Raw genomic sequence first — 57,671 nt, forward strand, 5'->3', positions numbered from 1 at the left:
TGAATGACTTCTGAAATCATACCAATTTTTTCTGCTGCTTTTTTCTTGGAACGAACGTAACTTTGGCTTGCTCCGTCATTACCTACTAAAATCACAGAAAGTTTAGGTGTGAATCCTTTTTCTTTTAGCGCTTCAACCTCATCCTGTAATCCTTGACGATAGTCTTTCGCTATTTGTTTTCCATCTAAAATTTTTGCACTCATAACCAATATCCTCCTTTGAATAATTCGAACTTTATACGAATGCTCACCTTATTATAAAACGAAATGATGAACAAAACACGAAATATACAATAATTAATTTGATTAAAGTTCGATTTTTGCATTGAAAAAAGCATCTACTATTGTTATGCTATACCTGTAATATACAACTAATAGGATTAACATTTCAAATTTTTGAAAGGGTGTTCATATTGAAAGTAGCGGTCATAATGGGGAGTTCTTCGGATTGGGAGACGATGCGTGAAGCGTGCATGATGTTGGAAGCATTTAATATCCCATATGATACAAAAGTGGTTTCAGCACATCGTACACCACATATGATGGTTGATTTTGCCACGAAAGCACGTAGTAATGGTTATAGTGCCATTATTGCTGGTGCTGGAGGGGCGGCACATTTGCCGGGTATGGTTGCTTCTATGACGACTTTACCTGTAATCGGTGTTCCAATTGAATCTAAAAGTTTAAAAGGATTGGATTCATTATTGTCTATTGTACAAATGCCAGGAGGAATCCCTGTGGCAACAACAGCTATCGGTAGAGCTGGAGCTAAAAATGCAGGTATTCTAGTAGCCAGAATGATTGGAATGACGGATGAAACAGTTCAACAACAACTCGAACGATATGAAGCGTCATTAGTGGGGAAAGTTGAGGCGATGCAAGATGACCTTCAATAAATTAAAGCATGGTCAGACAATTGGTATTATTGGTGGTGGACAGCTTGGTAAAATGATGGCGCAATCGGCACAAAAGATGGGTTATCGTGTTGTCGTTTTAGATCCAGACAAATCATGTCCTTGTCAATATGTTGCACATGAATTTATTAATGCTGCATATGATGATATGACAGCACTAAAGCAGTTAGGTGATATGTCAGATGTTATCACATATGAATTTGAAAATATTGCCGCACAACAGCTAAAAAGTTTAACAGAAGATTACAATGTTCCACAAGGTTATGAAGCGATTGCATTATTGCAAGACCGTTTAACCGAAAAACAAACATTGCAACAAGCAGGTGTGCAAGTTGTGCCATTTATGCAAGTGACACAGCCTGATGATGTATTAGATGTTGCCGAAAAACTGGGTTATCCATTTATGATTAAAACGCGCTTTGGAGGTTATGACGGTAAAGGACAGATCCTTGTACATTCTGAAGACGACTTAGATGAAGCCAAAGCGCTCGTTGAACAACAGGAATGTGTAGCCGAACAATTTTTAATGCTTGAACGTGAAGTTTCGTTAACTGCTACGATTGGATCTGAGGGACGAGTTGCTTACTTTCCGTTACAAGAAAATGAACATCGAGACCAAATTTTATTTAAAACGATTGTACCAGCTCGTGTAGACAAAGAGTCTGAAGCAAGATTAGAAGTGGAAAAAATTACACGTGCCATCCATTTAGTTGGTACATTTACAGTTGAATTTTTTGTGGATCAGGTTGGTCAGCTTTATGTTAATGAAATTGCACCGAGACCACATAATTCTGGACATTATTCTATTGAAGCTTGTGATTATTCACAGTTTGATACACACATTTTAGCTGTGACTGGGCAAACTTTACCGAGTGAAATCCAATTACTAAAACCAGCTGTGATGATGAACTTACTTGGGAAAGATTTAGATTTATTGGAATCACAATTTGACCAACATCCTGAATGGCATGTTCACATTTATGGAAAGGCATCACGCAAACCGGCTCGTAAAATGGGACATATGACGCTATTGACAAATGATACGGATCAAACGGAACAAGAAATGATTGCATTATTTGAAGGGAGAGACCAATAAATGAGCCTTTTATATGAAGGAAAAGCAAAACGCATTTATGATACGGATGAGCAAGGCATTGTGAGAATCGAGTACAAAGATGAAGTGACTGCAGGAAATGGTGCCAAAAAAGACCAAATGGCTGGTAAAGGGCGTTTGAACAATCAGATTACATCACTCATTTTTGGATATCTTAAAAAAGAAGGTATACCGAGCCATTTTGTGCGTCAACTATCTGAAACAGAACAGCTGGTTAAAACGGTCGACATCATTCCGTTAGAAGTTGTTGTGCGTAATATTGCAGCAGGTTCTATTACGAAACGTCTCGGGTTTGAAAAAGGTCATACATTTGATACACCATTAGTAGAGTTTTTCTATAAAAATGATGACTTGAATGACCCATTAATTACAGAAGATCATATTAAGTTGTTACATATTGCTACGGATGTAGAAATTCAAGAACTGAAAGATAAAGCATTGCGTGTGAATGAGTCACTTGTAAAACTTATGGATGCAATGGGGTTAGAACTCGTCGACTTTAAAATAGAATTCGGAAAAGATGCAACAGGAGAGATTTTACTGGCTGATGAGATTTCTCCAGATACATGTCGTATTTGGGATAAGGCAACACAAGAAAATTTTGATAAAGATGTTTATCGTGAGGATACAGGATCATTAATTGAAGCATATCAAACATTCTTAACTAAATTGGAGGCACTTTAATCATGAAAACAATTGAACTACACATTACTTTACAACCGCAAGTCTTAGATACACAAGGTCAGGCTTTAACTCGAGCAGTACACGATTTAGGATACGAGCAAGTGAATGATATTCGTGTAGGTAAAGTATTATATATGACTGTTGATGAAGCGACAGATGAAGCTGTCCATAATGTTGTAACAACATTAAGTGAAAAGCTATTTGCAAACACAGTGATTGAAGAATACAGCTACCAAGTTTTGAATGAAAAGGAGAATGCATAACATGAAGTTTGCTGTTCTTAGATTTCCGGGATCTAATTGCGATAGAGATATGTTTAATGCAGCGATTAAGTCGGGAGTAGATGCAGAATATGTGGATTACCGTGAGACATCGTTAGTAGGATTTGATGGGGTATTAATTCCGGGTGGTTTTTCGTTCGGTGACTATTTGCGTTCAGGTGCAGTTGCAGCAGTGGCACCAATTATTAAAGAAGTTAAGAGATTAGCAGACGAAGGTAAACCAGTACTAGGTGTTTGTAACGGCTTTCAAATTTTAACAGAAATTGGTTTGCTCCCAGGTGCACTTTTACATAATGACTCTCACTTGTTTGTAAGTCGTAATGAAAAACTTAACATCGTAAATAATGATACACCATTTACACGTTTATATGCCAAAGGAGAAGAAGTTGTTTATCCTGTGGCGCATGGTGAAGGACATTATTATTGTACAGAAGAGATATATCATCAGTTAGTAGAAAACAATCAAATCATTTTGAAATATGTCGATAATCCTAATGGCTCATATGATGATATTGCCGGTATTGTTAATGAACAAGGTAATGTTTGCGGAATGATGCCACATCCTGAGCGTGCATTGGATGCAATTCTAGGGACTGATAGTGGTGTGAAGTTATTTGAATCTATGGTGAAAAGCTGGAGGGAACAAAATGCCTAAATTTTTAGAACCAACTGCCGAAGAGATAAAAACCGAAAAGTTATATCGTGATATGGGATTGAGTGATGCAGAGTTTGAAAAAGTGCAGGATATTTTAGGTAGAGTGCCGAATTTTACAGAAACAGGTATTTTCTCTGTTATGTGGAGTGAGCATTGTTCATATAAGCATTCAAAACCTTTTTTAAAACAATTCCCAACAACGGGCAAGCATGTTTTAATGGGGCCTGGTGAAGGTGCAGGTGTTGTAGATATTGGTGATAACCAAGCTGTTGTATTTAAAGTAGAATCACATAATCATCCATCTGCCATTGAACCTTATCAAGGTGCTGCAACAGGTGTTGGAGGTATTATTCGTGATATTGTATCTATCGGTGCGCGTCCAATTAATCTATTAAACAGTTTGCGCTTTGGTGAATTAACAGAAAAAACGAATCGCCGTTTATTGCGTGGTGTTGTAGCGGGTATCGGTGGTTACGGTAACTGTATCGGTATACCGACAACAGCAGGAGAAATTGAATTCGATGATCGTTATGATGGTAATCCACTCGTTAACGCTATGTGTGTAGGTGTCATTGACCACGATATGATTCAAAAAGGTCTTGCACAAGGTGTAGGCAACTCGGTGATTTATGTCGGACTTAAAACAGGACGTGACGGTATTCACGGCGCAACATTTGCATCAGAAGAATTAACTGAAGAAAGTGAAAGCAAACGCCCTTCTGTACAAATTGGTGATCCATTCGTTGGTAAAAAATTAATGGAAGCGACACTTGAGGCCATTACATATGAAGAACTTGTAGGTATTCAAGATATGGGGGCTGCTGGTTTGACGTCTTCATCTTCCGAAATGGCAGCTAAAGGTGGTAGTGGTATTCACTTACAACTTGAAAAAGTACCCGTACGAGAAGAGGGCATCTCTCCATATGAAATGATGTTATCAGAAACACAAGAACGTATGCTCCTTGTTGTGCGTAAAGGAACGGAGCAAAAGTTTTTAGATTTATTTGATAAGCATGAGCTGGACAGTGCTGTGATTGGTGAAGTTACAGATACAGATCGCTTTGTTTTAACGTATGAGAACGAAGTATTTGCGGATATTCCGGTCAAACCATTAGATCATGAAGCACCGGTATACGTATTAGAAGGCGAATCTTTACAACATGATCAACCTAAAAACAATTATGATGCGATTGATGTAGAAGATGTGTTCGATCGTCTGTTAACACATCCAACGATTGCATCAAAACAATATTTATATAGTCAATATGATCAACAGGTAGGCGCAAATACAATTGTCAAACCGGGACTCCAAGCTTCAGTTGTTCGTGTTGAAGGGACAAATAAAGCTGTGGCATCAACAATTGATGGTGAGGCACGTTATGTTTTCAATAACCCTTATGAAGGGGGCAAAATGGTTGTTGCTGAAGCATATCGCAATTTAATTGCAGTAGGTGCCAAGCCATTAGCAATGACAGACTGTCTGAACTACGGCTCTCCAGAGAAAAAACATATTTATCAACAATTGATTGACTCAACACGTGGTATGGCAGAAGCATGTGAGATTCTTGAGACGCCTGTTGTATCAGGAAATGTATCGCTTTATAACGAAACACGTACATCATCTATTTTTCCGACACCAGTTGTAGGTATGGTTGGATTAATTGAAGATATTGATTACTTACGTGATTTCTCACCATCAGCAGGAGATAAGCTTTATATTGTTGGTGAAACAACAAATAGCTTTGGTGGTAGTCAAATTGAGAAGTTGTTATATGATGAAGTGAATCATGAGCCTGAAGATGTCGATTTAACAGCAGAAGCACACAAAGGAGAAGCAATTCGCCAAGCGATTCGAGAAGGTGTGTTATCTCATGTACAAACTGTTGGTAAAGGAGGGCTTCTCATAACATTAGCACGTATGAGTGCTTTTTATGGTCTAGGTGCTGAGGCGCAAATCGATTTAACCAATGCACAGCTGTTTAGTGAAACACAAGGTCGCTATATTTTAGTTGTTAAAGAGGGTCAAACGTTAAATATCGATCACGCTGTTGAAATAGGTACATTTACAGCGACAGATAACTTTAAAGTTTCCGCAAAAAATATAACAATTGAACGTCGTACATCAGAGCTTAAACAAGCATGGGAAGGAGCAATTGAGGCATGTATGACATCCGTGGACTAAATGAAGAATGCGGTGTGTTTGGTATCTGGAATCATCCTCAAGCAGCATACTTAACGTATATGGCGTTGCATAGTTTGCAACATCGTGGACAAGAAGGAGCGGGTATCGTGTGCTCGAATGGTGAACAACTATTCGGTGCACGCGGTATGGGCTTATTAACAGAAGCGATTTCAGATGAACAATTGAAGTCTTTAGAAGGGTATCCTAATGCGATCGGTCATGTACGTTATGCGACGACAGGTGCAAGTGAAATATCAAATGTTCAACCCTTCTTATTCAAACATTCCAAAGGGGATCTTGGCCTTGCACATAATGGTAATTTAACGAATGCGCATCAAATTCGTCGTGCTATTGAATCAGAAGGTGGTATTTTTCAAACAACAAGTGATTCAGAAGTATTAGCGCATTTATTGATTAAAGGTAAGGCGAACAGTATTAAAGCCAATCAAAAAGCAGCATTGAATCAAGTGAAAGGTGCATTTAGTTGTGTCATTTTAAATGAACGTCAGTTAACAGCAACGAGAGATCATTGTGGTGTACGTCCGCTTATGTTGGGAAAAGTTGATGGTGCCTATTGTGTAGCAAGTGAAACATGTGCATTCACTGCTATTGGTGCAGAGTACATTCGTGATATTGAACCGGGTGAGCTTATTACATTTTCTGAAGATCATAAAGTTGATTATGATATGTACAGATCAGACGTTCACCAACATATGTGTGCAATGGAATATGTCTACTTTGCACGTCCAGATTCAGAATTTCATAAGCATTCCATATACAATGTGCGAAAAGCATTAGGTAGACAGTTGGCAAAAGAAATGGGAGTTGAAGCGGATATCGTTATTGGTGTGCCTGATTCATCTTTGCAGGCAGCTAAAGGTTTTTCAGAGCAAACGGGCATTCCCAATGAGCAAGGACTACTGAAAAATCGCTATATTGGACGAACGTTTATTACACCCGATCAAAGTGTACGTGAACGCCAAGTACGCATGAAACATTCACCGATACGCGATGTTATTGAAGGTAAACGTGTTGTAGTTATCGATGATTCTATTGTGCGTGGTACAACAAGTAAATATATTGTCAAAGCATTAAAGTCTGCTGGTGCACGTGAAGTTCATATGGGTATCTCTTCACCTCCGTTAAAAAACCCTTGCTATTATGGTATCGATGTTTCGACACATGCTGAATTAATGGCAGCACAATACAGTATTGATACTATCCGTGACATGATTGGTGCAGATACATTAACGTACTTATCTGTTGAAGGAATGCATGAGGTGTTTAGAGATTATGGTTCTAAAGGTGAGTGTGATGCATGCTTTACTGGGCATTATCCTATTGAAATTGTAGATCACCAATTACCAGAAGTTAAAGAAATGAAAAGAAGAGGAGTGTAATCAATGGCTGAGTCATATAAGCAAGCAGGTGTTGATATCGAAGCAGGTTATGAAGCAGTAAAACAAATGTCAAGTCACGTCGAACGTACGATGCGTAAAGAAGTACTCGGGGGTCTCGGTGGTTTCGGTGCGACATTCGATTTATCACAACTTAATATGAAAGCACCTGTACTCGTATCAGGTACAGATGGTGTAGGTACTAAGTTGAAATTAGCAATTGACCATAACAAACATGACACAATAGGTATTGATGCCGTTGCGATGTGTGTCAATGATATTCTAACAACAGGTGCTGAGCCATTATATTTCTTAGATTATATTGCAGCAAATAAGGTAGTCCCAGAAGTTATTGCACAAATTGTTAAAGGCATTAGTGATGGATGTGTTGAGACAAATACTGCATTAATCGGCGGTGAAACTGCTGAAATGGGAGAAATGTATCATGAGGGTGAATATGATGTTGCAGGGTTTGCAGTAGGTGCAGTTGAAAAAGAAGACTATGTAGATGGTTCAGATGTTCAAGTAGGAGATGTCATTATTGGTTTAGCATCAACAGGCATTCATTCCAATGGTTATAGTTTAGTAAGACGACTTATTGAACAATCTGACATCGATTTAAATGCAATGTTTGATGGTGATCAGACTTACCTTGATACTTTTTTAACACCGACAGCATTATATGTTAAGCCTGTTCTTGCAGTGAAAGAAGCAGTTAAAATTAAGGCAATGACCCACATTACAGGTGGTGGCTTTTACGAAAATATCCCACGTGCACTTCCAGAAGGTAAAACAGCAGTGATTCACTTGGATACTTTTCCAACACCAAAAGTTTTTGATTGGATACAAGAAACAGGGCATATTGCATTAAATGAAATGTATCATATCTTTAATATGGGGATTGGTTACACATTGGTTGTACGACCTGAAGATGAGGCACAAGTTCATGATATCTTAAAAACGGCGAATGTAGCAGCTTATACAATTGGTTCAATTGCTGAGGAATCAGAAGCTGTCCGCTTGGTGGAGGCGTAAATGTGGTTAAAGTAGCGATATTTGCCTCTGGTTCAGGTACGAATTTTGATAATATTATGCAACGAATTGCCAAAGGTGAACTTCAAAATATTGATGTAACAGCTTTATATACGGATCAGACGACTGCACCTTGTATTCAACTTGGACAAAAACACGGTATAACCGTTCATATCCTTCCACCTAAAACATATGCCAATAAGCAAGCGTATGAAGAGGATGTATTGAACCATTTAAAAAATGAAGGTGTTGAATGGGTTATACTGGCAGGATATATGCGATTGATAGGGCATACACTATTAGAAGCGTATGAAGGACATATACTTAATATTCATCCGTCATTATTACCTAAATACAAGGGAATTGATGCGATAGGACAAGCGTTAAACAATGGGGAGCAAGAAACGGGATCTACGGTACATTATGTTGATGCAGGTATGGATACAGGGCAAATCATCGCACAGCGTACTTGTCCAATTTATCCTAATGATACAAAGTCATCATTGGAAGATCGAATTAAAGCATTAGAATATGAATTATATCCAGAAGTCATAAAAGAGATTATTCGATAAGGAGTTTAAATCATGACGAAAAAAGCGATTTTAAGTGTTTCTGATAAAACAGGTATTGAAACATTTGCACAATCACTTGTAGATAGTGGTTATACATTATATTCAACAGGTGGGACATATCGTGCTATTGAAGCTGCAGGCGTACCCGTTGCTTCAGTATCAGATTTAACAAAGTTTGATGAAATTATGGATGGTCGAGTTAAAACATTGCATCCAGCTGTGCATGGTGGTATTTTAGCGGATCGTGATAAATCAGAACATCTTGATCAGTTAGCAGCGCATAATATTGATTTAATTGATATGGTCGTAGTAAACTTGTACCCTTTCCAACAAACTATTAAAAGTCCTGATGTTACAGAGATGGATGCAATTGAAAATATTGATATTGGTGGTCCAACAATGCTACGTGCTGCTGCAAAGAATTTCAAACACGTAACAACAATTGTAGATCCAGCTGATTATAATGAAGTGATCACACGTCTGAATAATAATACCTTAGATGAAGCTTTCCGCAAAGCATTGATGATAAAAGTGTTTACGCATACTTTTGAATATGATCAGGCCATTAGCCAATATTTCGGTGCCCACCGAGAGACCTTGCGCTATGGGGAAAATCCTCAACAATCAGCGTCATTTATTCGTACATCTCAAGCACCTCATACACTCGCTGGAGCCTATCAGCATCATGGTAAGCAATTAAGTTACAATAATATTAAAGATGCAGACGCAGCATTAGCGCTTGTGAAAAAGTTTGATGGACCTGCAGCAGTTGCTGTTAAACACATGAATCCGTGTGGGGTGGGTATTGCAGAAAATATTCATCAAGCATATTTAAATGCATACGAGGCGGATAGTCAGTCTATCTTTGGAGGTATCGTTGCATTAAATCACCCGGTAACAAAAGCATTAGCAGAAGATTTACACAGCATTTTTCTCGAAGTCATTATTGCACCGGGATATGAAGACGAAGCATTAACCGTACTGCAACAAAAGAAAAATATTCGTTTATTAGAAGTAGAAATGACTGATGAACAAGATGAGCAAGAGTTTGTCTCTGTATCTGGAGGATATCTTGTACAAGATAAAGACCACTTTGATGTATCACAAACGGAGATGAAGGTAGTTACGGATGTAGCACCAACTGATGCACAATGGCAAGCACTTCTTTTAGGATGGAAAGTTGTTAAAGCCGTGAAAAGCAATGCGATTGTACTGGCAAATGACAAGCAAACTGTTGGTGTTGGTGCTGGGCAAATGAATCGTGTAGGTTCAGCAGAAATTGCAATTGAACGTGCAATCGCAATAAACGACAATGTGATTATGGCCTCAGATGGCTTTTTCCCAATGGATGATACAGTTGAAACTGCAGCTAAAGCAGGGATTAAAGCCATTATTCAGCCGGGTGGCTCAATTAAAGATCAAGATTCAATTGATATGGCGAATAAACATGGCATTGCAATGGTTATGACAGGCATGCGTCATTTTAAACACTAATAGGAGGTTTAAATGCTTATGAAAGTACTTGTTATTGGTGGTGGCGGACGTGAACATGCCATTGCTAAAAAACTGAATGATTCACCACTTGTTACACACGTATTTGCAATTCCCGGTCATGATGCAATGGCACACGTTGCTGAAGTGCATCATGAAATAGCAGAATCAGATCATGACGGCATTTTACATTTTGTTCAAGAGTATGAGATTGCATGGGTCGTTATTGGACCAGAGCAACCATTAACAGAAGGGCTGGCGGATCAGTTGCGCGAGGCAGGTGTTAAGGTATTTGGTCCGAACAAAGCGGCCGCACAAATAGAAGGTTCCAAGTCCTTTGCTAAACGCTTAATGGCTAAATATGATATTCCAACAGCAGATTATCGTGAAATTGATAATAAAGATGAAGCCTTGTCTTATGTGGAAAGCTGTGAATTGCCAGTTGTTTTGAAAAAAGATGGATTGGCAGCTGGTAAAGGGGTCATCATTGCTGAAACACGCGAGTCAGCAAAAGAAGCAGTAGAAACACTGTACCCTGAACAACAAAGCAAAGTCGTGTTTGAACAATTTTTACAAGGTGAAGAATTTTCTGTCATGACCTTTGTTAATGGGGATTACGCTGTACCTTTTGATACAATTGCACAGGATCATAAGCGTGCATTTGATAATGATGAAGGACCTAATACAGGTGGAATGGGTGCATATTGCCCGGTACCACACATTGGTCAAGATGTTTTAGAGGCAACGAATACACAAATCGCTCAACCGATTGCTCAAGCTATGAAAAAAGAGGGGTATGACTTCTTTGGTTTATTATATATCGGTGCCATTTTAACAGATGAAGGTCCAAAAGTAATTGAGTTTAATGCGCGATTTGGAGATCCTGAGGCTCAAGTATTATTGACACGCATGGAGAGCGATCTTATGGCACATATTTTACAATTAGAAGCATGTGAGCCTATTAATATGGTGTGGAAAGAAGAAGCGGTTGTCGGTGTCATGTTGGCATCTAAAGGCTATCCTAATAGTTATGAAAAAGGATACAAAGTGACAGGCTTTGAAGAAGATATAGATCATTATTTTATTAGTGGCTTAAAACGTGAAGGTACTGATTATGTTAATGCGGGTGGTCGAGTTATTTTAGCAATTGGAGAAGGACAAGATATTAAAAACGCGCAGCAAAAAGCATATGAACGTGTGGCTAAAATTAAAAGTGATCATTTATTTTATCGACAAGATATTGCAAATAAAGCATTAAAATAATAATGAAAAGACGTCCAGAGTTGGTAAAGTTCTGGACGTCTTTTGTGATACGAGTGTACAGTTACGTTAATATAAACGGGAAATAAATAGCAAACTGACAGCTCTTTATTGTGCCTTTTCATATCATCGAGATCATGAAAAAGCAAGATAGATCATTCAATTAACGTGCATCTAAAATACCGGTAAGTGGTATGTAGAGCGATAATATAAAAGCTAAAGTTATGATACAAATGATAAGCAGAATACATAAAATATCACGATAACTAAAAGGTGCATCATAATAATATGTACGCTGACCATCATGAAATCCTTTTTTCTCCATAGCAACCGAGAGACGATGGGCTTTACGAATATTTTGGCTTAGGAGTGGGATTAACAAATGCTTTAATCGTTTAATGCCGCTATAATTTTTATTATTAATCATTTGATAGCGCATTTTAAGGGCGTTACGCAGTTGAAAGACAGAATCAATCATTAAGGGAATCATCCGGAATGCAGCCATAAAAGCATAAGCAATTTTAGGTTTGACTTTGAGATGTTGCATAAAACTATAAAAAATCATAATCACTTGCGATGTAAAAGCGATAGCCAAACCAAAATAACTGATAACTATTGTTCTTAATGATAGGTGCAATCCTCTCACTAGACTTTCCACACTAATTTGGACAAAGCCGAATTTGAGTAAAATATGTTGTCCATCTCCGTAAAAAATCATAAAAAGTGAAGATGTTAATGCAAAGAATGTCGCCATACTTGCAAAAATAATAACTACACGCCATTGCGTACCAGCAAAACATATTAAGAACAGAAACATCAGTAAAGCAAGATAAAGCATAAAGTCAAAGTTATGAATAAAGATAATAAAGAAAAATAGTGAAATGCCAAGCGCTAACTTTGTAACAATATTAACATGATCTAAAAAAGTAATACGTGTTTTCCAAGCTTCAATCATTGTTTCGCACCTCACTGTCATAAAGTACACCGTTATTAATTTCAAGACGTCTTGTTGGATAACGTTCAATAATGTTTGGATCATGCGTTACCATAACGATCGTTTGACCTTTAGCAATGCGTTCCTGAAATAATTGAATAAGTTTAAATGTATTATGACTATCCAAGCCAAATGTGGGTTCATCTAATAAAATAATGTCAGCTTTAGTACTTAGTGCAGTTGCAACGCTTAAGCGTCGTTTTTGTCCCATAGACAATTCAAAAGGATGTTGCTTAGCGACATGACATAAATCTAATAATTCCAGCATAGCAAATGTTTGTTCTTTGGCATGTTGTGGGTTTGTATATTCGTAGTTAATATAAATTTCATCATATACACTATTTTGAATAAATTGTAATTCAGGGTTTTGGTAGACTAAATACATATGATTTGCGGCATCACGTATTTTGGTGAGTCTTTGACTGTTCCAATACATATCTCCTTTATAACGAATCAATTGCATCATAGATTCAAGTAAAGATGTTTTTCCTGTTCCGTTTTTTCCGGTAACAGTAATCCATTCACAAGGACCTATATGCAATTGAGGAATGTGGTATAGAGCATTGCGCCCTCTTTTAATGTCTCCATTTTCGTATTTAAAGGCAAAGGGTATTAATGATTCAGATGTTGACGGTTCAGATTTAGGTTTAGGTGCATTATTCCAAGCATTTGGATGCCAAACACCGTACTCTGATAAAATTGCTTCATGATGTTTCAATATGTGATTAGGCGTTCCTTGTTGAATAATTTTTCCTTCGTGATTTAGTAAAATAACACGATCAACATAATCCCAAATATGTTCGACTTTATGCTCTACAATCAGTACTGTTTGATCTTTCCATAAATCTTTTAATAAATCCCATAAATTTTTGGTAGCATTGACATCTAGCATAGCAGTAGGTTCATCCAAAAAGAGTGTATCTGTTTGCATTAATAATGTTCCAGCTATTGCGAGCTTTTGTTTCATTCCACCGCTGAGCTGGTTGATTTTAGTTTTAGGATTAACATTCAGTTGAACTTGTGCTAAAGCATCTGCAATATAATCCTCCATATCTGTACGTGGTATTTGACGATTTTCCAATATAAAAGCCAATTCCTCGTCAACCTGTGGCATACAAAATTGTGAATCGGGGTCTTGGAAAATAACGCCTGCATGTTGCGCTATCTCTAGTCCATCATACTTCATAGGTAGATCAACGAGGTTAGGCACGATACCACTTAATACATTAAGCAATGTACTTTTACCAGATCCAGATGGACCGAGTAATAGAACTTTTTCTTTTTCTTTAATTTCAATATCTAGTCCATCAAAAATTTTATATTCTGAGTTTGGATATTTTAAGCGTAAATTTTTAGCTTTTAACACCATTTTGTCTCTCCTTACAGTGCATCATAATCATCCTTAGAAGCGGGGCGGAATAATTTTGTTACACCAGTCTGATCCAGCGCTTTAACGAGATAATAAGGAAATGCACCTGCTAAAACAGCACCACTTAAAACGCGAAAAGTAATTAATAATATAAGGTTCCATGTTGCGACTTCATTTAAGTAGCCATAGTACCAATCGATAGGTAAGCTGATGATGGCAGCAGACATACCGGCTAAAAGACATACCATAAAGGCACGTGAACGATAACGGAAAATAGCAAAAATAAGTTCACACGCTAAACCTTGTAGTAATGCATAAATAATTGTTGGAATGTCAAATCGTCCCATCATAATTGTTTCACCTGCACCTGCTGCAAACTCAGCGAGTAAGGCAATTCCCATTTTAGGGATGATAAGATACGCAACAACTGCTGCAGAGAACCACATACCATACATCAGTTGATCAATATGTAGCCCTAATGGTTGAACGCTGTTATGTACAATCCACCATAAGTTATAGAGTACAGCAAAAATAACAGAAACAAGTACTGTTACAAGTATGTCGGATAATGTTAATCCTTTTTTCATAATAAAGAAGCCTCCTAAATGTAAATAAACGCACATCCCTTTACTAGAGATGTGCGTTTAAGTGCTTCCGCTTATTCAAAGTAATATCAGTATATTATAAATATTAAAATATAATATACAGCTTATTATAATGGTAATTGTGATGAACGTACTTACACTTTCCTCCGCTAGTATCATCTAGTTCAGGTTCAAAGGGTTTGAGGATAAACCTCATCTCAGCTTTCACACCCCTAGTGCATATATATTTAATTGATACAGTCAATGTACACGTCTTTATAAAAAAAGTCAAGAAGTGTACGCTACATTTTAGTATGATAAAAGAAGTAGTGTAAGCGTAGGGAAGAAATTTTAATCAGTAAAAAATTCCCCTCATCTACATTTTACACTACTTCTAAAACTTTAAGGCGTCAGATATCAATAGGCTAATGATCTGTTTATGATTATAAGATTAGTCTAATGTGTTTTGAATATCTTCTTTTGTTTGTTCAACGCCCTCTTTAGTATCTTGAGCTTTGTCTTTTAATGTTTCTTCTTTCTTTTTTGCTTTTTCAGCAGCTTGTTTTAAATCTTTTTCTGTCATGATTAAAAACACTCCTTTATAATATGTGATACTAACCTATATCCACTATATAATTTTTGTAAACATGGTATCAAAAAGTTAATAGATTATGACATAAACTTTATGATCTATATTTGAATATCTCGTAGTTTACAATATGGATATATTGGGAAAATAAAGCATGCGATTTTTATGAAATATAAGTGATTTTAATGATCTATTTCGTTTGCGCTTATCCTATTTTAAGAATGTGTATTTTTTTATCGTACTAAAGACCGAATTTCTGCAATTATAAAGACAGCAAACCGTTGTTCATATATAATAACTGTGAGGTGAGAGGATGTCCTTTTTTAAGAAGTACACCGAAGTAATTTATAGTTATATTATAGGTGCGATGTCAATTCTTTTAAGCATCATTATTTTTGTTAATATTCCACTCATTCATCAACTCAAAGATGGTAAGCATCACGTCTCAAGAATAGAGAATGTATGGGACTTTATTATGGCTTTTTTCCAAGAAATCATTAGAGTGATGAGTAAATACATTGGGGAGTTTCCACTTACTAGTGGCATCATTATACTGTTATTCGGTATTGTTATGTTAGTGATCGGTCGTGTTTTAACAAATACGACACGTTTTGATTATGACATTTCGATATTGTTTTTACTTGTAGGTATTATTTTCTTTGTACTAACACTTATTTTTATGTCTCAAATTTATGGAGTATTGGCTTTTATTTTTGTTATTCCTTTTGTGATACACATTGGCTATATTACGTTTAAAGATGAGTTGAATCCATTGCATCGAAAGCAGCATTATCTATGGATTATTTTCGGTTATGGTATGAGCTATATTATTTCCCAACTTGCGCTTTATACACGCCTACAAGGTAGGGAAGTTGCACCGATTGATGTGTTAAGTATTAATACATTTTTTGTCGTACTATGGCTGATTGGACAAATGGCAATTTGGAATTTCTTATTTTTACGTCGTGCATTACCTGTCTTACAAGAAAATGATGAGACAGCGGACGATACTTATTTAAGAAGTAAGAAATATCAATTTGGTGATCAATCCAAAGTACATTTTAAAGATATTCAAAATCGTACGACAGAGCTGACACAAGACATTACACATCGTACACGTCGTAGTATTAATATCGAAAAGATTCGTGCAAAGCGAGATCAGTTTAAAGAGAAATGGTTAAGTTGGGCAAAATTAGAAGAAGAAGATATTCCGTCATTTTTACATCGCCCAACATGGTTGAAGCGTTCGTATATTAATATTGCTTGTGGTGTAATTATATTGTTTTTTATTTTACTGGAGTTTAATAATCGTAATGCATTATTTATGTCGGGAGATTGGCAGCTATCTCAAACGCAATATGTTTATGAATGGATCAGCTTATTGCTATTATTATTTATTGCAATGATATATATCTTTACATCTATTACGTATATGCTAAAGGGACGCCATTATTATTTACAACTATTTATGATTAGTATTTTATTTTTTAAACTTTTAACAGAGTATATTGTTATACTTTTTCATGGATTATTACTCTCAATATTTATTACGCCTATCTTAGTATTGATGCTTGTACCTGCAATTGTAGCTTTTGTGATACAGTTACGTGAACCAGCATCAAAAGACCAACAAGATAGTGAATATAAATAGAACATATGGATTGAAAACCTAATATTTCTCATGGGATACAGTGTTTAGTAAAGTCGTGATACGTTTCAATGTGTTTAACTCATGGATGTTATAGGTCGTGATATAATTTCAGAAGTGTTGAAGACATGAGGGAAATGGTTTGATAGTATTAGAATAACTGTAGAGTACTAAGCATTAATGGGCTTTATGAGTGATACGATAAGACTTTTTGTACGGATGAAGGTTATCGTATCACTCTTTTTAGTGAGATGATATGCGTGTTAAGATAAAGTTAATGATAATAGGAGAGGCTGAGAAAATGAAAACTGTCATTTTAAATAAAGGTAAAGAATCAAAATATATGAATGGTTATCCATTGATTGAGGAAGAAGATATTTATCAGCACGATACGTTACAAGAAGGTGATCTCTTTCATCTTAGAACATCGCATGATATATATATCGCAACATGTTATGTCGGTCGTCAACATAAGGGATTAGGTTGGGTTTTGACATACGATGAGTCACAGATGATCCATCAATCTTTTTTTGAAGATTTATTTTTAGCGGCATTAGAAGAGAGAAGGTACTACTACCATGTCGATGGTACGACGGCATTTCGCTTATTTAATGGAGAAGGCGATGGTGTTGGGGGATTAACAATCGATAATTATAATGGTCATCTCTTAATACAGTGGTATTCAGAAGGCATTTATACGTTTCGAAAACAGATTATTGAAGCGATTAAAAAGGTTTTTAACTATACGTCGATATATGAAAAAACACGCTTTAAACATACGCGCATTGCAAGTGGATTTGTTACAGGTGAAGCACCACAGTTTCCGATTGTTGTAGAGGAAAACTTCACTTTTTACAATGTGCATTTAGATGATGGCCCGATGACTGGTATTTTCCTTGATCAAAAAGAGGTTCGTAAAAAGATTCGTGATTATTATAGCGAAGGAAGACAACTGCTTAACTTATTTAGCTATACTGGCGCTTTTTCAGTGATTTCAGCACATCAAGCTGAACAAACTACAAGTGTAGATTTAGCAAATCGTGCAAGGCACTTAACAGAAGAAAACTTTGGACTAAATGGTATTGACCCTAAGTCACAAAAGATATTTATCATGGATACATTTGATTATTATAAATATGCAGAACGTCATGGCTTAATGTTTGATACCATTGTGATTGATCCACCTAGCTTTGCACGTAATAAGAAAAAGACTTTTTCAGTAATAAAAGACTATGACAAACTCATTAAAGGTGCATTGCCTTTATTGAATAAAAAAGGGACACTAGTATTAAGCACCAATCACAGTATGTATAGTTTAAAAGCATTTAAAAATATGGTGAAGCAGACAATGTCACAATTAGGCGTTGAATATCATATAGATGAAGTGATGGGACTGCCTAAAGATTTTAAAACACATCCACATTATAAACCGTCTAAATATTTGAAAGTTATTTTTATTACGTTGATGCATTAATCATTCATAAAAAGGGGTAAGAAGTAAGATGTAGTATGTGAAAGGTGGATAAAATTTATGAGAATTACAAATAAAATTACAGAAACATTAGGCAATAAAGTACTAAATATCGAGAAAATAACGAATAAAAGTGTATTACCCCAAAATGAAAAAGATATAGCAGAGCGTCGTAAAAAGGCAGAATCAGTTGTTAAAAAGAAAGCATTGCTGTCATCTGGTGCTACGGTCGTACCTATACCCGGTTTTGATTTTGGTGTAGATATGAAACTGATGAAGGATATTATTGAGGATATTAATAAATTATATGGATTAGACCATAAGCAAGTGAATAAAATGAGTGACGATATGCGAAACCGTATTGTAATGGCAGCAGGGATACAAGGAAGTCAACTGATTGGTAAGAAAGTAACAAGTGGTCTTTTAAAGGTGTTTGTACGTGATATTGCCAAACGTGCAGCAGCCAAACAAACACGTTGGTTTCCAATTGTAGGTCAGGCAGTATCAGCATCGTTAAGTTACTATTTTATGACCAAAGTAGGTAAAGAACATATTCAGAAGTGTGAAAATGTTGTCAAGACACTGGTTTAGATTTTTCAATAAATTGTAAAAAAAGCATAAAGCATTCACATGATAAGGGTTTCACAATTGAATTTGACCCTATATTTTGGTAATGTTAAGGCATACTAGCGAAGTTAAATATCTTATGCTAAAAATTTATAAAATAGAAGGAGTAAGATGAAAGATGGAACAACAATCATATGTAATTATTGACGAAACAGGAATTCATGCACGTCCTGCAACAATGTTAGTGCAAACAGCTTCAAAATTCGACTCAGATGTACAATTAGAGTACAATGCAAAAAAAGTAAACTTAAAATCAATTATGGGTGTTATGAGCTTAGGTGTTGGGAAAGACGCTGAAATTACAATTTACGCTGATGGTAGCGATGAAAAAGAAGCAATTGAAGCAATTACTGAAGTGCTATCAAAAGAAGGTTTAACAAAATAATGTCATCATTGATTAAGGGAATTGCAGCTTCTGATGGTGTTGCTATTGCCAAAGCGTATATGCTCGTAGAACCCGATTTAAGCTATAACCAACAGACAACAGAACATCCAGAAGAGGAAGTTCAAAAATTTCAAGATGCATTGAATAATGCTAAAGTAGAGTTAACAAAAATTAGAAATAATGCTGAAGAACAACTGGGACCAGATAAAGCGGCCATTTTTGATGCGCATTTATTAGTACTTGATGACCCAGAATTAATCCAACCTATTGAAAGTAAAATTAAAGATGAACAGGCGAGTGCACCACATGCATTAACAGAAATCACTCAAAATTTCATTACAATTTTTGAATCAATGGATAACGAATACATGAAAGAACGTGCAGCGGATATTCGTGATGTTTCTAAGCGTGTACTTGCACATATCCTTGGTGTAGAATTACCTAACCCAAGTATTATTGATGAGAGTGTCGTTATCGTTGGGCACGATTTGACACCATCTGATACAGCACAATTGAACAAACAATTTGTACAAGGGTTTGTAACGAATATTGGGGGACGTACATCTCACTCGGCAATCATGAGTCGATCATTAGAAATTCCTGCTGTAGTTGGTACAAAATCAGTTACAGATTCAGTGCAACAAGGTGATATGATTATTGTTGATGGATTAACGGGAGATGTAATTGTTAATCCAACTCAAGATGAAGTTCGTGCATATCAACAAAAGCGTGAAGCATTTTTTGAAGATCGAGAAGCTTTAAAGCAACTACGTGATGAAGCGTCCACAACGCTTGACGGTAAGCACGTCGAACTTGCAGCAAATATTGGGACACCGAATGATTTGGAAGGTGTTAAAAATAATGGCGCAGAAGGAATCGGCTTATATCGTACAGAGTTTCTATATATGGGTAGGGACAGTATGCCTTCAGAGGATGAGCAATTCGAAGCATATAAAAAAGTATTGGAAGAAATGGATGGTAAGCGTGTAGTTGTACGTACTTTAGATATTGGTGGAGATAAAGAGTTACCATATTTAAACTTGCCAGAAGAGATGAACCCATTTTTAGGGTATCGTGCAATTCGTTTATGTTTAGATCAACCAGAAATCTTCCGCCCACAATTGCGTGCGTTATTACGTGCTTCTGTATATGGTAAATTAAATATTATGTTCCCAATGGTCGCAACAGTTCAAGAGTTTCGTGACGCGAAGGCATTGTTACTTGAAGAAAAAGAAAACTTAACAAATGAAGGTATCGAAGTCAGTGATGATATTGAATTAGGTATTATGGTTGAGATTCCTTCAACAGCGGCTTTGGCAGATGTATTTGCAAAAGAAGTGGACTTTTTCAGTATAGGTACGAATGACTTGATTCAGTACACAATGGCGGCAGACCGTATGTCAGAGCGTGTGTCATACTTATACCAACCTTACAATCCTTCTATTTTACGTTTAGTGAAGCAAGTGATTGATGCTTCTCATAAAGAAGGTAAATGGACAGGTATGTGTGGTGAGATGGCTGGTGATGAAACGGCAATCCCACTATTACTTGGATTAGGATTAGATGAGTTTTCTATGAGTGCGACATCTATTTTAAAAGCACGTCGACAAATTAAAGCTTTAAGTACAACTGAGATGACGCAATTAGCAGATCGTGCGATGAATTGTGCGACTGTCGATGAAGTGATCACACTTGTTCATGAAGCAACTTCATAAATACAAAAAACCTGAGATTTTCTCAGGTTTTTTTGTATTATAGCCCTAATATTTGGTTTAACTTATCGATGTCTACTTGATACATGGGTTCGTTATTCAACAAAATAAAAGGTGTTGCAAAGGCATCAAATTCAATCATTTCATTACGATAAATTGAATTTGAAATATTACGTTCATCAAATGATATATTATGTTCTGTAAGATAGTTTTTGATAAATGTACAAGGTGGACATTCATCTTGTGTATAGATAATTACTTTTGTCATAATTCAACCTACTTTACTTTATAAAATATAATGTGATCTCAACGATACATACTTAGATACTCAGTGTATTATTGCGCATTTTTTAAAATAAATTGGCGTGGGTTGCCGTACAAGGATTCTGCGCCAGCAATCTCTTGTTTAGCATAAATTGATGTTGCACTACCTCTAAGGTTATGACCATATGTCCGAACGCCGAAGACTTCGTAGCGACTATTGACAAGTGGGGATCCAGATGCACCAGATCTAAACTTATCTTTCGACAATAATTCAAAACCGTTTGAACTTTGTTGAAGAAAGACAATTCGATTCCAATAGGCTTTTGTATTATCATTGCCTTGCCATGGATAGCCAAGTGAATAAAGGCGGTCATTAAACTTTAACTTTTTTATTTGTGTATTGGAAGCAAGCTTTAGGGGTTGGACTTTTGCACGATTGACCATGTGTTCTTTCGTTTTGACAACAACCAAATCATATCCGGGTACACGTTTGACTGATTGAGCGTGAAAACGATAAGGGATACGCTTGCCATCTCTATTGAGGTCGAATGTGATATATTTTGCAGCAGACTGTTGTCCGTTTCGTTTTTCAACGACATGTGCATTTGTCACAAATGTATGATTGCCGACAACAAAGCCTGTCCCCATGCTATCTTTGCCACGTCCTTTGAAACCATCTCTATTAGAAACACGACCTACTGCTTTATACTTAGTTTTATGTGCATAATTATAATGTTTAATTGAAACATTTTTATTATTTACTTTTTTAGCTTTTTGCAGTGCACTATTTGCATTCCATGATTCTAAACCATTATAGTAATGTGTGCTTGCTTGAACTGTTTGAGATGTTGGAGATACAAGTGTTATGCTTAAAAGTAAAGCAGTGACACTCCCTTTGAGTAATTTATTTTTCATAGGTTCTATCCTTTCTCTATATAGATCTTTTGGTTATAGACATATTAAATGTTACTCAAAAAAAGTCTGTTTGACAATAGTGTACTAAGAGGGGAAAATAACTATATTATACAGCATGGAGGTTCAGTGATGGATAAAGAATATGTAGTGATTGGTTTGGGACGTTTTGGAGGAAGCATCGTCCGTGAGCTTAACGCATTAGATATGGATGTTATGGCAATTGATAAAGATGAACATCGTGTTGATGAATATAGTGATATTGCAACACATGCTGTGGTCGCAGATACTACAGATGAAGCGGTCATGAAAAGTTTAGGGATCCGAAATTTTGATCATGTTATTGTTGCAATCGGTGAAAATATACAAGCAAGTACGTTAACAACATTAATTTTGAAAGAGCTTGGTGTAAAAAAAGTAACAGCAAAAGCGCAAAATGATTACCATGCGAAGATACTCAACAAGATTGGTGCAGATACAGTCGTACACCCTGAACGAGATATGGGAAGACGTATTGCTCATAATGTTGCCAGTGCTACGGTATTAGACTATTTAGAACTATCCGATGAGCATTCTATTGTAGAGATGAAGGCAACAGAAGCAATGGCGGGGCAGACATTGATTGATTTAGATATTCGTGCACAATACGGCATTAATATTATTGCAATTAAGAGACGTAAAGAAATTATTGTATCGCCACAACCAGACATGGCTTTAGAGTTTGATGATATTTTGATTATGATTGGTCATGATAATGACCTCACACGTTACGAAAAGAAAATTGCACACTAAATCTATATAATTAAAAAGTGGAGATGCCTTTTGTATCAAGGTTCTCCACTTTTTGATTATTTTGTTTCATTAACTTTCATAATGACAGGTAAAATCATAGGTTTACGTGCTGTTTTTTCGTATAAATAAGGCTGCAATGTTTCAATAATAGAAGATTTGATCTGGTGCCATTGTATATTATTGTTATGATTTAATTTATAGATGACATCTTGCTTGATTTTCTTTTGAGCATCATAAATAAGTTGACCTGATTCACGCATATATACAAAGCCACGTGATATAATGTCTGGACCAGACAGCAATTGGTTTGTATTAAAGTCAATACTTACCACAACGATGACTAAACCTTCTTCGGATAAGAGTTTACGGTCTCGAATGACAACATTACCAATATCACCAATGCCACTACCATCTACAAGAACATTGCCTGATGGGATACGACCTGCCGTACGTGCTGAATCATGTGTTAGCGCTAATACATCACCAATATCATGAATAAAGACGTTTTCTTCTTTAACGCCACAATCCACACCCGTTTGGCCGTGTGCAACAAGCATACGATATTCCCCATGAATAGGTAAGAAATACTTAGGACGTATTAAACGTAACATGAGCTGTTGATCACCTTGAGAGCCGTGTCCAGATGTATGGATATTTGAGATTTTGCTATGAATGACTTCAGCACCAGCTTGATAAAGGGCATTGATCGTACGATTAATGCTCTTAGTATTACCTGGAATAGGTGATGAGCTAAATACAACAGTATCTTCAGGGATGATTTTGATTTGTTTATGCGTACCATTAGCAATACGTGAAAGTGCTGCCATTGGTTCACCCTGAGACCCTGTACATAAAATAAGAAGCTCATGCTTTGGAATACTATTAATTTTACTTGGTTCAACAAACGTTTCTGGAGGTGCTTTAATATAACCAAGTTCGGTACCAATTTTAATATTATTTTCCATTGAGCGACCAAAAGTGACGATTTTACGATTATATTTGACGGCAGCTTCTACGGCTTGTTGTACACGATAAATATTTGAAGCGAAAGTTGCAAAAATAATACGTCCCGTACAGCTTCGGAATATTTTATCTACATTTTGTCCAACCTCACGTTCGCTTAGTGTAAAGTCGGGAACCAGTGAATTTGTAGAATCTGAAAGCAGACAAAGCACCCCTTCATCACCAAGTTGCGCCATTTTTGCCATGTTTGCTGGTGCACCAACTGGTGTGAAGTCAAATTTGAAGTCACCAGTATGAACAATTTTGCCTTCAGGTGTATCAACGACAACACCATATGCTTCAGGAATACTATGTGTTGTTAAATAAAAGCTGATTTTAAAATGCTTAGATTCTATAATGCTATCTTCTGTAATCTCATTGAGTGATGCAGTGCGCAATAAGTGATGTTCTTCCAATTTGTTACGAATCAAACCTAGAGCAAGGGGGCCACTATAAATTGGAACATTAATTTTTTTCAGCAGGTAGGGCACACCACCGATATGGTCTTCGTGACCATGTGTGATAACAAGTCCTACAATCTTATCTTGATTTTGTTCAAGATAGGTATAATCTGGTATAACATAGTCAATACCTAATAGATTATCGTCAGGAAACTTAATACCTGCATCAATAATTAAAATCTCATCTTTATACTCTACGGCGTAGGTGTTTTTTCCGACTTCACCTAATCCACCTAGTGCGTATACACCCACCTCGTTTTTTTGAAGTTGCTTCATTATTCTGCGCGCTCCACATTAAAGTGATCAGATTGTTGTTCATATTCTAAATGTGCGCCCTCTAATTTAGTTATGAATTCAATATTATAATTACGTTCTTTTAAAAAGCGACGAACTTGTTCTTCTGTTTCAGCCTCGATATATGTCGATTGCGTATTCTCACGAACAATGACTTCATCGCGATTATGTTGATAAAATACTTTGAAAATTGCCATTTAAAATGCCTCCTAAAATTTAAAAAGTGAATTTATAATTGCGACAACAATACAGTAAAGGTAAATACAGTCATTTAATCTATAAGCATAAATAAAAAATATGAATCGAATGAATGTCAAACCGGTGTTTAACAGAATTCAATTCATGGGTTGATATTACAGTTAAAAAGTATGTTGTCTCTATATTCAAAAATTGCCGTACTTTTGATGAGATGTATAGCTAGAAGCAACACATCAATCAGTTATATTCATTTTACATGAACTTATTGAATAAATAAAGTGGAATGTCAGAAATTGATGGGAGAAGAAAAGGATTGCTTTTCTAGGCGAAAACATTAGGAAAGAGAAAAAGTGAAACAATGCAATCTTTGAAAGGAATGCATTGTCTCACTTTAAATATATCACTCTTGTGATTTTCCAAACGTTCTTTACCCGTTAATTTTGAGTGAACATTTGTACTATTTTTTTAGTGTATAGAAATATTGAATTTTTGATGTTTGTTTTAATACATGATGATCTTTGAAGTACCGTTGTTATAGCGTTTTAACCGATAGGGGTAATCAAAAGTATTATTTGAGTCATATTATATGCTCGAATATTCTTACACGCTATAACATAGTATGAGTTATGAGATTTGCATTAAACTTCGATAGCACCGTCTTTAGGTGTAAGAGGGTTTTGTTTATCAATATGGTCGTAGAACATAACACCATTAAGATGATCTAATTCATGTTGAAAAACAATCGCAGCATATCCTTTAAGACGTAAGTTGATTTCATTGCCATCAATGTCGAATCCTTTAATGGTAACACGATGATGACGGTGTACTAATCCGGGTACATCTTCATCTACACTTAGACAGCCTTCTCCCATTGGAAGATAAGCGTCTTGTACACTGTGACTCACAATTTTAGGGTTTACAATTGCTAAGTCATAAGTATTGCCGTTGCCATCATCTGGAAGATAAACAGCAAACATACGCTTAGATACATTAATTTGTGGTGCTGCAATGCCAACGCCACTTCTCAATTTATATTTTTCTGCCATCTCAGGATCTTGACTATTGCGTAAAAAAGTTTGCATATCTAATAAAGTTTGACGTTCTTCATCTGTGAGGGGGAAAGTTAACGCTTCTGCTTTTTGTCGAAGTGTTGGATGCCCATCACGAATAATATCTTTCATTGTTAACATATTGACACCTTCCTTAACTAACAATATACCAAAAATTGATGAGAGATAATAGAATATTTACTTCTGATTTCATTCTAGTGGGATAATAAATCTCTACTCAATATTTTGAGTTGATACTTTTACAGGGATGTTTGTTTTTACCATAAATTCTCAATATGTTTGATTTATAATGCACTTTTCACTAAAATTACCAATGACAATAAAGGAGGTATATTAAAGCAATGAAAGGGAAGAAAACACTTGGCATCGCATTGGCAGCAACGATACTTTTAGCAGGATGTAACAAAGATGATGAGCACATAGAGAAATATAGTGAAGGATTAAATCAGTTACAAAAAGCTGAAGCACCTATTCAAAATGTAAATAAAGAAATGAATAAACTAGAGAAAGAAAAAGAAAAAATTTCTAAGGAAGTAAGTGGGAAAAATATTAATAGTGTTCAGGAGCAAGTGAAGGCATTTTTGGATAACGCAAATAAACGTGAAGCACAGTTGAAAAAAGAAGAGGAGGCAATGGATAAGTCTCAACAAGCTTTTAATCAACTCAAAAAAGCATCAAGTAAAATTGAAGATAAAGATGACAAAAAAGAATTCGACGAACTCAATAAAGCATTAGAAGAAAAATATAGTAAACATGAAGGGTTTTTAGAGGGGTATCAAGCAGTCATTACTAAAGAAAAAGACCTGTTTAATTATTTCCAAAATGAATCTGGTACACAGGAAGAAATAGATAAGAAATCAGAGGCATTAAGCAAAGCACAAAAAGACATGAGTAATAAAGTGAAAGCGTATTCCAAAGCCATTCGAAATGTACAAACAGAGAAGAGAGACGTTGATGAATTGATAAACAACTAGACTATAACAGTTTTGGTTTATAACTATAACAGTTCTTGGAACTGTAATGGTATCAACTATTACAGAACTTGAACAAAAACATTTAACAGTTATACAGTTTTGTGGTACACTAAATTAAGATGAAATATATAAACGGGAAAGGTATGGTGAATTGCATGGCTGCTAAGTTAAAAGCCCAATTCGATGCAGAGCAAGTATTGAAAGATACTGAGTCGAAGTTTGAAATGGTACAAATCTTAGATACAGATGGTAATGTAACTAATGAAGATTTGCTACCAGATTTATCAGATGAACAATTAGTTGAATTAATGAGAAGAATGGTATGGACACGTATTTTAGACCAACGTTCAATTTCATTAAACAGACAAGGACGCTTAGGTTTCTATGCGCCAACAGCTGGTCAAGAAGCATCTCAACTTGCTTCACAGTTTGCTTTAGAACAAGAAGATTTCATTCTTCCTGGTTACCGTGATGTACCACAGTTAATTTGGCACGGTTTACCATTAACAAAAGCATTCTTATTCTCACGTGGACACTTTGTAGGTAACCAAATGCCTGAAGGTGTTAATGCGTTAAGCCCACAAATCATTATCGGTGCACAATATATTCAAACAGCAGGTGTTGCTTTAGGTCTTAAAAAACGTGGTAAAAAGGCTGTTGCAATTACTTACACTGGTGACGGTGGTTCTTCACAAGGTGACTTCTATGAAGGTATTAACTTCGCGTCAGCTTACAAAGTACCAGCAATCTTTGTAATTCAAAACAATAACTATGCCATTTCAACACCACGTGATAAACAAACTGCAGCACAATCATTAGCACAAAAAGCAATAGCAGTTGGTATCCCTGGTATCCAAGTTGATGGTATGGATGCATTAGCTGTATATCAAGCAACAAAAGAAGCACGTGAACGCGCTGTGGCAGGCGAAGGCCCAACATTAATCGAAACAATGACATATCGCTATGGTCCTCATACTATGGCTGGTGACGACCCAACGAAATACAGAACTTCTGATGAAGACTCAGAATGGGAGAAAAAAGACCCACTTGTACGTTTCAGAAAGTTCTTAGAAAACAAAGGTTTATGGTCTGAGGAAAAAGAAAACGAAGTTATTGAACAAGCTAAAGAGCAAATCAAAGCTGCAATTAAAGAAGCAGACAACACTGAAAAACAAACAGTGACTTCATTAATGGAAATTATGTATGAAGATATGCCTCAAAACCTTGCAGAACAATATGAAATTTACAAAGAGAAGGAGTCGAAGTAAACCATGGCACAAATGACAATGGTTCAAGCGATTAATAACGCGCTAGCAACTGAACTTAAAAACGACGAAAACACTTTGATCTTTGGTGAAGACGTTGGTGTTAACGGTGGTGTATTCCGTGTAACTGAAGGTTTACAAAAAGAATTCGGTGAAGACCGAGTATTCGACACACCTTTAGCTGAGTCTGGTATCGGTGGTTTAGCGTTAGGTCTTACAACTCAAGGCTACCGTCCGATTATGGAAATTCAATTCTTAGGATTCGTATTTGAAGTATTTGACTCAGTAGCAGGTCAAATTGCACGTCATCGTTTCCGTACAGGTAACTCAAAAGCAGCACCTGTAACAATTCGTACACCATTTGGTGGTGGGGTTCATACACCTGAACTTCATGCTGATAACTTAGAAGGATTGCTTGCACAATCTCCGGGTCTTAAAGTTGTTATTCCTTCTGGTCCATATGATGCAAAAGGTTTATTAATTGAAAGTATCCGTAGTAACGATCCAGTTGTATATCTTGAGCATATGAAATTGTATCGTTCATTCCGTGAAGAAGTTCCGGAAGAAGAATATACAATCGAACTTGGCAAAGCAAGTGTAAAACGTGAAGGTACAGACTTAACAATTATTGCTTACGGTGCAATGGTTCAAGAAGCAATGAAAGCTGCTGAAGAACTTGAAAAAGAGGGTCATTCTGTTGAAGTGATTGACTTGCGTACTGTTCAACCATTAGATATTGATACACTTGTTGCTTCAACACAAAAAACAGGTCGTGTTATTGTAGTACAAGAAGCACAAAAACAAGCAGGTGTTGGTGCAAATGTTGTAGCTGAACTCTCTGAACGTGCGATTCTTTCATTAGAAGCGCCAATCGGACGTGTAGCAGCAGCAGATACTGTTTATCCATTTACACAAGCTGAAAATGTTTGGTTACCAAACAAAAATGATATTGTTGAAAAAGCAAAAGAAACTTTAGAATTTTAATAATAAATCTATTTGATTTGTGTGTAATTCACTCACGACTATGAAATTGGTAGTTGTGGTGTGTTGATAAAAGTTAGCTCGCTTCGTAAAAGCACTTACACTTGTAAAGTGACTTAGCATTAGCGAGCTGCTTTTGAGATGTGATTATACATGTTACAATAGAAAGTGTTATTAAAGTAATAAGTAATAATAGAGATTCCTTATGATGAATTCAGCGGATAAAAATTTGATTTAAATTAGGAGGAAACAACGTGGCATTTGAATTTAAATTACCAGATATTGGTGAAGGTATCCACGAAGGTGAAATTGTAAAGTGGTTTGTTAAATCTGGAGATACTATTGATGAAGATGATATTCTATGTGAAGTACAAAACGACAAATCAGTTGTTGAAATTCCATCTCCAGTAGCAGGAACAGTAGAAGAAGTATTAGTAGAAGAAGGTACTGTAGCAGTTGTTGGTGACACAATTGTTAAAATCGATGCGCCTGACGCAGAAGGTATGCAATTTAAAGGCGGACATGACGATGATGCTTCAAAAGAAGAAGAAGCTCCAAAAGAAGAAGCTAAATCTGAAGCACCTGCTGCCCCTCAAGCAGATGTTGAAGTTGATGAAAATCGTATTGTAAAAGCTATGCCTTCAGTTCGCAAATATGCACGTGATAACAATGTGAATATTAAAGCTGTTAATGGTAGTGGTAAAAATGGTAGAATTACTAAAGAGGACGTAGATGCCTTCTTAAATGGTGGTGGACAAGCAGCTGCTACAACAGAAACAGCATCAACAGAATCTACTGAATCAGTTGCATCAGCAACTTCTGCAGCACCAGCAGCATCTGTTGAAGGTGAGTTCCCTGAAACAACAGAAAAAATCCCTGCTATGCGTAAGGCGATTGCAAAAGCAATGGTTAACTCTAAACATACTGCGCCTCACGTGACATTAATGGATGAAATTGATGTTCAAGCATTATGGGATCACCGTAAAAAATTCAAAGAAATTGCTGCTGAACAAGGCACAAAACTTACATTCTTACCATATGTTGTAAAAGCATTGGTTTCTGCACTTAAAAAATATCCAGCACTTAACACTTCATTTAATGAAGAATCAGGTGAAGTTGTACACAAACATTACTGGAACATTGGTATTGCAGCAGATACTGAAAGAGGTCTTTTAGTTCCTGTTGTAAAACATGCAGATCGTAAGTCTATGTTTGCTATTTCAGATGAAATTAATGAACTTGCTGTGAAAGCACGTGATGGTAAGTTAACTTCTGACGAAATGAAAGGTGCAACATGTACAATTAGTAATATCGGTTCTGCTGGTGGTCAATGGTTTACACCAGTTATTAACCATCCAGAAGTTGCAATCTTAGGTATTGGTCGTATTGCACAAAAACCTATCGTTAAAGATGGTGAAATTGTTGCAGCACCAGTATTATCATTATCATTGAGCTTTGACCACAGACAAATTGACGGTGCAACTGGTCAAAATGCTATGAACCACATTAAGCGTTTATTAAACAATCCAGAACTATTATTAATGGAGGGGTAAAATATGGTAGTCGGAGATTTTCCAATTGAAACAGATACTATTGTTGTCGGTGCAGGTCCTGGTGGATATGTCGCAGCAATTCGTGCAGCACAATTAGGTCAAAAAGTAACAATCGTTGAGAAAGGTAACCTTGGTGGTGTTTGTCTTAATGTTGGTTGTATTCCATCAAAGGCACTTCTAAATGTTTCTCATCGTTTTGAACAAGCACAACACGGTGAAGAACTAGGTGTTAAAGCTGAAAACGTAACATTAGACTTTGATAAAGTACAATCTTTCAAAGGTTCAGTTGTTAATAAGTTAACTGGCGGTGTTGAAGCACTACTTAAAGGTAACAAAGTTGAAATTGTTAAAGGTGAAGCATATTTTGTAGATGGTAATAGTCTACGTGTTATGGATGATAAGAGTGCTCAAACATACAACTTTAAAAATGCAATTGTTGCAACTGGTTCACGTCCAATCGAAATTCCAAATTTCAAATTTGGTGGTCGTATATTAGACTCTACGGGTGCATTAAACTTACAAGAAGTACCGAAAAAATTAGTTGTTGTAGGTGGCGGTTACATCGGTTCTGAGTTAGGTACAGCATATGCTAACTTCGGTACAGAAGTAACAATTCTTGAAGGTGCAAAAGAAATCCTTGGTGGTTTTGAAAAACAAATGGTTGCACCAGTTAAGAAAAATATGAAAGCTAAAGGCATGACAATTGAAACAGAAGCTTTAGCTAAATCAGCTGTAGAAACAGATAATGGCGTAACAGTAACATATGAAGTAAAAGGTGAAGAGAAAACAATCGATGCTGATTATGTATTAGTTACGGTAGGACGTCGTCCAAATACAAGTGAATTAGGCCTAGAAGAAGCAGGCGTTAAATTAACAGAACGTGGCTTAGTTGAAGTTGACAAACAAGGTCGTTCTTCAGTAAGCAGTATCTATGCAATTGGTGATATTGTACCGGGTCTACCATTAGCACATAAAGCAAGCTATGAAGCAAAAGTGGCAGCTGAAGCCATTCAAGGTCAAAATGCCGAAGTAGACTACATCGGAATGCCAGCAGTATGCTTTACTGAGCCAGAATTAGCTCAAGTAGGATATACAGAAGCACAAGCTAAAGAAGAAGGTATCGAATATAAAGCGTCTAAATTCCCTTACCAAGCAAACGGTCGTGCATTATCATTGAACGACACAAATGGTTTTGTTAAGTTAATTACGCTTAAAGAAGACGATACATTAATCGGTGCACAAGTTGTAGGTACAAGTGCATCTGATGTTATTGCTGAATTAGGTCTTGCTATTGAAGCGGGTATGAATGCAGAAGATATCGCATTAACAGTTCATGCACATCCAACATTAGGTGAAATGAGCATGGAAGCAGCCGAAAAAGCAATCGGTTTACCAATTCATACAATGTAGTGTTTATATACTCAAAGAGACTGGGCAAAATGTGCCTAGTCTCTTTTTTTATAATCATTTACTAAGGAAGGAGATTTATAGTGGAATATCAGTATCCTATCGATGTTGAATGGACACAAGAAGAAATGTTAACAGTCATTCGTTTTTTTAATGCAATAGAAGCATATTATGAAAGTTCTATTCAAAAAGCTATCTTGATGTCTAATTATCGTGAATTTAAAAAAGTTGTTCCAGGAAAAGCAGATGAGAAAAATATTTTTAATACATTCAAAAAATCAAGTGGTTATGATAGCTATATGGTTATAAAACAAGCGAAAGATTCACCAGATGACAAAGTTTTATCTTATCATTAAAAAAAGGTTGTAATTAGAGCTGTATTTTGTTATTTTTATTAAGCGTTAAACAAAATGTTTAGTAAAAGTAAACTTAATGCAGCTTTTTTTAATAAAATTAAGGAAACGAGATAGTAGGATTGGACTTGGTAAAAGCTGTCCTAAATCAGTGAGTAAATATTTGTAGATGGCAGTAGATATCTCAAGTGAAAAAGTGTTTTAACAAGCTTACGTCGCTTTTAGTCATATTTAACGGAGTAGGATGATGAAATCTTTTTGTAAAAATGAGTTTTCTCTCCTGCTCTCTATTTCGTTTTGATTGTGCATGAATATAGGTGAGTACATGGAAATAGGGCAAAAAATAAAAAATTTAAGACATCTAAAAAATTTGACACAAGAAGAGTTGGGAGAACGTACAGATCTTTCTAAAGGTTATATCTCACAAATAGAAAGTAATAAGACTTCACCAAGTATGGAAACATTTTTGAATATACTCGAGATACTTGGTACAACGCCACGTGATTTTTTTGAACAGCAACAAGTGACAAAGGTACATTATCCCGAGGCAGAACAATTAACGTATGATGAAAGTGAGAAAGGCTATTTTTTGCAGTGGCCTGTCCGAACGTCGAATGAATTTGAAATGGAACCGCTATTGTTAACATTGCAACCAAGCTCAGCATATAAAGCGTTTGAACCTTCTATGTCAGATACGTTTATCTATTGCTTAGAAGGTGTTGTTACACTAGCTTTGGGAGATGACATCTATCAAGCTAATGTTGGAGATGCATTGTATTTTAAAGCCAATAGTGTCCATAGGTTGTCCAATACAGGAAAAACAGAAGCGCGCATATTAATTGTAGCGACATCATCTTATTTATAGGAGGAATGTATGTGGCATCATTATTGAGATTCGAACAAGTGACAAAGCGTTACGATGATACAGTCATTTTAAATGAGATAGATATTGAAATTGAATCAGGTTATTTTTATACAATTTTAGGTCCTTCAGGTTGTGGGAAAACAACAATATTAAAACTGATTGCGGGATTTGAAACGCCTGATGAAGGGAATATTATATACCTTGGTGAACAAATTAATCATTTACCTGCAAATAAGCGCCAAGTCAATACAGTATTTCAAGATTATGCTTTATTTCCACATCTCAATGTTTATGACAATATTTCATTTGGTTTAAAGCTAAAACAAATGGATAAACAAGTCATTGATTTAAAAGTGAGAGATGCATTGAAGCTCGTGAAATTAGATCAGTATATGTACAGTTCAATACAAGCACTAAGTGGAGGACAAAAGCAAAGAATAGCCATTGCCCGAGCAATTGTAAATGAGCCAGAGATTTTATTACTAGATGAGTCTTTATCAGCACTTGATTTAAAGTTGCGTACAGAGATGCAATATGAGCTTCGAGAGTTGCAGTCAAGGTTGGGCATTACGTTTGTTTTTGTAACACATGATCAAGAAGAAGCACTTGCGTTGAGTGATTATATTTTTGTTATGCGTGAGGGCAAGGTTGAACAATTTGGTACACCGATTGATATTTATGACGAGCCTGTCAATCGTTATGTTGCTGATTTTATTGGTGAATCCAATATTATTGAAGGGACCATGGTAAGAGATTTTGTTGTTAATATTTATGGTCAAGATTTTGAATGTGTGGATCAGGGGATTGCGTCTCATACATTAGTAGATGTTGTGATTCGCCCGGAAGACATCGCATTAGTTTCAGATCAGGAAGGTTTGTTTCATGGTACAGTGATTTCTACTTTATTTCGCGGTGTCCATTATGACATTATTTGTGAAGATCGCAAAGGTTATGAGTGGACGATACAATCTACAAAAAATGCAGAAATTGGTTCGCGTGTGGGTCTACATTTCGAACCTGAAGCCATTCATATTATGGTTCCGGGTGAAACAGAAGAAGAGTTTGATGCACGTATAGAAGGCTATGGAGATGGTAATGATGAGACAACTTAATCGCTGGTTGGCAATCCCATATTGGTTGTGGATGATCGGTTTTATTATTATTCCAATGATATTATTAGTTTATTTCTCATTTCTGGATACAGAAGGCCATTTTTCGCTTATAAATTATAAGCAGTTTTTATCATGGCATTATATGAAAATGCTTGCCGAATCCATTTTATATGCTGCAATCATTACAATTGCATGCTTATTCGTAAGTTATCCAGCCGCTTACTTTATTCATCAATCTTCTCATGCTGCAACATGGTTATTGGTTATGATTATTCCGACATGGATCAATCTACTACTCAAGACATATGCATTTATTGGCATTTTAAGTCATGATGGGTTTATCAACCAATTATTAGGCATTGTAAATGTTCCAGCACAATCTATGTTATTTACAGCACCTGCTTTTATCATTGTTGCTGTATATATCTATTTACCTTTTATGTTATTGCCTATTTATAACAGTATGAAGGACATACCAGATCAACTCTTTTTTGCTGCTCAAGATTTAGGTGCAGGTACTATAACAATTGTGCGTAAAGTCCTATTGCCATTAACAATTGAAGGGATTAAAACAGGTATTCAAGTAACATTTATTCCAGCATTATCGCTATTTATGATTACACGTTTGATTGCTGGGAACAAAGTGATTAATATTGGTACAGCGATTGAAGAGCAATTTTTAGTTATTCAAAACTTTGGAATGGGATCAACAATCGCACTCTTCCTTGTGTTATTTATGATGCTCGTTATGATTTTAACACGCACTAAAAAGCAAGGAGGAAATGTACGATGAAGTGGTACGGTAAAATATATTTATATGCTTTATTAGTCGTTTTGTATTTCCCTATTTTTATTTTAATTTTTTATTCTTTTAACAGCGCGGGAAATATGACTAGATTTGAAGGTTTTACATTTGAACATTATACAGCACTTTTTGCGAATAAACGATTATTACAGGTAGTATTTAATACGATTGCAGTTGCGCTAATTTCAGCTGCTATTTCAACAGTGATCGGTTTATTTGGTGCGCTGGTGCTTTATCAAATACGTCGTCAAATGCTTAAAGTCTCGCTACTAACACTTAATAATGTACTCATGGTATCATCTGATGTTGTGATTGGTGCGTCTTTTTTGATTATGTTTACAGCGATAGGTCATTATACAGGTTTGGGTTTAGGTTTGACATCAGTGTTGATTTCACATATTGCTTTTTGTATTCCAATTGTAGTTATCGTGATTTTGCCTAAACTTTATGAAATGAATGATTCAATTATACAAGCTGGACGAGATTTAGGTGCAACAGAATGGCAGTTGCTCACAAAAATTTTAATCCCCCAACTGATGCCGGGTATACTCGGAGGATTTTTTATGGCATTGACCTATTCGCTTGATGATTTTACAGTGAGCTTTTTTGTTACAGGAAACGGTTTTAGTGTACTCTCTGTTGAAATATATTCAATGGCACGTCGAGGTGTAAGTATGGAGATTAACGCCATATCGACATTATTATTTGCCTTTATCATGGTTGGGATTGTCGTCTATCAATTGCTACAACGTTATCAGCGTAAACAACTTGTTAAAAGACGGGAGATGTCACTATGAAACAATTCATTCAACTTATCGGTGGGGCATTAGCTATTGGTTTGGTGAGTTTAGGCGTTGGCTATTGGATGAGTCATGATGATGTGAATCAGCAACGTGAAAAATTATATGTATACAATTGGGGGGAGTATATTGACCCACAACTCATTAAACGATTTGAAAAAGAAACGGGTATTCGAGTGATATATGAAACGTTCGACTCGAATGAAGCGATGGAAGCCAAAATACGCAATGGTGGAACGAATTATGATGTCGCTTTTCCAAGTGACTATACCATTGAAAAAATGCGTAAAGAAGATTTGTTATTGCCCCTAGATCATAGCCAAATCACGAATATAGAGCATTTAGATAAGCGTTATATGAATCAAGCATTTGATCCAAAGAATAAATATTCAATGCCGTATTTCTTTGGAACGGTTGGTATTTTATATGATAAAGATAAATACCCTGATATGACATTTGAGCATTGGTCAGATTTAAAAGATCCTCGTTTGAGCGAAGATGTTATTTTAGTTGATGGTGCAAGAGAAATGATGGGCGTAGGTTTGAACAGTTTAGGTTATAGCTTAAATGATAAAAATAAACAGCATCTTGAGGAGGCTGAAACACATTTAAAAAGCTTTAGTCCTAATATACGGGGTGTTGTTGGAGATGAAGTGACGATGATGTTAGAACAGCGTGAAGCGAGTGTAGCAGTGATGTGGAGTGGTTCAGCTGCTCCATTATTTCAAGAGGATCAACGTTTTGATTATGTCATCCCTAAAGATGGTTCTAATTTGTGGTTTGATAATATGGTCATTCCTAAAACAGCGCAAAATGTTAAAGGGGCACATCAGTTTATGAACTTTATGTTAGATCCCGAAGTGAGTCGTCAAAATACAGAATGGGTAGCTTATGCAACACCAAATAAAACAGCACGCCAAATGTTGCCTCAAGAGGTTAGAAATGACACACGTGTTTATCCAACCGAAGAGACACAAAGGCGTTTGGAAGTTTATAAAGATTTAGGTTCGGATATACTAAGTGAGTATAATGAGCGTTTCTTAAACTTTAAGATGGATTTATAAAAATAGTTATTGTATTTAAGATAAGATATAATAAAAGAAGAAACAACAAGGAGTGACGTTATGACAGGAGAGGTATATACGCAAATTCAACGCCCTGTAAATCGACTTGCTGAAAAAATAATGGGGTGGCTAAGTTGGCTGTTATTACTTGGTACAACGATTATTGCTATGTTTTTTGGGCTTGTGCTATTTAGTAACGAAAATTCTATTCAAAGTTTAGAAGTAGAAATTGCAAACAGCACAACATTTCAAAATATATTGACTAATTATAATATGACAGCAACAGAGCTAGTGATTCATTTACAAAATGGTGTATGGGCATTCATCGTTTATCTTATTGTTTGCTTATTGATTTCATTTTTAGCGCTTATTTCAATGAGACATAGAGTGATTTCGGGCTTATTGTTTTTAGTCGTTTCGATATTAACATTACCACTTATTGTTGTGTTAGTCCCTATCTTTTTCTTTATTATTGCGTTGATGATGTTCAGTCGAAAAGAACGCTTAGAAACAGTACCTGTATACAATGCACCATTATTTACAGACAACCCAGTGTACGAACAATCACTAGAAAAAGATCAAGAAAAGATACAACGAGAACCAGCGACGAACGTACAATACGATCAGGATGAGGAACCTGCTATATTATCACGCTCTGCTAAATATCATCATAAACAAGAGCAGGAAACAACTCAAAGTACGCAGACAGAGGATCGTTTAGATGATACAGCGGTGCATAGTGAGGAAACAGTTACCAAAGATAAAGTACATGATAATGCAACAGATTCTGTACAGCAGGAGAAGTATGCATATACGTATGATACACACGAAGCAAATCAACAATTAACACAGGCAGACTTAAAGCAACAAAAGAAAGAAGAAAAGGCACAACAAAAAGAGGCACGTAAGGAAGAGCGCAAAGCACGTAAAGCATATTTAAAAGAACAACGTAAAAACAAACCGAGTGCAGCATCACAGCGTCGTCAAAACTATGAAGACCGCATGAAGGTTAATAAGGAACGTGTAGAGCAAGAAAAAGAAGGATCAAACAAAGAAAAATCATAACAGCATATGGCTTGCAAATATTCAAGGTGAATAGCTGGATTGAAAAGGGAGTTTTAGTAATCTTTTCAGTCCAGTTTAGTTTATTAATAAAAAATTTTTAAAGATAGTTAAATTGGAGAAAGCTAGAGATACAAAGAATATGTTTATTTTAACTTATAATTTTTACGAATAATCGTTTCATCATTGATTCATATTAAATATATCTATAAAAAATTGATGTTCAAATATGTTTTAAATATAAAAATAGGGTAATATAATGAGTAAAAAGGAGGATAATAATGTCAGAAAATTATACGTATCAAACACATAACAATAACGATATAGAAGCACCCCGCCAAACAGAGCAGTCGTCAATACACCACAAACCATCAAAGCCTTTTAAAAGAACTGCTGAAAAGGTTTTGACATGGATTGGTATTGTACTACATGCTATTTGGATGGCGATTATTGTTGGATTTGGTTCAATGATGCCAAAGTTATTGCAAGAAAATGAAGAAATACGTCAAACGATTATAGAACAGGGACAAGATCCAGATCAATTGGCTACTCAAAGTGCGAATATTGGTGGAACTTTTGGTACGATGGTGATTCCGCTGATTTTAGCATTAGTTGCAGTATTTTTACTACGCAAACGTATTTTATCAGGTGTATTATTATTACTTGCATCTTTAACAGGATTATTTTTAAGTGGTAGCTTTATTGCTGCCGTACTGTGGTTAATTGCAGCCATTATGCTATTTGTGCGTAAACCTAAAAACCTTGATCAACAGTATATGGTTAACCAAGGTATAAACGATGGATGGAATGACACCATCAAATAGCGATATGAAGCGTATAGCATGTAATTTAGAATCTGAACGATCAAAAAGATTTTAAATTGCATAGGCTATACGCTCTTTTTAGGTTATTATGTTTTAATGGTAAAACTTTAGCAGATAGTCAAAAGTTTCTTCTAAAAATGTAAGGAAAGTCTTATCACTTTTGAGTTCAGGTGCATCGGGGTGTAGAGAGCGTGCAACAAAAAATTCTCCCTTTTTGACATTTTTAGTGCGTGTAATCCCTTTTTGAACATCGTCTATGGAGAGATGACTCAGTTTAGATTTATCAGGCTTTGTATGATCTAACGAAATTTGAAAATCTGATGGTAGTGCGCATAATGTTTCAATACGTTTTTCAAAAACTTCAACATCTTGTGCTTTGTTTGAGTTTTCATGCATCATTCCATACATCACAAAAAGATGGTCTTCAAAAAGTCCGATTTGAAAGTGAGGGAGCATTTTGTAACCACGAGCATTTGTGGCGATAGCGACCCATGTATCTTTAGGGGGATTAACAGTGCGGCGTGCATGTTTTGCAACGTGTGGATAGAAAGTTTCTCCTGTAACAGTTTCTAAATATTCCGCAAAATAGTCACCAAGTGCGTGGAGTTGAGGGCGAATATGTTTATCAAGTGCTGCCATACGTTCTGTTAGTCCCTCTACTTCAAAAACTTTAAAATCTTGTGGGTGAAATGTATATTGTGTCATAATACGCCCCCTTTAATTCTATACATTATAAAGTGATTTTATTGTAGCATAATTCCAATGTTTACTACATTTATATTGTACAAATTTCATGTATAATGAATATAATAGGAGTGAGTCAAATGCATTTATATGATTATGCGAAAAGCCTCGTTTTAGAAGCAGGAAATAACATTCGCAAGTGGATGAATGAAACATTAGATATTGAAACAAAGTCTAATCCTAATGACTTAGTAACGAATGTAGATAAAGCGGTAGAACAGTTTTTAGTAGAACAAATACAAAGAACGTACCCTCGGCATCGTATTATTGGTGAAGAAGGACATGGACATGAGATCATAGCAACGGATGGTATTGTATGGGTTATTGATCCAATTGATGGTACATTAAACTTTATTCACCAAGGTGAAAATTTTGCTATATCTGTTGGTATATTTAAAGATGGTAAGCCATATGCGGGATTTGTATATGATGTGATGTCGGATGTCCTTTATCACGCTAAATCTGGGCAGGGTGCGTATAGAAATGAGCAACGACTTGAAATGATTGAAAATACAAATTTAGCACAAAGTATTGTAGGCTTAAACGCAAACTGGTTAGCAGGTAAGAAGATCAGTCCAGTGTTACAGCCAGTTATTCGTGAAGCAAGAAGTACGCGTGCATATGGATCAGCAGCATTAGAGATCGTTCACGTTGCTACGGGTCAACTGGCTGCATATTTAACACCGAGGTTACAGCCATGGGACTATGCAGGGGGGATTATTATTTTAGAGGAAGTGGGAGGTGTTGCGACTAATTTTTTAGGTACGACACTTTCTATTACACAACCGAACTCTGTTATTGTGGCAAATAAAGCAGTACATAAAGAAATTATGACCCAATATATGTATGAATATCGTGACCTTTTGAATCAATTGCATGAAAAATTCCGAAAATAGAAAAACAGCAGTTTAATGAGCAAGGTTTCCATTAAACTGCTGTTTTTCTATTTTATAACCAATCATTTTCACGATATTTCTTTTTTAAAGTAAAACCACAGCCAAATGTAACGAGCATTAGCAAAAATGTAACAATCATCCAAAAGATATTTCCAGCGCCAATGGCAAAGCTAAACAGGGTCAAAAAGATAACTGCGATAATTGCTAAAATGAAGAAAATAGTTTTAGATTTTTGCATATATATCCCACCTAATTGTTTCATCACTTTACATATATGATATAATAAACAAGTTACAAAAGAAAGTGGCAATTTACTCATGAAAGGAATTACAGTATGACAAGTAGAAGAGAAGATGTACGCAATATTGCGATTATCGCTCACGTAGACCATGGTAAAACAACATTAGTGGATGAATTATTAAAACAATCAGGTATTTTCCGTGAGAATGAGCATGTTGAAGAACGTGCGATGGACTCAAATGATATTGAAAGAGAACGTGGTATTACAATTTTAGCCAAAAATACTGCAATTAATTATAAAGGGACACGTATTAATATTTTAGATACACCGGGACATGCTGATTTTGGTGGTGAAGTTGAACGTATTATGAAAATGGTTGATGGGGTTGTTTTAGTTGTAGACGCATATGAAGGAACAATGCCACAAACACGTTTCGTATTGAAAAAAGCATTAGAACAAGATTTAAAGCCTGTTGTTGTTGTAAATAAAATCGATAAACCTTCTGCACGTCCAGAAGGTGTTGTAGATGAAGTATTAGATTTATTTATCGAGTTAGAAGCCAACGATGAACAATTAGAATTTCCAGTTGTATACGCTTCGGCAGTGAATGGTACAGCAAGTCTTGATTCAGAGCAACAAGATGAAAATATGCAATGTTTATATGAAACGATTTTAGATTATGTACCTGCACCTGTTGATAATCGTGATGAACCTTTACAATTCCAGCCTGCACTTTTAGACTACAATGACTATGTGGGACGTATCGGTATTGGTCGTGTATTCCGTGGTACGATTAAAGTAGGCGATAATGTGTCACTATTAAAATTAGACGGTTCAGTGAAAAACTTCCGTGTTACAAAAATATTTGGTTTCTTTGGATTGAAAAGAGAAGAGATTCAGGAAGCCTATGCTGGTGACCTTATTGCTGTCTCAGGTATGGAAGATATTAACGTAGGTGAAACGATTACACCTCAAGATAATCAAGAAGCACTTCCAGTATTGCGTATTGATGAACCCACGTTAGAAATGACATTCCGTGTAAATAACTCACCTTTTGCAGGACGTGAAGGACAATTTGTAACAGCACGTCAAATACAAGAACGTTTAGATACGCAATTAGAAACAGATGTTTCACTTAAAGTTACACCAACAGATTCGCCAGACGCATGGACTGTTGCTGGACGTGGTGAATTACATTTATCTATTTTAATTGAAAATATGCGTCGTGAAGGTTTTGAATTACAAGTATCTAAGCCACAAGTGATTCTAAAAGAAATTGATGGTGAATTGCACGAACCTTTTGAACGAGTACAAGCAGAAGTACCTGAAGAGTATGCAGGAGCGATTATTGAATCTTTAGGACAACGTAAAGGTGAGATGGTCGATATGGTTACAACGGATAATGGCTTAACACGTCTTATTTTTAATGTACCTGCACGTGGCTTAATCGGTTATACAACAGAGTTTATGTCTATGACACGTGGTTATGGTATTATTAACCATACTTTTGATGAGTTTCGTCCACGTATTAAAGGTCGCTTAGGCGGTCGCCGCAATGGTGTACTTGTTTCGATGGATCAAGGTAGTGCAAGTGAATATGCAATCTTAGGTTTAGAAGACCGTGGAATTAACTTTATGGCACCGGGTACAGAAGTGTATGAAGGAATGATCGTCGGTCAAAACAATCGTGAAAACGACTTAACAGTTAATATTACAAAAGTAAAACATCAAACGAATGTACGTTCAGCAACAAAAGATCAGACTGAGACAATGAAAAAACCACGTATTCTATCATTGGAAGAGGCTTTAGAATTTATTAATGATGATGAACTTGTAGAAGTAACACCAGAAAATGTTCGTTTGAGAAAGAAAATTTTAAATAAAGGTCAACGTGAGAAAGAAGCAAAAAGAATTAAACAAATGATGGAAGATAATGCGTAATCGTTAGAGGTGTGATTCAATTTTAGAGTTTAGTTGTTAAAAAAGCTATAGATATAAGTATAAGTGTTGATACAACTGAAGTTGTAGTTGACTACCTTATTAATCATTAAATAAGAAACCTATTTTCAAGTTAAGCACATAGTTTGATTTGAAAATAGGTTTTATTTATGATGTGTAAATGCAAGATATACAAATTATACTTTTAGCAGGAATAGAAACAATCTGTAAAACGTTAATCATAAGATGGTTAACGTTATCTAGGAGGAATGACAATGAATGAACAATTTAAATCGCTTTTTGAACCTTTGACACTGACGCACGGTAGTACGTTAAAAAATCGTTTTGTCTTAGCACCATTGACACATACTTTATCCCATGAAGATGGAACAGCATCTGATGTAGAAGTATCGTATATTGACTCACGCACAAAAGATGTTGGTTTAGCGATTACTGCTGCAAGCTATATCAATGTTCAAGGACAAGCTTTTCCGGGACAACCTTCAATTTCAAAGGAAGCTGATCTTGAAGGATTGCGTAGAATTGCTAAGACTATAAAGGCAAACGGCGCTAAAGCTGTTGTTCAAATTCATCACGGTGGTGTTAAAGCATTGCCACACCTCGTACCTAATGGAGAAGTGAAAGGACCCAGTGCAGTAGAAACAACAGGTTTTGGGCAAAAACACCCTCATGCTGCGCGTGAAATGACAGTAGACGAGATAGAGCAAGCCATTCATGATTTTGGATATGCGACATCTCTAGCGATTCAGGCGGGTTTTGATGGTGTTGAAATTCATGGAGCCAATCATTATTTAATTCACCAATTTGTATCTCCATATTATAATCGTAGAACAGACAAATGGGGTGATCGACTACGCTTTGCATTGGCTGTTGTGGATGAGGTGTTACGTGTTGTGAAAGAAGAAGCACCAGAAACATTTATTATTGGCTATCGCTTTTCACCTGAAGAAGCAGAAGATCCAGGCATTACAATGTCAATTACAAAAGCGTTGATAGAAGCATTATTAGATAAATCACTTGATTACTTGCATGTGTCACTTTTGGATATTCAATCAGTTGTAAGAGAAGGAGAATATAAAGATCAATCACGTCTTGGATTGTTATTAAAGTGGATTGATCAGCGTGTGCCGCTTATTGGGGTAGGTTCAGTATTTAGTGCACAAGATGCATTAGCTGCAAGATTACAAGGCACACCGTTAATTGCATTAGGGCGTCCGTTATTATTTGATTCGAATTATGTTAATAAAATAGAAACAGGACGAGAAGATGAAATTGTAGGGTACTTTGATGCGCGTCGTTCAGACAAGCATGAGTTACCAGATGCGCTGTGGCAAGCATTTGCATCGGGTATGTATCCTGCGCCCAATCGATAATTATAGTGAACATCAAAAGCCATCAACACACTTTATTTGAAGGGTTGATGGCTTTTATCTTTTATTGATCTAGACGTTGATTTTCTTTATGAATAGGTTCTGAATACATGACGTGTTGTCGTTGCCTTGGTGTATCAAGCCGACTTTTGCATTCATCACACATAAAAGTTCGAATAGGGTTATTTTTAAGACGTTTAGCAAGCAATGTATTTTCGTCAAGTAAAACTTCAGTATCACAAATTATACATGTGACCCTTCGCATAGGTTATAGCACCTCAATATGTGTGACGTGATGAAAGGTATAGCGATAGCCCTCTTCTGGCGAATAAACAAAGCTATCAACGCCATTATCTTCATATAGACGTTTACCATCTTTTGCAAATTGAAAGAAAAGGTAGGGCAATAAGTTGAAAGGAATATCAATGTGTTGTTCGTCATTGGATAGGCGAATTGTCGAAGCACTGTTATAAGGTTCTGCATTTTTAAAGAACGGTGTCATATTGATAACAAAAGACTCCTGTAAAACAGCACGTTTTTTATAAGCGATTTCAGAATTGAGCGTAGGTGGGTTTGTCTGCCCTTCTAAAATAGCTCTATTCCATTCACGATTATCTTCGAATTTGATAGGCTTTTCACCTTTAAAAACGCCCTTTTCCAAGTCGTCAATTGTGACTTTACGATCGTCAAAAATCCAAGTTGTACTATCTAATGTAATTGGAAATTTTACAGCACCTTTAATTTGAATCATATTTATACACTCCCTCAATATAACTTCTTTTATTTTATCATACTTAACATAGTAGCAACGCCAAATTTACTTGCTTTTTAAAAGGTGATAGGATAGAATTTTTGTATAGAAGCAAATAAATAGGGGGAGTATGTCATGAGCAATCAGCAAAATTTAAGAGTTGTAGCATATGACCAGTTGAATCAAGATGCTGAACGTATTTTACATTTAATTAAAGTTCAAATAGATAATTTAACATTACCACAATGTCCTTTATATGAAGAGGTATTGGATACGCAAATGTATGGTTTACAAAAAGAGGTGAACTTCGCGGTCAATTTAGGATTAGTTGATCAAGAAGACGGTAAAGCATTAATGTTAAGACTTGAAAAAGAATTATCAAAATTACATGAAGCATTTATGCGCGTATAATAACTTCAATATGTAAGTTGAAGTATTGTTAGTTACAATCGGGTACTCGTATAAGATATAAATGTTACGAATTGGATGAATTAAATATATGAATCATATAAAAAAACTTTTTCGATATATTTTGAGATATTCTAAATATATCGATTTTCCATTATTACTCGCATATCTTGCACTTTGTTTAATAGGTTTGACGATGGTTTATAGTGCAAGTATGGTAGCAGCAACAAGAGGAACATTAACAGGTGGGATACCTGTATCAGGCACTTACTTTTATATGAGACAGCTCGCATACGTTATTTTTGGATTTATCATTGTATTTTTTATAGCGTATGTGATGGATGTACGTATTATTCAAAACCGAAATGTGCAATTAGGGATGATGGGGATTATCTTACTCCTACTTTTTGCAACATTAGTTTTAGGTGTTGAAATCAATGGCTCTAAAAGTTGGCTCGATTTGAGATTTATGAATTTACAAGCATCTGAGTTGCTCAAAATTGCAATTATTTTATATGTCCCCTATATTATTGATCGTAAAAAAATACAAATACAGCGAGACCCTATGGTCATTATTACACCTATTATTTTCGTAGGATTTATGATTGGTCTTGTGCTTTTACAAAAAGATGTAGGGCAAACATTATTAATTGCTGCGATTTTCTTTTGTATTATTGTATATTCTGGAATTGGTGTTAAAAATTTATTGAAGATTGCAATGTACTCTATCCTAGGCTTAATTACAGTAGTGATTTTTATTGTAATTTTTCGTGTGAATATATTACCTGCTTATTTAACAGCGAGGTTTAGTGCTTTAGAAAATCCATTTAACTACGAATCAGGAATCGGTTATCATTTAGCTAACTCATTGTTGGCAATTGGTAATGGTGGATTATTCGGACGAGGCTTAGGTAATAGCGTAATGAAGCTGGGTTACTTACCAGAGCCACATACTGATTTTATTTTTGCAGTTATATGTGAAGAATTAGGATTTGTCGGTGCACTTATCGTTCTTGGATTGATTTATTATATTGTTTATCGTGCTTTTGATCTTGCTTCTCGAACAACATCATATTTTTATAAGTTAGTATGTGTAGGTATTGCAAGTTATATCGGTATTCAAGCATTTGTTAATTTAGGCGGTGTATCAGGTTTAATTCCATTAACAGGTGTTCCATTACCTTTTATTAGTTTTGGTGGTTCATCTATGATTAGTTTAAGTATTGCAATGGGATTATTATTAATGATTGGTAAGCAAATTAAATATGATGAAGCCAAACAGCACTATTATGAGAAATATCATCATCAATAGATATATTTATCATGTGCGACCCCAGTCACTTTTATTTGAAGTGATTGGGGTCGTATTTTTAATATTAAATTTTTTGACAATTCGCTCTTATCGTTTTAAAATATAGTTATCGATTATTTAATTTTATTGAGTTAAATAACTAAAACTTATCATTACAAACTGATTTTAATGAAATAGTGTTCATTGAAAAAGTACAATTACAAAGATACATCAATTAGGGGGCTGACATGATGAAACGTATTAATAAAGTTTTAGTTGCGAATAGAGGAGAAATTGCAATTCGCATTTTTAGGGCAGCGACAGAATTAGATATACAAACAGTAGCGATTTATTCAAAAGAAGATATGCGTGCATTACACAGATATAAAGCAGATGAAGCATATCTTGTTGGAGAGGATCTTGGTCCAGCAGAGTCTTACTTGAATATCGAACGTATTATCAAAGTTGCAAAAGAAGCAGGGGTTGATGCGATTCATCCCGGATATGGCTTTTTAAGTGAAAATATGCAGTTCGCTAAACGATGTAAAGAAGAAGGAATTATTTTTATTGGTCCTGAATTAGAACATTTAGATATGTTTGGTGATAAGGTTAAGGCGCGTACAACTGCTATAAAAGCCAATTTACCTGTTATTCCCGGAACGGATGGCCCGATAGATAGCTTAGAGGAGGCACATTTGTTTGCGAATAAAGTGGGCTATCCATTAATGATTAAAGCAACGAGCGGTGGTGGTGGTAAAGGTATGCGTATCGTGTACCAAACATCAGAACTAGAAGAAGCGTATACACGTGCCAAGTCAGAAGCTGAGAAATCTTTTGGTAATAGTGAAGTGTATATTGAGAAGTTTATAGATGAACCGAAACATATTGAGGTTCAGATATTAGGAGATACGTATGGTAATATTGTACACCTGTTCGAACGCGATTGTTCTGTACAACGTCGTCATCAAAAAGTAGTTGAAGTTGCGCCATCTGTAAGTTTGCCAGAGCAGCTGCGTATTGAAATTTGTCAAGCAGCCGTAGATTTAATGAAACAGATTGGTTATACCAATGCAGGAACTGTGGAATTTCTCGTATCTGGAGAGGATTACTATTTTATTGAAGTCAATCCACGTATCCAAGTAGAACATACGATTACAGAGATGATTACGGGTGTGGATATTGTAAAGACACAACTTTTAATTGCAGATGGTGCAGCATTGCATGATGATAGAATTGCACTGCCACAACAGACAGCAATTCAAACGCTTGGTTATGCTATACAATGTCGTATTACAACAGAAGACCCAACACAAGATTTTATGCCTGACACAGGTCGTATTGTGGCATATCGTTCAAGTGGCGGATTTGGTGTTCGTCTTGATGCAGGAGATGCTTTTCAAGGCGCAGAAATTTCACCTTACTACGATTCCCTTCTTGTGAAAATTTCTACACATGCGATTCATTATAAAGAGGCACGTGAAAAAATGTTACGTTCATTACAAGAAATGCGTATTCGTGGTGTTAAAACCAATATTCCATTTTTACATAATGTAATACAACATCCACAATTTGCATCAGGAGATTATACAACTCGATTTTTAGAACAAGTGCCTGATCTTTTTGTGATACAGCCGTCTAGGGATAGAGGCACAAAAACACTCGAATATATTGGTAATGTAACGATTAATGGTTTTCCAAGTGTTGAAAAACAGTTGAAGCCTCATTTTGAACGTACTGATATTCCGAAAGTTAAACAACATGAAATTGCTCAACTAAGCGGTACAAAACAATTATTGGACGAACAAGGACCAGAAGCTGTGGCACAATGGGTTAAAGCACAAGATGAGGTTCTTATTACAGATACAACATTTCGTGATGCGCATCAATCTTTATTAGCAACGCGCGTGCGTACACATGATTTGTTACAGATTGCACCTCATACAGCACGTGTTATGCAGGATAACTTTTCATTAGAATTATGGGGTGGTGCAACGTTTGATGTCGCATTTAACTTTTTAAAAGAAAACCCTTGGGAGCGACTTGCCAAGTTAAGAACCGCTATTCCAAATGTATTGTTTCAAATGTTGTTACGTGCTTCCAATGCAGTAGGTTACAAAAATTACCCAGATAATGTTATTCAGAAATTTGTAGAGGAAAGTGCTGCTGCAGGTATAGATGTCTTTAGAATTTTTGACTCATTAAACTGGGTTGAACAAATGAAAGTGGCAAATGAGGCTGTCCAACGTGCTGGGAAAATCTCAGAAGGAGCGATTTGTTATACGGGAGATATTTTAAACACAGAACGTTCAAATATTTATACATTAGATTATTATGTTCAACTTGCTAAAACATTAGAGCGTGAAGGATTCCATATGTTAGCAATTAAAGATATGGCAGGCTTATTAAAACCACGTGCAGCATATGAATTAATTGGTGAATTAAAAGCAGCAGTGGATTTACCTATACATTTGCATACGCATGATACAAGTGGTAATGGTATTTTAACGTATAATCAAGCTATTGATGCTGGTGTAGATGTTATTGATACAGCCGTTGCAGCAATGTCTGGTCTTACAAGTCAGCCAAGTAGTAATTCATTATATTATGCAATGAGTGGTTTTTCACGTAAGATTCGTATGGATATTGAGGGACATGAACGATTGTCACATTATTGGGATGGTGTAAGACCTTATTATAAAGACTTTGAAAGTGATATGAAGTCTCCGCACACAGAAATTTATCAACATGAAATGCCTGGAGGTCAATATTCTAACTTACGACAACAAGCGAAAAGCATAGGTTTGGGTGAGCGTTTTGGTGAAGTTAAAGATATGTATCGTCGTGTAAACTTCTTATTTGGTGATATTGTAAAAGTCACACCGTCATCAAAGGTCGTAGGAGATATGGCACTTTATATGGTACAAAACAATCTCGATGAAAGACAGATTTTGTCAGAAGGTTACAAACTTGATTTTCCAGACTCGGTCGTCTCATTTTTTAAAGGAGAGATTGGTCAACCAGTAAATGGTTTCAACAAACAACTGCAAGATGTTGTATTAAAAGGTCAATCTCCGTTGACAGCTCGTCCAGGTGAATATCTTGAATCTGTTGACTTTAATAAGCTAAAGGAGATACTGCAAGAAAAACAACAAAGCAAAGTAACAGAGCAAGATGTTGTAAGTTATGCATTGTATCCAAAAGTGTATGAGCAGTACATACAAACTTTCGAAAACTATGGTAATATCTCTTTATTAGATACGCCAACTTTCTTTTATGGTATGCGTCCTAATGAAACGATTAAAATTGAAATTGATAGAGGTAAGATACTTGTGATTACATTACAAGCGATAACACAACCAGATGAAGCAGGTATGCGTACAGTATTTTTTGAGATGAATGGTCAAGCACGTCACATTCAAATAAAAGATGAAAATATACAGGCAACACACCTTTCAAAAACTAAAGCAGATAAAGGTAACCCTGAGCATATTGGTACACAAATGCCTGGTACAGTAGTTGAAGTTAAAGTGTCAGTAGGTGAAGTTGTAGAAGCGGGTCAGTCATTAATTATTACAGAAGCAATGAAGATGGAAACAACGGTACAAGCGCCATTCAAAGGTGTTGTTAAAGCAGTACATATTCAAAATAATGATAACATCGAAACAGGAGATTTATTAATAGAGCTGGAAAAAGAAGCATAGTATATAACAAAAGCGATTGTTACCCTAAAAAGGATAGCAATCGCTTTTGTTAATGATTATTGTTCACCACGATTTGAGCGCAAAATTAATAACAAGAAATAACTGATGAGCCCAAATAATAGTGTAATAAATAAAGCGTGGAACAACGCTATAATAAGATTGACTTCAGTAATGATAGAGAGTGCACCTGTTGTGACTTGTAGAATAATTAAAATAAAGCTGGCCGTATAACCATAATGAATGGTACGGTTATTTGGATAATGTTTGACTGCATGGATATATGTAAGTAATACAATAATAAATGCAAGTAATGCCATTATACGATGAGAAAGTTGTACCCAGTCATGGACATCATGAGGGACGAGGTCATCGAACGGTAGTGGCCATACGCCGTAAGCTAGACTTGATTCAGTATGTCTTACGAGAGCCCCTGTATAAATTGTGACATAAACAATACCTGTCATTATCCATGTATAAACTTGTAAAGGTTTTTCAACATGTACAATATTTGCTTCATACTTTTGATCAAGGTCGAAAATAATGAGTGTTAGAACAAATACTGATGAAAAACTAATTAATGATATTCCAAAATGTAACGCCAAGATATAGTCGTTTTGTTGCCACATAACAGCAGCAGCACCAACTAAAGCTTGAATCAATAAAAACCCAATACTAATTTTACAAAGTGGCTTGACTTCACGAATGTGTCCGATATTTTTCCATGCTGTAATCACAAGCCAAGATACAATAATGAGAGATAAACCTGAGACAGCTCTATGACTCAATTCAATGATTGTTTCAAGAGGGAGGTTTTCAGGAAGTAGGGCACCGTGACAGAGTGGCCAATCTGTACCGCAACCATCTTCAGACCCTGTTTTTGTGACGAGTGCACCACCTAGCTGCACCCATATCATCATCAACGTCGCTAAAACTGATAACCACTTTAGGTTGCGCTTTTTAAACAATGCTAAACACCTCGATATGCTATTATAATTCAATGGGAGTAGAGCTGAAAACTTAATTTATGTTAAAAGATTGTGTAGTCATATCTAAATCCCTTTTGTTGCTATTATAGCAAAAAGTCGATATATAATGTGTTATTCAACAAAAGGTTTTGAGTAATGTCGATAAAGTGTCACAAAAATTTCGGAATAAAGCTAGTCAATCCTAATACTTTCATATATCATTGTAATATATGACAAAAAAGGGGGGTAAATCAATGTCGAAATCAGAAGTAGTTAGTCAAACTACTGGACGTGTTTCATATAAAGAGCTTAAACAAGTGATTAAGTTGGGGCTTGTACAAGGTAACTTAATTCCTGCTTTTGCTGGTGCTTGGCTTGCGATAGTTATGACGCATCATTCATTTTTAGAGTCTATACCGCAACTTATTGTAATGATGATAGGGTCAACTTTAGTTATGGGTGGCTCTTGTGCATTGAACAACTATTACGATCAAGATATAGATAAAATTATGCCAAGTAAACAAAATCGCCCAACAGTGAATGATCGGATTTCAAACCGTCATTTAGTAATATTAAGTCTAAGTATGATGGCTATTGGAGAATTGCTTTTATTTATGATTAACGTTCCGGCTGGCGTCATTGGTTTAGCTGGTATTATTGGCTATGTATCATTTTATTCAATCTGGTCCAAACGACATACAACTTGGAACACAGTGATTGGTAGCTTCCCGGGTGCTGTTCCACCACTTATTGGTTGGGTAGCGATAGATGGTCATTTGAGTTTAATGGCCTTGACGCTTTTTGCAGTTGTTTTTGCATGGCAACCCATTCATTTTTACGCATTAGCAATTAAGCGTCGAGAAGAGTACAGTAAGGTAAACATTCCGATGTTACCATCAGTCAAAGGATTTAATCGGACGCGAGTAGGCATGTTTTTATGGTTGTTTGCATTATTGCCGTTACCGTTTGTAATGCATGAACTTGGCTTAACATTTATGATATTAGCTACTTTGCTAAATCTTGGTTGGATTGCTTTAGGATTTACAAGTTTTAGGGCAGCGGTAGATGAGATGAAATGGGCAACAAAAATGTTCATTTATTCTTTAAATTATCTTGTTGTATTTTTTGCATTGGTCGTTGTAGTTTCTTTAATTAAAATGATTTAAAAGATATATGAGTGAGGATGAGAACATGAGCTTACCTATTTTACCTACTATTAGTACAGCATGTATTGTAATTAGTGCGATTTTAGTAGCAATCGGCTGGCGTTTGATTTGGAAACGTCAAATTGAGCAACATAAAAAAGTAATGTTATGGGCAGCTATTTTTGCAGTACTGTTTTTTACAATTTATGCAAGTCGTACAATTTTCATTGGCAACACAGCATTTGGTGGTCCAGATTCTGTACGTCTTTATTATACAATTTTCTTGTTTTTCCATATTACACTTGCCACAATAGGAGCGGTATTTGGATTGATTCAAATTTTTACAGGTGTGAAAGATAAGTATAATGTTCACCGTAAAACAGGGCCGACAGCTTCTATTATATGGTTTTTTACTGCTATTACAGGTGTGGCAGTGTACGTATTGCTGTATGTTTTATATCCGGGTGGAGAAACAACATCATTGATTAAAGCAACATTTGGTTTTTAGGAGTTTGGAAATGATAGATAAGACGACTGGTCGACATTCTCAATGTGTGAAGACTGGTCGTTTTTTATGGCTGTCCATCTTCTGTGGTGGATAGATTATTAAAAGTGCCCCGTTTTATTTTATGATAATTTATATACGTAGAAATAGCTAGGTGTATCTAAGCGTACAATCCATTTAGGTTGTGCGCTTTTTTAAGTCCCATCATTTCTTGATTGATTGCTTTCCTGCAGGCCTCGTTCGAACTTACAAACACTTTAAACGGTCAAAGCGATAAAAATAGGCTTTGAGTTGATGAATACGTCTGTCTTCTAATATATCTATGATTTGATGGGTTTCATTATTGATAAAAAGAAAACTCATCTATTGATATATGTTGAGGTAAGTGAGATGACGGATGAACAGCTAATGATTGTGCTGTTTGGTGAATACATCGTTTCACAGTACTCGGAGACACACAACAATCCTTCGCAATAGAACGCACTTGTGTCAGTTTGTCCTGAATGGCTAACTTCACACAATTCGTAATAAAATAGTTTTCTTCCACAATCATTTTTAGAAAATGACTGTGGAAAACCGCCCTGTACCTCAACATGGTTTTGAACATCTACTACTTGTATATTTTTATCTTTTATTTTAAGTCGTTTTAATATATCATTACACATAGGCGCATCATGTCTCTTTTAATTTGGGTTTGAGCACTTAAATTTATAGAGACCTATGCGCTTTTTGTATACCACAAAAGGTGAAGAACCTAAAAATGCCCCCATAAAGTTGAATTTTTAGTCCAACTTTTGGGGGCACATCAATATGAGTTCAATAAGAGTGCTTTTTTATTTTGTTTCATTAATTGAAGCAGTTCGATAGTAATGAGGATGTTATCGTTATATATAATTTTTTAAGGTTTAATCTTTGTAATTAGAATATTTAAAAACAGACAGATGATTAATATGAGTAAAATAGATAAATGAACGGGAATATTAATGTATAAAGCTGACTTGATAAATAAAGCTCCAATTGCACCACCAAATCCTGCTACAGTGATGAAAATACTAGTTAATACATTCTTATTACTACTATATTGATTAATTATGCCGGCACCTAATGGAAACATAGGTGCTAGGAATAGAGCAAGTAAAAATAGAATTACTAATTTAATTACATCCTGTGTACTAAAATATACTAAAATAATATACAGTAAAAGTGATGTTGATGTATATATTAATAATAATGTCTCTAACTTGCACTTAGTTTTAGGTAATATAAAGGTGTATAGAAATCTTCCTATAATTATTCCAAGCCAAAATGTACTTACAGTAATGTAACTAAATTTATCGGAAACTAAATTAATATAGGGTAATAAATTTGAAAAGTTAGTTTCTATACTGATATAAAAGAAACACCATATAAGAATGATCATAACTATTATAGTTTTTTTATTAAAAATTAATGTAGGTATTATACTTCTATCGTTTTTGCTTACTTCAAATTTTAGTGGATATAACAATAGAAGTAAGAGTATGTTTATTAGTATTATAAATATAATAGAATATTTTATATCTGTATGATACTCAAACGCCCAAACAATAACAGGTAACAAAAATGAACCTAAAGCAAAGAATGATTCAATATATCCGAAAGTTTTAATGGAACTAAACTTATTATTAAAAATATACGATGCAATAGATGATTCTATAAATCCGGCACAAAAACCTAAAATAGCTACAAATAAGTATACAATTAAGTAATGTTCAAAAGTAATAAAAGTAATGGTAATTAATAGAATAGATAGATGAATTATTTTAAAATAATTCTTGATATCCTTATCTGTTAAGAAGGCAGAACAAAATACTCCAATCATAAATGTTATGAATTGGATACTTATTAAATTTGACACATCTGATTGATTCATATTAATCTCTATTTTTAAGAATTGGTTAAATGAACCGACAAAAGTGTGTATCATGCCAATAAGAAAATACATTAAAGAAAAATAGAGGATATGAAATTTATTCATTTCAATTCGACGAACTGTTTTGTTGATGACTATTAATACAGTATTCTAAAACTTCTTGTGCTTTCAAACCATCTTCAAAAGTAGAAATTGAAGTTTCTTTTCTATTCTTAATAGCCTTCAATAAGTTTATATGCGTATAGTAAAAGCTGTCTTTCCATCCATAAAATTCATTTTCCGGGTCAATATACTTCCTATCATCTAATTGAATTATCTGTTGAATACCATTGTTATTCAAAGTAACTATGCCACCATTTTTAGAAGAAAACTTAATTTCACCATTTGTTCCTGATATAGAAATGTAGAATCCACATAAATCTTCATCACAAGCTTTAGAAGTCTCTATATGAATATATTGCCCGTGATTAGTTACAAAAAAAGTCTCTGAATGATCATCAACTTGCACAATATTATCACCTTTTTGTTTTACTTTAGTTATCATTTTAGTTTTAATAGTCTCTACTTTCACACTACTGTCAGTAATGTAAGTAGCTAAATCAAGAAGATGAACCCCTAAATCTCCTAAAGCGCCACTACTTAATTTTGAACTTCCATCATCTCTCCAAGTAAATTGTTTTCTTCTATAAGCGCTATTCTTTAAAAATGCCATATGAATAGATATAATTTCACCTATTTTGTTATCATTTACTAGTTCTATAATCTTTTTTACAACAGCTAAATTTCTATAATTTAAGTTTATACTTTTTATATTCGGTGCATTATTGTAATCTCTTATTATATTCGATTCAGCAATATTAATAGTCAAAGGTTTTTCGCATATTACATCACAATTATCATCTAAAGATTTCACAATGTGTTCTACATGGCAAAACTTTGGAGAACATATCACAACAACATCAATTTTTGCTAACATAGAATGAATATCTTTAAATGGAGTTGTATTAAATTCTAAACAAAATTTTACTAATTTATTATCAACTATGTCATGTGCACCTAAAAGACATACACCGGGAATATTTTTTATTATTTCAGCATGTATTCTAGCAATGTTACCAGTACCAATGATTCCGTAATTAATCATTTTATACCTCCTATGAATTCATTGACATGTGTATATATACCTTTATAATAAGGATGCTTTGTATTATTAAATTTTTGTTTCAATTCCTTATCTCTACTGTTAGACATAATATATGCATAATCTAAGTATTGTAAGAACTCTTCATCGTTACCACTATCACCAAATCCAATAATTGATTTTTTAGGAATGCTATATTTATTCATTAAAAATTTCGTAGCATATAACTTACCTGAATTTTTAGGAGTAAAATCAATATCATAAGCATTTTCAGGATCACCAGCTAAAGGATTACAACGATTAAATCTCGAAGTATAATTTCTTATTTTAGAATATTGAATAAGATCTTCTAAAATTGTTTTATCTAAATTAATATCACCCGAAGAATAAAAATAGAAATTGTACAATGTTTCATTTTCTCGAAACTCTCTTTGAGGTGTAAACTTCACTTTATGCTTAACAGCAACAGTATTTAATATATCTAATACATCTTCTAATAAAAAGGGTTCAGTTAAAACTTCTTTTTTATATTCATCAGATTCAATATATTCGTAGTTATTCCATGTGAACATTTTAGAACTTAAATCGGAAAAAATATGTTTTGGTTTATATGACATATTAACTTTCATCATTTTTTCAAGAACACTTTCTATAGTACTACCTGTTAATATTGCTGTTATAACGTTATTATCCTCAGATATTTCCTGTAATAGTTCTTCCATTTTATTTAAATAAGGCATATCTGTTTGAGTAGTATTATGTTTATAGTAAGTTTCATCAAAGTCGAATAATATTAAACTTCTTTTCACTTTAATTCCTCCAGTATCATTTTTAAAGTGCTAATAACATATTCTTGTTCCTCGTTTGATAGATTGGGGTATAAAGGTAAACATAACAACTCTTTATGTAGTTTTTCGGTATTTGGCAGAAATACTTTTTTCTTATAGCTTAATTGTTTATGACTTAAGTAGGGATAATATATTTCTGATTGAACTCCAAATTTTTCAAGTTTTGATTTTATAAAGTCTCTCATATTATTTTTTATTCTGATAGGATAAAGATGCCATACAGATTTATCATCTAACGGGGGAAGAATAATATTATCCATATTACTTAATTCTTGATAATATTTTTCTGCAATTTTTAATCGTCTGTACTGGTTAAAAGTTAAATATTCCATTCTCACGATCCCTATTAGTGCTTGTGTATTATCAATTTTTGAATTAAAGCCGAAATCGACGATTTTCTTATTTTTTTCGTTTAAATCAAAGTCATGATAACTAATTAATCTACATTGATAATCTAGTTCAGCATTATTTGTTATAATAGCTCCAGCTTTACCACAAACACCTAAATTTTTATAAGGATTAAAACTTAATGCAGCTAAATCAGAATGTAGACCTACTTCCTCTAAACCAATTCCCTGACAAGCATCTTCAATCACCTTAATTTCGTATTTTGATGCTATATCTTTAATTTTTACCATGTCGCAAAAACGACCGTATAAATGAACGGGTAAAATTGCTTTTGTTTTGGGAGTAATTAGCTTTTCAATTGATGATGGACAAATAGTGAAGTCATCTTTTACATCAGCATAAATTGGGACTGCATCTAGAGATAACAC

58 protein-coding genes and 1 riboswitch (2 of these 59 running past the window's edge) are annotated in these 57,671 nt (G+C 35.2%); of the genes, 38 read left to right on the forward strand and 20 right to left on the reverse strand.

Translation table 11 applies throughout. The features are described from left to right. On the reverse strand, positions 1–203 hold the beginning of the coding sequence (gene folD, locus FGL66_RS02755; RefSeq protein WP_180810089.1) for a bifunctional methylenetetrahydrofolate dehydrogenase/methenyltetrahydrofolate cyclohydrolase FolD. It extends 655 nt beyond the left edge of the window; the window shows 203 of its 858 coding nt (coding positions 1–203); the start codon lies at positions 201–203; its stop codon lies beyond the left edge, outside the window. Positions 204–412: 209 nt separating this feature from the next. Here folD and purE point away from each other — a divergent pair, with 209 nt between their 5' ends. From purE to purD, 11 genes are read left to right on the forward strand one after another with little or no spacing between them, the layout of a single operon-like run. Next, positions 413–895, forward strand: a complete 483-nt coding sequence (gene purE, locus FGL66_RS02760) for a 5-(carboxyamino)imidazole ribonucleotide mutase (RefSeq protein ID WP_180810090.1) — start codon at positions 413–415, stop codon at positions 893–895. Beyond that, entirely contained in the window at positions 882–2,009 is a 1,128-nt protein-coding gene (gene purK / locus FGL66_RS02765; RefSeq protein ID WP_180810091.1) for a 5-(carboxyamino)imidazole ribonucleotide synthase, read from the forward strand. Before purE ends, purK begins: the two co-directional genes overlap by 14 nt. Further along, a complete protein-coding gene (purC, locus tag FGL66_RS02770) occupies positions 2,010–2,711 on the forward strand; it encodes a phosphoribosylaminoimidazolesuccinocarboxamide synthase (protein WP_180810092.1) in 702 nt (233 codons plus the stop codon). Positions 2,712–2,713: 2 nt separating this feature from the next. After that, positions 2,714–2,974, forward strand: a complete 261-nt coding sequence (gene purS / locus FGL66_RS02775) for a phosphoribosylformylglycinamidine synthase subunit PurS (protein WP_180810093.1) — start codon at positions 2,714–2,716, stop codon at positions 2,972–2,974. 1 nt (position 2,975) lies between these two features. Then, complete coding sequence (purQ, locus tag FGL66_RS02780; RefSeq protein WP_180810094.1) at positions 2,976–3,647, forward strand: phosphoribosylformylglycinamidine synthase I; 672 nt, start codon at positions 2,976–2,978, stop codon at positions 3,645–3,647. Further along, a complete protein-coding gene (purL, locus tag FGL66_RS02785; protein WP_180810095.1) occupies positions 3,640–5,829 on the forward strand; it encodes a phosphoribosylformylglycinamidine synthase subunit PurL in 2,190 nt (729 codons plus the stop codon). The genes purQ and purL overlap by 8 nt, the downstream gene beginning before the upstream one ends. Then, a complete protein-coding gene (gene purF, locus FGL66_RS02790) occupies positions 5,808–7,229 on the forward strand; it encodes an amidophosphoribosyltransferase (RefSeq protein ID WP_180810096.1) in 1,422 nt (473 codons plus the stop codon). Before purL ends, purF begins: the two co-directional genes overlap by 22 nt. Positions 7,230–7,232: 3 nt before the next feature. Beyond that, positions 7,233–8,261, forward strand: coding sequence for a phosphoribosylformylglycinamidine cyclo-ligase (gene purM, locus FGL66_RS02795; RefSeq protein WP_180810097.1), 1,029 nt, complete (start codon positions 7,233–7,235; stop codon positions 8,259–8,261). Between the two features lie 2 nt (positions 8,262–8,263). Beyond that, positions 8,264–8,830, forward strand: coding sequence for a phosphoribosylglycinamide formyltransferase (gene purN, locus FGL66_RS02800; RefSeq protein WP_180810098.1), 567 nt, complete (start codon positions 8,264–8,266; stop codon positions 8,828–8,830). A gap of 12 nt (positions 8,831–8,842) precedes the next feature. After that, positions 8,843–10,324: a bifunctional phosphoribosylaminoimidazolecarboxamide formyltransferase/IMP cyclohydrolase gene (purH, locus tag FGL66_RS02805; protein ID WP_180810099.1), complete on the forward strand. Its 1,482-nt coding sequence runs from the start codon at positions 8,843–8,845 to the stop codon at positions 10,322–10,324. An 18-nt stretch (positions 10,325–10,342) separates the two neighbouring features. After that, positions 10,343–11,584: a phosphoribosylamine--glycine ligase gene (purD, locus tag FGL66_RS02810; RefSeq protein ID WP_180810458.1), complete on the forward strand. Its 1,242-nt coding sequence runs from the start codon at positions 10,343–10,345 to the stop codon at positions 11,582–11,584. A 160-nt stretch (positions 11,585–11,744) separates the two neighbouring features. On the opposite strand, the gene FGL66_RS02815 is transcribed toward purD, so the two are convergent. From FGL66_RS02815 to graF, 4 genes are all read right to left on the reverse strand, one after another. Further along, entirely contained in the window at positions 11,745–12,536 is a 792-nt protein-coding gene (locus tag FGL66_RS02815; RefSeq protein WP_180810100.1) for an energy-coupling factor transporter transmembrane component T family protein, read from the reverse strand. Continuing rightward, positions 12,529–13,941 carry an ABC transporter ATP-binding protein gene (locus FGL66_RS02820; RefSeq protein WP_180810459.1) on the reverse strand — a complete coding sequence of 471 codons (1,413 nt, stop codon included), beginning with the start codon at positions 13,939–13,941 and terminating at the stop codon, positions 12,529–12,531. Before FGL66_RS02820 ends, FGL66_RS02815 begins: the two co-directional genes overlap by 8 nt. Before the next feature lie 14 nt (positions 13,942–13,955). Further along, positions 13,956–14,531 (reverse strand): ECF transporter S component, encoded by a 576-nt coding sequence (locus FGL66_RS02825; protein WP_180810101.1) that lies wholly within the window; start codon positions 14,529–14,531, stop codon positions 13,956–13,958. A 142-nt stretch (positions 14,532–14,673) separates the two neighbouring features. Then, a riboswitch (TPP riboswitch) is annotated at positions 14,674–14,773 on the reverse strand. Between the two features lie 206 nt (positions 14,774–14,979). After that, complete coding sequence (gene graF, locus FGL66_RS09640) at positions 14,980–15,111, reverse strand: glycopeptide resistance-associated protein GraF (RefSeq protein ID WP_219621804.1); 132 nt, start codon at positions 15,109–15,111, stop codon at positions 14,980–14,982. Positions 15,112–15,430: 319 nt separating this feature from the next. On the opposite strand from graF, the gene auxA reads away from it, so the two are divergent. From auxA to ptsP, 5 genes are all read left to right on the forward strand, one after another. Further along, the gene (gene auxA / locus FGL66_RS02830; RefSeq protein ID WP_180810102.1) at positions 15,431–16,768 is read left to right on the forward strand and encodes a lipoteichoic acid stability factor AuxA; all 1,338 of its coding nucleotides are present in this window, start codon (positions 15,431–15,433) and stop codon (positions 16,766–16,768) included. Positions 16,769–17,066: 298 nt separating this feature from the next. Continuing rightward, positions 17,067–18,239 (forward strand): class I SAM-dependent rRNA methyltransferase, encoded by a 1,173-nt coding sequence (locus FGL66_RS02835; RefSeq protein ID WP_180810103.1) that lies wholly within the window; start codon positions 17,067–17,069, stop codon positions 18,237–18,239. Between the two features lie 57 nt (positions 18,240–18,296). Continuing rightward, complete coding sequence (locus tag FGL66_RS02840) at positions 18,297–18,827, forward strand: DUF697 domain-containing protein (RefSeq protein WP_180810104.1); 531 nt, start codon at positions 18,297–18,299, stop codon at positions 18,825–18,827. A gap of 154 nt (positions 18,828–18,981) precedes the next feature. Continuing rightward, a complete protein-coding gene (locus FGL66_RS02845) occupies positions 18,982–19,248 on the forward strand; it encodes a phosphocarrier protein HPr (RefSeq protein WP_180810105.1) in 267 nt (88 codons plus the stop codon). Next, the gene (ptsP, locus tag FGL66_RS02850) at positions 19,248–20,963 is read left to right on the forward strand and encodes a phosphoenolpyruvate--protein phosphotransferase (protein ID WP_180810106.1); all 1,716 of its coding nucleotides are present in this window, start codon (positions 19,248–19,250) and stop codon (positions 20,961–20,963) included. The genes FGL66_RS02845 and ptsP overlap by 1 nt, the downstream gene beginning before the upstream one ends. A 37-nt stretch (positions 20,964–21,000) precedes the next feature. Here the strand turns inward: ptsP and FGL66_RS02855 are convergent, their stop codons facing one another. Both FGL66_RS02855 and FGL66_RS02860 read right to left on the reverse strand, forming a co-directional pair. Further along, positions 21,001–21,228, reverse strand: coding sequence for a glutaredoxin family protein (locus tag FGL66_RS02855; protein WP_180810107.1), 228 nt, complete (start codon positions 21,226–21,228; stop codon positions 21,001–21,003). 68 nt (positions 21,229–21,296) lie between these two features. Continuing rightward, complete coding sequence (locus FGL66_RS02860) at positions 21,297–22,139, reverse strand: S1 family peptidase (RefSeq protein ID WP_180810108.1); 843 nt, start codon at positions 22,137–22,139, stop codon at positions 21,297–21,299. 129 nt (positions 22,140–22,268) lie between these two features. On the opposite strand from FGL66_RS02860, the gene FGL66_RS02865 reads away from it, so the two are divergent. Beyond that, on the forward strand, positions 22,269–22,928 hold the full coding sequence (locus tag FGL66_RS02865) for a potassium channel family protein (protein WP_180810109.1): 660 nt from the start codon (positions 22,269–22,271) through the stop codon (positions 22,926–22,928). 56 nt (positions 22,929–22,984) lie between these two features. On the opposite strand, the gene rnjA is transcribed toward FGL66_RS02865, so the two are convergent. The 3 genes from rnjA to def all read right to left on the reverse strand — a co-directional run bounded on the left by rnjA (position 22,985) and on the right by def (position 26,073). Next, positions 22,985–24,667: a ribonuclease J1 gene (gene rnjA / locus FGL66_RS02870; RefSeq protein WP_180810110.1), complete on the reverse strand. Its 1,683-nt coding sequence runs from the start codon at positions 24,665–24,667 to the stop codon at positions 22,985–22,987. Then, on the reverse strand, positions 24,667–24,882 hold the full coding sequence (locus FGL66_RS02875) for a DNA-dependent RNA polymerase subunit epsilon (protein WP_180810111.1): 216 nt from the start codon (positions 24,880–24,882) through the stop codon (positions 24,667–24,669). Before FGL66_RS02875 ends, rnjA begins: the two co-directional genes overlap by 1 nt. A gap of 639 nt (positions 24,883–25,521) precedes the next feature. Beyond that, positions 25,522–26,073: a peptide deformylase gene (gene def, locus FGL66_RS02880; protein ID WP_180810112.1), complete on the reverse strand. Its 552-nt coding sequence runs from the start codon at positions 26,071–26,073 to the stop codon at positions 25,522–25,524. Between the two features lie 221 nt (positions 26,074–26,294). Between def and FGL66_RS02885 the strand changes: the two genes are divergently transcribed. The 13 genes from FGL66_RS02885 to FGL66_RS02945 all read left to right on the forward strand — a co-directional run bounded on the left by FGL66_RS02885 (position 26,295) and on the right by FGL66_RS02945 (position 39,018). Beyond that, entirely contained in the window at positions 26,295–26,927 is a 633-nt protein-coding gene (locus tag FGL66_RS02885; RefSeq protein ID WP_180810113.1) for a YkyA family protein, read from the forward strand. Positions 26,928–27,082: 155 nt separating this feature from the next. Continuing rightward, on the forward strand, positions 27,083–28,195 hold the full coding sequence (gene pdhA, locus FGL66_RS02890) for a pyruvate dehydrogenase (acetyl-transferring) E1 component subunit alpha (protein WP_180810114.1): 1,113 nt from the start codon (positions 27,083–27,085) through the stop codon (positions 28,193–28,195). Between the two features lie 3 nt (positions 28,196–28,198). Then, complete coding sequence (locus tag FGL66_RS02895) at positions 28,199–29,176, forward strand: alpha-ketoacid dehydrogenase subunit beta (RefSeq protein ID WP_180810115.1); 978 nt, start codon at positions 28,199–28,201, stop codon at positions 29,174–29,176. Positions 29,177–29,427: 251 nt separating this feature from the next. Then, on the forward strand, positions 29,428–30,726 hold the full coding sequence (locus FGL66_RS02900; protein ID WP_180810116.1) for a dihydrolipoamide acetyltransferase family protein: 1,299 nt from the start codon (positions 29,428–29,430) through the stop codon (positions 30,724–30,726). 3 nt (positions 30,727–30,729) lie between these two features. Further along, positions 30,730–32,136 (forward strand): dihydrolipoyl dehydrogenase, encoded by a 1,407-nt coding sequence (lpdA, locus tag FGL66_RS02905; protein WP_180810117.1) that lies wholly within the window; start codon positions 30,730–30,732, stop codon positions 32,134–32,136. An 80-nt stretch (positions 32,137–32,216) separates the two neighbouring features. Continuing rightward, positions 32,217–32,489 (forward strand): UPF0223 family protein, encoded by a 273-nt coding sequence (locus FGL66_RS02910; protein ID WP_180810118.1) that lies wholly within the window; start codon positions 32,217–32,219, stop codon positions 32,487–32,489. Positions 32,490–32,811: 322 nt separating this feature from the next. Further along, positions 32,812–33,351 (forward strand): helix-turn-helix domain-containing protein, encoded by a 540-nt coding sequence (locus FGL66_RS02915; RefSeq protein WP_180810119.1) that lies wholly within the window; start codon positions 32,812–32,814, stop codon positions 33,349–33,351. An 11-nt stretch (positions 33,352–33,362) separates the two neighbouring features. Beyond that, positions 33,363–34,463, forward strand: a complete 1,101-nt coding sequence (locus FGL66_RS02920) for an ABC transporter ATP-binding protein (protein ID WP_258007301.1) — start codon at positions 33,363–33,365, stop codon at positions 34,461–34,463. Continuing rightward, complete coding sequence (locus FGL66_RS02925; protein WP_180810121.1) at positions 34,450–35,256, forward strand: ABC transporter permease; 807 nt, start codon at positions 34,450–34,452, stop codon at positions 35,254–35,256. Before FGL66_RS02920 ends, FGL66_RS02925 begins: the two co-directional genes overlap by 14 nt. Then, a complete protein-coding gene (locus tag FGL66_RS02930) occupies positions 35,253–36,065 on the forward strand; it encodes an ABC transporter permease (protein ID WP_180810122.1) in 813 nt (270 codons plus the stop codon). Before FGL66_RS02925 ends, FGL66_RS02930 begins: the two co-directional genes overlap by 4 nt. Next, the gene (locus FGL66_RS02935; RefSeq protein WP_180810123.1) at positions 36,062–37,132 is read left to right on the forward strand and encodes an ABC transporter substrate-binding protein; all 1,071 of its coding nucleotides are present in this window, start codon (positions 36,062–36,064) and stop codon (positions 37,130–37,132) included. Before FGL66_RS02930 ends, FGL66_RS02935 begins: the two co-directional genes overlap by 4 nt. 60 nt (positions 37,133–37,192) lie before the next feature. Beyond that, complete coding sequence (locus tag FGL66_RS02940; RefSeq protein ID WP_180810124.1) at positions 37,193–38,197, forward strand: DUF4064 domain-containing protein; 1,005 nt, start codon at positions 37,193–37,195, stop codon at positions 38,195–38,197. A 278-nt stretch (positions 38,198–38,475) separates the two neighbouring features. Next, complete coding sequence (locus tag FGL66_RS02945) at positions 38,476–39,018, forward strand: DUF4064 domain-containing protein (protein ID WP_180810125.1); 543 nt, start codon at positions 38,476–38,478, stop codon at positions 39,016–39,018. A 93-nt stretch (positions 39,019–39,111) separates the two neighbouring features. On the opposite strand, the gene FGL66_RS02950 is transcribed toward FGL66_RS02945, so the two are convergent. Continuing rightward, positions 39,112–39,723, reverse strand: a complete 612-nt coding sequence (locus FGL66_RS02950) for a YktB family protein (protein WP_180810126.1) — start codon at positions 39,721–39,723, stop codon at positions 39,112–39,114. Between the two features lie 119 nt (positions 39,724–39,842). Here FGL66_RS02950 and FGL66_RS02955 point away from each other — a divergent pair, with 119 nt between their 5' ends. After that, complete coding sequence (locus FGL66_RS02955; RefSeq protein WP_180810127.1) at positions 39,843–40,658, forward strand: inositol monophosphatase family protein; 816 nt, start codon at positions 39,843–39,845, stop codon at positions 40,656–40,658. A gap of 52 nt (positions 40,659–40,710) precedes the next feature. On the opposite strand, the gene FGL66_RS02960 is transcribed toward FGL66_RS02955, so the two are convergent. Further along, positions 40,711–40,902, reverse strand: coding sequence for a DUF5325 family protein (locus FGL66_RS02960; protein WP_258007315.1), 192 nt, complete (start codon positions 40,900–40,902; stop codon positions 40,711–40,713). 90 nt (positions 40,903–40,992) lie between these two features. On the opposite strand from FGL66_RS02960, the gene typA reads away from it, so the two are divergent. Together typA and FGL66_RS02970 are read left to right on the forward strand one after the other, a co-directional pair. After that, the gene (gene typA, locus FGL66_RS02965) at positions 40,993–42,840 is read left to right on the forward strand and encodes a translational GTPase TypA (RefSeq protein WP_180810129.1); all 1,848 of its coding nucleotides are present in this window, start codon (positions 40,993–40,995) and stop codon (positions 42,838–42,840) included. A gap of 272 nt (positions 42,841–43,112) precedes the next feature. Then, positions 43,113–44,231: an NADH-dependent flavin oxidoreductase gene (locus tag FGL66_RS02970; protein WP_180810130.1), complete on the forward strand. Its 1,119-nt coding sequence runs from the start codon at positions 43,113–43,115 to the stop codon at positions 44,229–44,231. A 61-nt stretch (positions 44,232–44,292) separates the two neighbouring features. Here FGL66_RS02970 and FGL66_RS02975 read toward each other — a convergent pair whose 3' ends face one another. Both FGL66_RS02975 and FGL66_RS02980 read right to left on the reverse strand, forming a co-directional pair. Beyond that, the gene (locus FGL66_RS02975) at positions 44,293–44,493 is read right to left on the reverse strand and encodes a DUF2197 domain-containing protein (protein ID WP_180810131.1); all 201 of its coding nucleotides are present in this window, start codon (positions 44,491–44,493) and stop codon (positions 44,293–44,295) included. 3 nt (positions 44,494–44,496) lie between these two features. Further along, positions 44,497–44,979, reverse strand: a complete 483-nt coding sequence (locus FGL66_RS02980; RefSeq protein WP_180810132.1) for a hypothetical protein — start codon at positions 44,977–44,979, stop codon at positions 44,497–44,499. Positions 44,980–45,114: 135 nt separating this feature from the next. Here FGL66_RS02980 and FGL66_RS02985 point away from each other — a divergent pair, with 135 nt between their 5' ends. The 3 genes from FGL66_RS02985 to FGL66_RS02995 all read left to right on the forward strand — a co-directional run bounded on the left by FGL66_RS02985 (position 45,115) and on the right by FGL66_RS02995 (position 50,379). Then, positions 45,115–45,390, forward strand: coding sequence for an Fpa/YlaN family protein (locus FGL66_RS02985; RefSeq protein WP_180810133.1), 276 nt, complete (start codon positions 45,115–45,117; stop codon positions 45,388–45,390). Positions 45,391–45,478: 88 nt separating this feature from the next. Next, positions 45,479–46,699, forward strand: a complete 1,221-nt coding sequence (ftsW, locus tag FGL66_RS02990; RefSeq protein WP_180810134.1) for a cell division peptidoglycan polymerase FtsW — start codon at positions 45,479–45,481, stop codon at positions 46,697–46,699. Positions 46,700–46,929: 230 nt separating this feature from the next. Then, on the forward strand, positions 46,930–50,379 hold the full coding sequence (locus FGL66_RS02995; protein WP_180810135.1) for a pyruvate carboxylase: 3,450 nt from the start codon (positions 46,930–46,932) through the stop codon (positions 50,377–50,379). A gap of 56 nt (positions 50,380–50,435) precedes the next feature. On the opposite strand, the gene FGL66_RS03000 is transcribed toward FGL66_RS02995, so the two are convergent. Continuing rightward, positions 50,436–51,344, reverse strand: a complete 909-nt coding sequence (locus tag FGL66_RS03000) for a COX15/CtaA family protein (RefSeq protein ID WP_180810136.1) — start codon at positions 51,342–51,344, stop codon at positions 50,436–50,438. Positions 51,345–51,598: 254 nt separating this feature from the next. Between FGL66_RS03000 and cyoE the strand changes: the two genes are divergently transcribed. Next, complete coding sequence (cyoE, locus tag FGL66_RS03005) at positions 51,599–52,510, forward strand: heme o synthase (RefSeq protein ID WP_180810137.1); 912 nt, start codon at positions 51,599–51,601, stop codon at positions 52,508–52,510. Positions 52,511–52,535: 25 nt separating this feature from the next. After that, positions 52,536–52,997, forward strand: coding sequence for a DUF420 domain-containing protein (locus tag FGL66_RS03010; protein WP_180810138.1), 462 nt, complete (start codon positions 52,536–52,538; stop codon positions 52,995–52,997). Between the two features lie 337 nt (positions 52,998–53,334). Here the strand turns inward: FGL66_RS03010 and FGL66_RS03015 are convergent, their stop codons facing one another. The 5 genes from FGL66_RS03015 to FGL66_RS03035 form a co-directional block, all read right to left on the reverse strand. After that, complete coding sequence (locus FGL66_RS03015) at positions 53,335–53,589, reverse strand: helix-turn-helix domain-containing protein (RefSeq protein ID WP_180810139.1); 255 nt, start codon at positions 53,587–53,589, stop codon at positions 53,335–53,337. A 303-nt stretch (positions 53,590–53,892) separates the two neighbouring features. Beyond that, positions 53,893–55,011 (reverse strand): MFS transporter, encoded by a 1,119-nt coding sequence (locus FGL66_RS03020; RefSeq protein ID WP_180810140.1) that lies wholly within the window; start codon positions 55,009–55,011, stop codon positions 53,893–53,895. Between the two features lies 1 nt (position 55,012). Beyond that, on the reverse strand, positions 55,013–56,050 hold the full coding sequence (locus FGL66_RS03025) for a Gfo/Idh/MocA family protein (protein ID WP_180810141.1): 1,038 nt from the start codon (positions 56,048–56,050) through the stop codon (positions 55,013–55,015). Continuing rightward, on the reverse strand, positions 56,047–56,856 hold the full coding sequence (locus tag FGL66_RS03030) for an HAD-IIB family hydrolase (RefSeq protein ID WP_180810142.1): 810 nt from the start codon (positions 56,854–56,856) through the stop codon (positions 56,047–56,049). Before FGL66_RS03030 ends, FGL66_RS03025 begins: the two co-directional genes overlap by 4 nt. Beyond that, positions 56,853–57,671, reverse strand: partial view of a DegT/DnrJ/EryC1/StrS family aminotransferase gene (locus FGL66_RS03035; RefSeq protein WP_180810143.1) — the 3' portion only. Its footprint extends 420 nt past the window's final position; only the last 819 of its 1,239 coding nucleotides appear in the window; the start codon falls outside the window, past its right edge; it ends in the stop codon at positions 56,853–56,855. Before FGL66_RS03035 ends, FGL66_RS03030 begins: the two co-directional genes overlap by 4 nt.

Source organism: Staphylococcus sp. 17KM0847 (genome assembly GCF_013463155.1).
GTDB lineage: Bacteria > Bacillota > Bacilli > Staphylococcales > Staphylococcaceae > Staphylococcus.

What these genes read in the sequence shown, in the direction of transcription:
- purK (WP_180810091.1), top strand. Translation starts at nt 882, where the DNA reads ATGACCTTCAATAAATTAAAGCATGGTCAGACAATTGGTATTATTGGT.
- purC (WP_180810092.1), top strand. Translation starts at nt 2,010, where the DNA reads ATGAGCCTTTTATATGAAGGAAAAGCAAAACGCATTTATGATACGGAT.
- purS (WP_180810093.1), top strand. Translation starts at nt 2,714, where the DNA reads ATGAAAACAATTGAACTACACATTACTTTACAACCGCAAGTCTTAGAT.
- purQ (WP_180810094.1), top strand. Translation starts at nt 2,976, where the DNA reads ATGAAGTTTGCTGTTCTTAGATTTCCGGGATCTAATTGCGATAGAGAT.
- purL (WP_180810095.1), top strand. Translation starts at nt 3,640, where the DNA reads ATGCCTAAATTTTTAGAACCAACTGCCGAAGAGATAAAAACCGAAAAG.
- purF (WP_180810096.1), top strand. Translation starts at nt 5,808, where the DNA reads ATGTATGACATCCGTGGACTAAATGAAGAATGCGGTGTGTTTGGTATC.
- purM (WP_180810097.1), top strand. Translation starts at nt 7,233, where the DNA reads ATGGCTGAGTCATATAAGCAAGCAGGTGTTGATATCGAAGCAGGTTAT.
- purH (WP_180810099.1), top strand. Translation starts at nt 8,843, where the DNA reads ATGACGAAAAAAGCGATTTTAAGTGTTTCTGATAAAACAGGTATTGAA.
- purD (WP_180810458.1), top strand. Translation starts at nt 10,343, where the DNA reads ATGAAAGTACTTGTTATTGGTGGTGGCGGACGTGAACATGCCATTGCT.
- FGL66_RS02815 (WP_180810100.1), bottom strand. Translation starts at nt 12,536, where the DNA reads ATGATTGAAGCTTGGAAAACACGTATTACTTTTTTAGATCATGTTAAT.
- FGL66_RS02825 (WP_180810101.1), bottom strand. Translation starts at nt 14,531, where the DNA reads ATGAAAAAAGGATTAACATTATCCGACATACTTGTAACAGTACTTGTT.
- graF (WP_219621804.1), bottom strand. Translation starts at nt 15,111, where the DNA reads ATGACAGAAAAAGATTTAAAACAAGCTGCTGAAAAAGCAAAAAAGAAA.
- auxA (WP_180810102.1), top strand. Translation starts at nt 15,431, where the DNA reads ATGTCCTTTTTTAAGAAGTACACCGAAGTAATTTATAGTTATATTATA.
- FGL66_RS02835 (WP_180810103.1), top strand. Translation starts at nt 17,067, where the DNA reads ATGAAAACTGTCATTTTAAATAAAGGTAAAGAATCAAAATATATGAAT.
- FGL66_RS02840 (WP_180810104.1), top strand. Translation starts at nt 18,297, where the DNA reads ATGAGAATTACAAATAAAATTACAGAAACATTAGGCAATAAAGTACTA.
- FGL66_RS02845 (WP_180810105.1), top strand. Translation starts at nt 18,982, where the DNA reads ATGGAACAACAATCATATGTAATTATTGACGAAACAGGAATTCATGCA.
- ptsP (WP_180810106.1), top strand. Translation starts at nt 19,248, where the DNA reads ATGTCATCATTGATTAAGGGAATTGCAGCTTCTGATGGTGTTGCTATT.
- FGL66_RS02855 (WP_180810107.1), bottom strand. Translation starts at nt 21,228, where the DNA reads ATGACAAAAGTAATTATCTATACACAAGATGAATGTCCACCTTGTACA.
- FGL66_RS02860 (WP_180810108.1), bottom strand. Translation starts at nt 22,139, where the DNA reads ATGAAAAATAAATTACTCAAAGGGAGTGTCACTGCTTTACTTTTAAGC.
- FGL66_RS02865 (WP_180810109.1), top strand. Translation starts at nt 22,269, where the DNA reads ATGGATAAAGAATATGTAGTGATTGGTTTGGGACGTTTTGGAGGAAGC.
- rnjA (WP_180810110.1), bottom strand. Translation starts at nt 24,667, where the DNA reads ATGAAGCAACTTCAAAAAAACGAGGTGGGTGTATACGCACTAGGTGGA.
- FGL66_RS02875 (WP_180810111.1), bottom strand. Translation starts at nt 24,882, where the DNA reads ATGGCAATTTTCAAAGTATTTTATCAACATAATCGCGATGAAGTCATT.
- def (WP_180810112.1), bottom strand. Translation starts at nt 26,073, where the DNA reads ATGTTAACAATGAAAGATATTATTCGTGATGGGCATCCAACACTTCGA.
- FGL66_RS02885 (WP_180810113.1), top strand. Translation starts at nt 26,295, where the DNA reads ATGAAAGGGAAGAAAACACTTGGCATCGCATTGGCAGCAACGATACTT.
- pdhA (WP_180810114.1), top strand. Translation starts at nt 27,083, where the DNA reads ATGGCTGCTAAGTTAAAAGCCCAATTCGATGCAGAGCAAGTATTGAAA.
- FGL66_RS02895 (WP_180810115.1), top strand. Translation starts at nt 28,199, where the DNA reads ATGGCACAAATGACAATGGTTCAAGCGATTAATAACGCGCTAGCAACT.
- lpdA (WP_180810117.1), top strand. Translation starts at nt 30,730, where the DNA reads ATGGTAGTCGGAGATTTTCCAATTGAAACAGATACTATTGTTGTCGGT.
- FGL66_RS02915 (WP_180810119.1), top strand. Translation starts at nt 32,812, where the DNA reads ATGGAAATAGGGCAAAAAATAAAAAATTTAAGACATCTAAAAAATTTG.
- FGL66_RS02925 (WP_180810121.1), top strand. Translation starts at nt 34,450, where the DNA reads ATGAGACAACTTAATCGCTGGTTGGCAATCCCATATTGGTTGTGGATG.
- FGL66_RS02930 (WP_180810122.1), top strand. Translation starts at nt 35,253, where the DNA reads ATGAAGTGGTACGGTAAAATATATTTATATGCTTTATTAGTCGTTTTG.
- FGL66_RS02935 (WP_180810123.1), top strand. Translation starts at nt 36,062, where the DNA reads ATGAAACAATTCATTCAACTTATCGGTGGGGCATTAGCTATTGGTTTG.
- FGL66_RS02940 (WP_180810124.1), top strand. Translation starts at nt 37,193, where the DNA reads ATGACAGGAGAGGTATATACGCAAATTCAACGCCCTGTAAATCGACTT.
- FGL66_RS02945 (WP_180810125.1), top strand. Translation starts at nt 38,476, where the DNA reads ATGTCAGAAAATTATACGTATCAAACACATAACAATAACGATATAGAA.
- FGL66_RS02950 (WP_180810126.1), bottom strand. Translation starts at nt 39,723, where the DNA reads ATGACACAATATACATTTCACCCACAAGATTTTAAAGTTTTTGAAGTA.
- FGL66_RS02955 (WP_180810127.1), top strand. Translation starts at nt 39,843, where the DNA reads ATGCATTTATATGATTATGCGAAAAGCCTCGTTTTAGAAGCAGGAAAT.
- typA (WP_180810129.1), top strand. Translation starts at nt 40,993, where the DNA reads ATGACAAGTAGAAGAGAAGATGTACGCAATATTGCGATTATCGCTCAC.
- FGL66_RS02970 (WP_180810130.1), top strand. Translation starts at nt 43,113, where the DNA reads ATGAATGAACAATTTAAATCGCTTTTTGAACCTTTGACACTGACGCAC.
- FGL66_RS02975 (WP_180810131.1), bottom strand. Translation starts at nt 44,493, where the DNA reads ATGCGAAGGGTCACATGTATAATTTGTGATACTGAAGTTTTACTTGAC.
- FGL66_RS02980 (WP_180810132.1), bottom strand. Translation starts at nt 44,979, where the DNA reads ATGATTCAAATTAAAGGTGCTGTAAAATTTCCAATTACATTAGATAGT.
- FGL66_RS02985 (WP_180810133.1), top strand. Translation starts at nt 45,115, where the DNA reads ATGAGCAATCAGCAAAATTTAAGAGTTGTAGCATATGACCAGTTGAAT.
- ftsW (WP_180810134.1), top strand. Translation starts at nt 45,479, where the DNA reads ATGAATCATATAAAAAAACTTTTTCGATATATTTTGAGATATTCTAAA.
- FGL66_RS02995 (WP_180810135.1), top strand. Translation starts at nt 46,930, where the DNA reads ATGAAACGTATTAATAAAGTTTTAGTTGCGAATAGAGGAGAAATTGCA.
- cyoE (WP_180810137.1), top strand. Translation starts at nt 51,599, where the DNA reads ATGTCGAAATCAGAAGTAGTTAGTCAAACTACTGGACGTGTTTCATAT.
- FGL66_RS03010 (WP_180810138.1), top strand. Translation starts at nt 52,536, where the DNA reads ATGAGCTTACCTATTTTACCTACTATTAGTACAGCATGTATTGTAATT.
- FGL66_RS03015 (WP_180810139.1), bottom strand. Translation starts at nt 53,589, where the DNA reads ATGTTGAGGTACAGGGCGGTTTTCCACAGTCATTTTCTAAAAATGATT.
- FGL66_RS03020 (WP_180810140.1), bottom strand. Translation starts at nt 55,011, where the DNA reads ATGAATAAATTTCATATCCTCTATTTTTCTTTAATGTATTTTCTTATT.
- FGL66_RS03025 (WP_180810141.1), bottom strand. Translation starts at nt 56,050, where the DNA reads ATGATTAATTACGGAATCATTGGTACTGGTAACATTGCTAGAATACAT.